Source organism: Claveliimonas monacensis (assembly GCF_014982975.1).
GTDB lineage: Bacteria > Bacillota > Clostridia > Lachnospirales > Lachnospiraceae > Claveliimonas > Claveliimonas monacensis.
Genome location: NZ_JADCKL010000004.1, coordinates 1 through 57,671, shown reverse-complemented (window position 1 = coordinate 57,671; position 57,671 = coordinate 1). Strand labels below are relative to the sequence as shown.

At 42.1% G+C, this 57,671-nt stretch carries 53 protein-coding genes and 1 pseudogene; 43 read left to right on the top strand and 11 right to left on the bottom strand.

The genetic code is table 11. The features are described 5' to 3' along the window. Positions 1-328 precede the first annotated feature (328 nt). The 3 genes from INF30_RS14730 to INF30_RS07210 all read left to right on the top strand — a co-directional run bounded on the left by INF30_RS14730 (position 329) and on the right by INF30_RS07210 (position 1,385). Positions 329-454, top strand: a complete 126-nt coding sequence (locus INF30_RS14730) for a hypothetical protein (protein ID WP_311136011.1) — start codon at positions 329-331, stop codon at positions 452-454. 27 nt (positions 455-481) lie between these two features. Continuing rightward, positions 482-838: a GNAT family N-acetyltransferase gene (locus INF30_RS07215; protein WP_330601284.1), complete on the top strand. Its 357-nt coding sequence runs from the start codon at positions 482-484 to the stop codon at positions 836-838. A gap of 106 nt (positions 839-944) precedes the next feature. Continuing rightward, complete coding sequence (locus tag INF30_RS07210) at positions 945-1,385, top strand: MarR family winged helix-turn-helix transcriptional regulator (protein ID WP_076776527.1); 441 nt, start codon at positions 945-947, stop codon at positions 1,383-1,385. A gap of 35 nt (positions 1,386-1,420) precedes the next feature. Here INF30_RS07210 and INF30_RS07205 read toward each other — a convergent pair whose 3' ends face one another. Continuing rightward, positions 1,421-2,755, bottom strand: a complete 1,335-nt coding sequence (locus INF30_RS07205; protein ID WP_226394725.1) for an MATE family efflux transporter — start codon at positions 2,753-2,755, stop codon at positions 1,421-1,423. A 174-nt stretch (positions 2,756-2,929) separates the two neighbouring features. Between INF30_RS07205 and INF30_RS07200 the strand changes: the two genes are divergently transcribed. Beyond that, positions 2,930-4,219: a redoxin domain-containing protein gene (locus tag INF30_RS07200; protein ID WP_226394724.1), complete on the top strand. Its 1,290-nt coding sequence runs from the start codon at positions 2,930-2,932 to the stop codon at positions 4,217-4,219. Between the two features lie 67 nt (positions 4,220-4,286). Here INF30_RS07200 and INF30_RS07195 read toward each other — a convergent pair whose 3' ends face one another. The 3 genes from INF30_RS07195 to INF30_RS07185 form a co-directional block, all read right to left on the bottom strand. Then, the gene (locus INF30_RS07195; RefSeq protein WP_076776532.1) at positions 4,287-5,573 is read right to left on the bottom strand and encodes an aminotransferase class I/II-fold pyridoxal phosphate-dependent enzyme; all 1,287 of its coding nucleotides are present in this window, start codon (positions 5,571-5,573) and stop codon (positions 4,287-4,289) included. A gap of 269 nt (positions 5,574-5,842) precedes the next feature. Next, a complete protein-coding gene (locus INF30_RS07190) occupies positions 5,843-6,100 on the bottom strand; it encodes a spore coat protein (protein ID WP_076780725.1) in 258 nt (85 codons plus the stop codon). 62 nt (positions 6,101-6,162) lie between these two features. Beyond that, positions 6,163-6,345 (bottom strand): hypothetical protein, encoded by a 183-nt coding sequence (locus tag INF30_RS07185; protein ID WP_076776534.1) that lies wholly within the window; start codon positions 6,343-6,345, stop codon positions 6,163-6,165. Positions 6,346-6,609: 264 nt separating this feature from the next. On the opposite strand from INF30_RS07185, the gene INF30_RS07180 reads away from it, so the two are divergent. The 3 genes from INF30_RS07180 (at position 6,610) to INF30_RS07170 (ending at position 9,605) form a co-directional block, all read left to right on the top strand. Beyond that, a complete protein-coding gene (locus INF30_RS07180; protein ID WP_226394723.1) occupies positions 6,610-7,578 on the top strand; it encodes a Gfo/Idh/MocA family protein in 969 nt (322 codons plus the stop codon). Positions 7,579-7,795: 217 nt separating this feature from the next. Next, on the top strand, positions 7,796-8,212 hold the full coding sequence (locus INF30_RS07175; protein WP_076776538.1) for a MarR family winged helix-turn-helix transcriptional regulator: 417 nt from the start codon (positions 7,796-7,798) through the stop codon (positions 8,210-8,212). A 55-nt stretch (positions 8,213-8,267) separates the two neighbouring features. After that, the gene (locus tag INF30_RS07170; protein ID WP_226394722.1) at positions 8,268-9,605 is read left to right on the top strand and encodes an MATE family efflux transporter; all 1,338 of its coding nucleotides are present in this window, start codon (positions 8,268-8,270) and stop codon (positions 9,603-9,605) included. A 16-nt stretch (positions 9,606-9,621) separates the two neighbouring features. Here the strand turns inward: INF30_RS07170 and INF30_RS07165 are convergent, their stop codons facing one another. Next, a complete protein-coding gene (locus tag INF30_RS07165) occupies positions 9,622-10,347 on the bottom strand; it encodes a gamma-glutamyl-gamma-aminobutyrate hydrolase family protein (RefSeq protein ID WP_226394721.1) in 726 nt (241 codons plus the stop codon). Between the two features lie 59 nt (positions 10,348-10,406). On the opposite strand from INF30_RS07165, the gene INF30_RS07160 reads away from it, so the two are divergent. Together INF30_RS07160 and INF30_RS07155 are read left to right on the top strand one after the other, a co-directional pair. Then, entirely contained in the window at positions 10,407-11,378 is a 972-nt protein-coding gene (locus tag INF30_RS07160) for a dipeptidase (protein WP_226394720.1), read from the top strand. Positions 11,379-11,457: 79 nt separating this feature from the next. Then, on the top strand, positions 11,458-11,775 hold the full coding sequence (locus tag INF30_RS07155) for a carbohydrate kinase family protein (RefSeq protein ID WP_226394719.1): 318 nt from the start codon (positions 11,458-11,460) through the stop codon (positions 11,773-11,775). Here INF30_RS07155 and INF30_RS07150 read toward each other — a convergent pair. Continuing rightward, complete coding sequence (locus tag INF30_RS07150; RefSeq protein ID WP_076776546.1) at positions 11,744-12,436, bottom strand: helix-turn-helix domain-containing protein; 693 nt, start codon at positions 12,434-12,436, stop codon at positions 11,744-11,746. The two genes, INF30_RS07155 and INF30_RS07150, sit on opposite strands and share 32 nt — an antisense overlap. Before the next feature lie 361 nt (positions 12,437-12,797). Here INF30_RS07150 and INF30_RS07145 point away from each other — a divergent pair, with 361 nt between their 5' ends. Genes INF30_RS07145 through INF30_RS07135 form a run of 3 tightly spaced genes read left to right on the top strand, consistent with a single transcriptional unit; the run spans position 12,798 to position 17,588 of the window. Beyond that, positions 12,798-14,063: an MFS transporter gene (locus INF30_RS07145; protein ID WP_226394718.1), complete on the top strand. Its 1,266-nt coding sequence runs from the start codon at positions 12,798-12,800 to the stop codon at positions 14,061-14,063. 34 nt (positions 14,064-14,097) lie between these two features. Beyond that, positions 14,098-16,146, top strand: coding sequence for a CocE/NonD family hydrolase (locus INF30_RS07140; RefSeq protein WP_226394717.1), 2,049 nt, complete (start codon positions 14,098-14,100; stop codon positions 16,144-16,146). 23 nt (positions 16,147-16,169) lie between these two features. After that, on the top strand, positions 16,170-17,588 hold the full coding sequence (locus INF30_RS07135; RefSeq protein ID WP_330391019.1) for an APC family permease: 1,419 nt from the start codon (positions 16,170-16,172) through the stop codon (positions 17,586-17,588). A gap of 277 nt (positions 17,589-17,865) precedes the next feature. On the opposite strand, the gene INF30_RS07130 is transcribed toward INF30_RS07135, so the two are convergent. After that, positions 17,866-19,098, bottom strand: a complete 1,233-nt coding sequence (locus INF30_RS07130) for an argininosuccinate synthase (RefSeq protein ID WP_226394716.1) — start codon at positions 19,096-19,098, stop codon at positions 17,866-17,868. A gap of 433 nt (positions 19,099-19,531) precedes the next feature. Between INF30_RS07130 and argC the strand changes: the two genes are divergently transcribed. The 15 genes from argC (at position 19,532) to INF30_RS07055 (ending at position 34,205) form a co-directional block, all read left to right on the top strand. After that, positions 19,532-20,572, top strand: a complete 1,041-nt coding sequence (gene argC, locus INF30_RS07125) for an N-acetyl-gamma-glutamyl-phosphate reductase (RefSeq protein ID WP_226394715.1) — start codon at positions 19,532-19,534, stop codon at positions 20,570-20,572. Positions 20,573-20,584: 12 nt separating this feature from the next. Beyond that, positions 20,585-21,034 (top strand): GNAT family N-acetyltransferase, encoded by a 450-nt coding sequence (locus INF30_RS07120; protein ID WP_226394714.1) that lies wholly within the window; start codon positions 20,585-20,587, stop codon positions 21,032-21,034. Between the two features lie 35 nt (positions 21,035-21,069). After that, positions 21,070-22,293, top strand: a complete 1,224-nt coding sequence (argJ, locus tag INF30_RS07115; RefSeq protein ID WP_076776559.1) for a bifunctional glutamate N-acetyltransferase/amino-acid acetyltransferase ArgJ — start codon at positions 21,070-21,072, stop codon at positions 22,291-22,293. Positions 22,294-22,298: 5 nt separating this feature from the next. Further along, a complete protein-coding gene (gene argB / locus INF30_RS07110; RefSeq protein WP_087173681.1) occupies positions 22,299-23,198 on the top strand; it encodes an acetylglutamate kinase in 900 nt (299 codons plus the stop codon). Then, on the top strand, positions 23,188-24,366 hold the full coding sequence (locus INF30_RS07105) for an aspartate aminotransferase family protein (RefSeq protein ID WP_087173680.1): 1,179 nt from the start codon (positions 23,188-23,190) through the stop codon (positions 24,364-24,366). The genes argB and INF30_RS07105 overlap by 11 nt, the downstream gene beginning before the upstream one ends. Positions 24,367-24,439: 73 nt before the next feature. Then, positions 24,440-24,871, top strand: coding sequence for a DMT family transporter (locus INF30_RS07100; RefSeq protein ID WP_226394713.1), 432 nt, complete (start codon positions 24,440-24,442; stop codon positions 24,869-24,871). A gap of 67 nt (positions 24,872-24,938) precedes the next feature. Beyond that, positions 24,939-25,586: a helix-hairpin-helix domain-containing protein gene (locus INF30_RS07095; protein WP_226394712.1), complete on the top strand. Its 648-nt coding sequence runs from the start codon at positions 24,939-24,941 to the stop codon at positions 25,584-25,586. A gap of 33 nt (positions 25,587-25,619) precedes the next feature. After that, the gene (locus tag INF30_RS07090) at positions 25,620-26,309 is read left to right on the top strand and encodes a response regulator transcription factor (RefSeq protein ID WP_076776570.1); all 690 of its coding nucleotides are present in this window, start codon (positions 25,620-25,622) and stop codon (positions 26,307-26,309) included. Further along, the gene (locus INF30_RS07085) at positions 26,254-27,732 is read left to right on the top strand and encodes a sensor histidine kinase (RefSeq protein ID WP_226394711.1); all 1,479 of its coding nucleotides are present in this window, start codon (positions 26,254-26,256) and stop codon (positions 27,730-27,732) included. Before INF30_RS07090 ends, INF30_RS07085 begins: the two co-directional genes overlap by 56 nt. 31 nt (positions 27,733-27,763) lie before the next feature. Next, positions 27,764-28,714: a GerMN domain-containing protein gene (locus INF30_RS07080; RefSeq protein ID WP_226394710.1), complete on the top strand. Its 951-nt coding sequence runs from the start codon at positions 27,764-27,766 to the stop codon at positions 28,712-28,714. 2 nt (positions 28,715-28,716) lie between these two features. Continuing rightward, a complete protein-coding gene (locus tag INF30_RS07075; protein WP_226394709.1) occupies positions 28,717-29,367 on the top strand; it encodes a DUF4131 domain-containing protein in 651 nt (216 codons plus the stop codon). A gap of 167 nt (positions 29,368-29,534) precedes the next feature. After that, positions 29,535-31,283, top strand: a complete 1,749-nt coding sequence (locus INF30_RS07070) for a metallophosphoesterase family protein (protein WP_226394708.1) — start codon at positions 29,535-29,537, stop codon at positions 31,281-31,283. Continuing rightward, positions 31,280-31,540, top strand: coding sequence for a hypothetical protein (locus INF30_RS07065; protein ID WP_226394707.1), 261 nt, complete (start codon positions 31,280-31,282; stop codon positions 31,538-31,540). Before INF30_RS07070 ends, INF30_RS07065 begins: the two co-directional genes overlap by 4 nt. Before the next feature lie 1,677 nt (positions 31,541-33,217). Further along, positions 33,218-33,430 carry a hypothetical protein gene (locus INF30_RS07060; RefSeq protein ID WP_226394706.1) on the top strand — a complete coding sequence of 71 codons (213 nt, stop codon included), beginning with the start codon at positions 33,218-33,220 and terminating at the stop codon, positions 33,428-33,430. 484 nt (positions 33,431-33,914) lie between these two features. Continuing rightward, positions 33,915-34,205, top strand: a complete 291-nt coding sequence (locus INF30_RS07055) for a helix-turn-helix domain-containing protein (RefSeq protein WP_226394705.1) — start codon at positions 33,915-33,917, stop codon at positions 34,203-34,205. Between the two features lie 287 nt (positions 34,206-34,492). On the opposite strand, the gene INF30_RS07050 is transcribed toward INF30_RS07055, so the two are convergent. After that, entirely contained in the window at positions 34,493-35,305 is an 813-nt protein-coding gene (locus INF30_RS07050) for a FadR/GntR family transcriptional regulator (protein ID WP_226394704.1), read from the bottom strand. A 195-nt stretch (positions 35,306-35,500) separates the two neighbouring features. Here INF30_RS07050 and INF30_RS07045 point away from each other — a divergent pair, with 195 nt between their 5' ends. From INF30_RS07045 to INF30_RS07010, 8 genes are all read left to right on the top strand, one after another. Next, complete coding sequence (locus tag INF30_RS07045) at positions 35,501-38,512, top strand: tetratricopeptide repeat protein (protein WP_226394703.1); 3,012 nt, start codon at positions 35,501-35,503, stop codon at positions 38,510-38,512. Between the two features lie 276 nt (positions 38,513-38,788). Continuing rightward, a complete protein-coding gene (locus tag INF30_RS07040) occupies positions 38,789-40,045 on the top strand; it encodes an AAA family ATPase (protein ID WP_226394702.1) in 1,257 nt (418 codons plus the stop codon). A gap of 2 nt (positions 40,046-40,047) precedes the next feature. Then, the gene (locus tag INF30_RS07035; RefSeq protein ID WP_311136010.1) at positions 40,048-40,710 is read left to right on the top strand and encodes an RloB family protein; all 663 of its coding nucleotides are present in this window, start codon (positions 40,048-40,050) and stop codon (positions 40,708-40,710) included. Then, the gene (locus INF30_RS07030; protein ID WP_226394701.1) at positions 40,703-42,220 is read left to right on the top strand and encodes an SAVED domain-containing protein; all 1,518 of its coding nucleotides are present in this window, start codon (positions 40,703-40,705) and stop codon (positions 42,218-42,220) included. Before INF30_RS07035 ends, INF30_RS07030 begins: the two co-directional genes overlap by 8 nt. After that, complete coding sequence (locus INF30_RS07025) at positions 42,220-43,317, top strand: SMODS domain-containing nucleotidyltransferase (protein ID WP_226394700.1); 1,098 nt, start codon at positions 42,220-42,222, stop codon at positions 43,315-43,317. The genes INF30_RS07030 and INF30_RS07025 overlap by 1 nt, the downstream gene beginning before the upstream one ends. Next, complete coding sequence (locus INF30_RS07020; RefSeq protein ID WP_226394699.1) at positions 43,314-45,089, top strand: HesA/MoeB/ThiF family protein; 1,776 nt, start codon at positions 43,314-43,316, stop codon at positions 45,087-45,089. Before INF30_RS07025 ends, INF30_RS07020 begins: the two co-directional genes overlap by 4 nt. Then, on the top strand, positions 45,070-45,543 hold the full coding sequence (locus tag INF30_RS07015; RefSeq protein WP_226394698.1) for a Mov34/MPN/PAD-1 family protein: 474 nt from the start codon (positions 45,070-45,072) through the stop codon (positions 45,541-45,543). The genes INF30_RS07020 and INF30_RS07015 overlap by 20 nt, the downstream gene beginning before the upstream one ends. A 139-nt stretch (positions 45,544-45,682) precedes the next feature. Beyond that, positions 45,683-47,119 (top strand): FRG domain-containing protein, encoded by a 1,437-nt coding sequence (locus tag INF30_RS07010; RefSeq protein ID WP_226394697.1) that lies wholly within the window; start codon positions 45,683-45,685, stop codon positions 47,117-47,119. Positions 47,120-47,267: 148 nt separating this feature from the next. On the opposite strand, the gene INF30_RS07005 is transcribed toward INF30_RS07010, so the two are convergent. Continuing rightward, positions 47,268-48,155 (bottom strand): AraC family transcriptional regulator, encoded by an 888-nt coding sequence (locus INF30_RS07005; RefSeq protein ID WP_226394696.1) that lies wholly within the window; start codon positions 48,153-48,155, stop codon positions 47,268-47,270. A 196-nt stretch (positions 48,156-48,351) separates the two neighbouring features. On the opposite strand from INF30_RS07005, the gene INF30_RS07000 reads away from it, so the two are divergent. The 8 genes from INF30_RS07000 (at position 48,352) to INF30_RS06965 (ending at position 56,863) form a co-directional block, all read left to right on the top strand. Next, on the top strand, positions 48,352-49,599 hold the full coding sequence (locus INF30_RS07000) for a galactokinase (RefSeq protein ID WP_226394695.1): 1,248 nt from the start codon (positions 48,352-48,354) through the stop codon (positions 49,597-49,599). A 20-nt stretch (positions 49,600-49,619) separates the two neighbouring features. Then, positions 49,620-50,696 carry a glycosyltransferase family 2 protein gene (locus tag INF30_RS06995; protein WP_226394694.1) on the top strand — a complete coding sequence of 359 codons (1,077 nt, stop codon included), beginning with the start codon at positions 49,620-49,622 and terminating at the stop codon, positions 50,694-50,696. A gap of 24 nt (positions 50,697-50,720) precedes the next feature. Further along, on the top strand, positions 50,721-51,701 hold the full coding sequence (locus INF30_RS06990; protein ID WP_226394693.1) for an ABC transporter substrate-binding protein: 981 nt from the start codon (positions 50,721-50,723) through the stop codon (positions 51,699-51,701). 16 nt (positions 51,702-51,717) lie between these two features. Then, positions 51,718-52,506, top strand: coding sequence for an ABC transporter permease (locus INF30_RS06985; RefSeq protein ID WP_226394692.1), 789 nt, complete (start codon positions 51,718-51,720; stop codon positions 52,504-52,506). Beyond that, positions 52,503-53,294: an ABC transporter ATP-binding protein gene (locus tag INF30_RS06980; protein ID WP_226394691.1), complete on the top strand. Its 792-nt coding sequence runs from the start codon at positions 52,503-52,505 to the stop codon at positions 53,292-53,294. Before INF30_RS06985 ends, INF30_RS06980 begins: the two co-directional genes overlap by 4 nt. Continuing rightward, positions 53,233-55,089 carry an alpha-galactosidase gene (locus INF30_RS06975; protein ID WP_226394690.1) on the top strand — a complete coding sequence of 619 codons (1,857 nt, stop codon included), beginning with the start codon at positions 53,233-53,235 and terminating at the stop codon, positions 55,087-55,089. Before INF30_RS06980 ends, INF30_RS06975 begins: the two co-directional genes overlap by 62 nt. 83 nt (positions 55,090-55,172) lie before the next feature. After that, complete coding sequence (locus INF30_RS06970; RefSeq protein ID WP_226394689.1) at positions 55,173-56,543, top strand: MATE family efflux transporter; 1,371 nt, start codon at positions 55,173-55,175, stop codon at positions 56,541-56,543. 56 nt (positions 56,544-56,599) lie between these two features. Then, entirely contained in the window at positions 56,600-56,863 is a 264-nt protein-coding gene (locus INF30_RS06965; protein WP_226394688.1) for a hypothetical protein, read from the top strand. Between the two features lie 41 nt (positions 56,864-56,904). Here INF30_RS06965 and INF30_RS06960 read toward each other — a convergent pair whose 3' ends face one another. Both INF30_RS06960 and INF30_RS06955 read right to left on the bottom strand, forming a co-directional pair. Further along, entirely contained in the window at positions 56,905-57,081 is a 177-nt protein-coding gene (locus INF30_RS06960; protein ID WP_226394835.1) for a transposase domain-containing protein, read from the bottom strand. Between the two features lie 33 nt (positions 57,082-57,114). Continuing rightward, a pseudogene (locus INF30_RS06955) lies at positions 57,115-57,507 on the bottom strand (IS66 family transposase); the annotation flags it as partial. Positions 57,508-57,671: the final 164 nt, after the last annotated feature.

Below are 57,671 nucleotides of genomic sequence, written 5' to 3'. Positions count from 1 at the left end.
GCCCGGGATCAGACTCTGCACGGAGCATGAGCAATACAAAGCCTCATGTCGGAGCTCCTTTCTGATAAGAGGTGTATATAGTTTCGATTATCTGTCTATTATATCGGAAACCCGGTCTGATGGCAACAGTGGCTTTGGGCAGATTTTTGTGGTAAAATCCTGGAAGGAGGACAGATATGAAGCAGATATTTGAGTACGATGAGATCATTCACGAAGTGCCGGACAAAGGCGGTGCGTACGTGATCTTTCCCTGGGATATCAGAGAGGTGTTCGGGAAAGGGCGCTGGTGACAGAATACACATTAAAATTGAGGAGAGAGAAGAGTAAGATGAAGATCAGACAGGAAACACCAAAAGATTACGAAGAAGTATATGAACTAATCAGGGAGGCGTTTGCATCCGCTGAACATGCGGATGGAAACGAGCAGGATCTGGTGGAGGCGCTTAGAAAATGAGATGCCTTTATACCGGAGCTTTCCCTTGTGGCGGAAGAAGACGGCCAGCTGGCAGGGCATATTCTTTTTACAAAGGCACAGGTGGGGGAGGCAGAGGTGCTGGCCCTGGCGCCACTGTCAGTGCGCCCTGCTTTTCAGAGACAGGGTGTGGGGACAGCTCTGATCGAGGAGGGCCACCGGATCGCCAGAAAGATGGGATATGCCTACTCCATTGTGCTGGGGAGTGACAGCTATTATCCAAGGACAGGTTACAGAGAGGCTGTACATTTTGGCGTGGAAGTGCCGGATGGGATCCCTTCTGCCAATTTTATGGCAGTACGCCTGCGGGAAGACGCGCGGCCTCTTGGCGGACAGATAATTTACGCAGAAGAATTTGGGATGTGACTGTATAATCTGAAATACAGTGCAGCGGCGGCATTGACAGAAGCCGCCTTTTGCTATAGACTACATCTTGTTTACAAGTAAACTATAAACAGATAAAGGAGAGGACATGCAAAGAACAGTGGAGGCCATGCTTGGCTATTTTAACCAGATCAGGCAGGTATATGCGAATGAACTGAATAAAAAAGTGGCGCAGGAAAAATTCTCCCCAAACGAGATGTCTGTGCTGATCCTCCTCTCTAACAATAAAACCATCAACACGGCCAGCCAGCTGAAAGTGATCCTGGGGGTCTCTAAAGGACTGGTGAGCCGCAGCGTGGAAGCGCTGGCGGAAAAAGGCCTTGTGGATTGCAGGCAGGATGAGCGTGACCGGAGGATCCAGAGGATCTATCTGACAGAGAGGGCGCAGCCTCTGGTGGTGAGGATGAAAAGCGAGATAGAAAAGATCAATGAAGCGTTTCTGGACGGGATCTCCCAGGAGGAGATAGACCAGATGGAGGAGACGATGACAAAGATCCTTGACAGATTTACGGAAAAGGGAGATCGATAGACAATGAAAATGGAGATGTCAAGGGAAGTGAAGGCTCACTTCCCTTTTCTTGTGAGGTGCATATAGTACACAACGCCTGTCAGATCTGCCAGAGCCCATCCAATGGGAACAGACATCCAGATGCCTGTGACTCCCAGCTGGGGGATGGCGGACAGGAGGTAGGCCAGGGCCACCCGGGTGCCCAGGGAGATGACTGTCAGTACTACGGACATGCTGGGGCGGGCGATGGCCCGGTAGAGCCCGTAGAGAAGGAACAGAAGGCCGATCCCAAAGTAGAAGGCTCCTTCAATATGCAGATAATGAACGCCGGCGGCAATGATCTCCGTCTCCTCCGAGGACACGAATATCTTCATCAGAGGTTCTGCAAAGAGACACACAAGAAGGCTGATGAGAAGGCAGAAGACGAAGGCGCACAAAAAAGCGCTCTTCATACCCTGCCGGATCCGGTCTTCTTTTTTTGCGCCGTAATTCTGGGCGATAAAGGTGGAAAATGCATTTCCAAAGTCCTGTACAGGCATGTAGGCAAAGGAGTCGATCTTCACCGCTGCCGCAAAAGCAGCCATGATGACAGGCCCAAAGCTGTTGACAAGCCCCTGGACCATGAGGATGCCAAAATTCATGACAGACTGCTGAAGGCAGGTGAGAAAGGAGAAGCTGGTGATCTCGTGGAAAATGCTTTGATCCCATTTTCTGTGCTGCCGCCCCGGCATCAGCTCCGGAAAGCGGACTTTTGTGTAGAAGGCCAGCCCGGCGCCGGATACGTACTGGGAGAGGATGGTGGCAAAGGCAGCACCCCCGACGCCCCAGCGGAAGATCACGACGAACACAAGGTCCAGCACAATATTCATTACGGCAGAGACAGCCAGAAAAAGGAGAGGAGCCCGGGAGTTTCCCACAGAGCGAAGCAGGCAGGCAAAATAATTGTAGAGAAATGTGCCTATAATTCCGGCAAATATAATGAGCAGATAGTCCTTCATCAGTCCTGTGATGGAACCTGGAACCCGAAGGAACCAGATGATCCCGTCAATGCCGATAAAGACAGCTGCATTCAGCACCACGGTCACTGCTCCGATAAAGACGAAAGACTGGAAGATGCCTGATTTCATGCGGTCAAAGTCCTGCTGGCCGAAACTGATGGAAAAAGAGGCGCCGCTGCCCATGCAGAGTCCCAGGATAATGGATGTGAGAAAGGTCATCAGTGTGTAGGAAGATCCCACAGCTGCCAGGGCATCTGCTCCCAGAAAGCGTCCCACGATGATCGTGTCTGCAATATTATAGCACTGCTGCAACAAGTTTCCCGCGATCATGGGCAGTGCGAAGATCAGTAGGCTTTTGGTGATGCTGCCTGACAGAAGTTTACTTTCCTGCATAGATTTTCCTCCAGCTGTTTCTAAAATATCTCTTATTATTATAGAAAGCGATGCAGCCTGTGTCAATTGCCTGGCAGGGGCGGATGATAGAGGGATAAAAGAGTTGACGCCGCAGGGGAAACCCGATATGATAGAGAAAATCACGGCGGCCAGGGCCGCTTCAGGGAGGGTTTTATGGGATTTGATCTGGATGTGAGTATTCCGGTTTTAACCGTATTTATACAGGGGATCCTGAGCTTTCTGTCGCCCTGCGTGTTTCCCCTTATTCCGCTCTATGTCAGTTATCTGTCCGGCGGGACGGGAGTGAAGGATGAGACGGGGGCGTGGCATTATCCCGGGAGGAAAGTTCTGGTCAATACAGTGTTTTTTGTGCTGGGTATCAGTTTTACTTTTTTCCTTCTGGGACTTGGATTCTCGGCGGCGGGAAGTTTTTTCAGGGATTATCAGAATATATTTGCAAAAGCAGGAGGGATCCTTGTCATTGCCCTGGGGCTTTATCAGCTGGGGGTGTTCGGCTCTTCCAGGCTTCTTGGCAATGAGCACAGGCTGCCTTTTCATCTGGACCGGATGGCCATGTCCCCGGTGACGGCTCTGCTGATGGGATTCTCTTTCAGCTTTGCCTGGACGCCCTGTGTGGGGCCGGCTCTTTCCAGCGTTCTCCTCATGACGGCTTCTGCCGGGACAAGGGCAAAGGGATTTCTCATGATCGGCGTGTACACCCTTGGATTCGTCCTGCCCTTCCTGGCAGCAGGGATTTTCACGACTACTCTTTTGAAAATTTTTCAGAAATACAGAAATATCGTGAAGTACACAGTAAAGATCGGGGCGGTGCTGATGATCTTTATGGGACTTATGATGTTTACCGGGAAAATGAACGATATTACGGGATATCTCTCCGGTGTGGGGGCCGGACAGGAGAGTGCGGCCGGGGACAGCGGCAGCGCGGCGGCGCCGGCGGAAGAAGAGAAAGAGACAGCTGAGGATGCAGGAGATGATGCGGAAGAGGATGCCGGGCAGGCCGGGAGCGTGGAATTTACGCTGACAGATCAGTACGGCGCGCCGCACAGTATTTCTGACTACAGGGGAAAAGTGATCTTTCTTAATTTCTGGGCCACCTGGTGTTCGCCCTGCAGGATGGAGATGCCGGATATCCAGTCTCTTTACCAGGAATATGCAGCCGCGGGAGACGATGCGGAAGTCGTTTTCCTGAGCGTTGCCACGCCGGGCATCGGCGGCGAGGGGACAAAGGAAGAGGTGATCCGCTTCATGGAGGAAAATGGTTACACATACCCTGTGCTCATGGATGAGACAGGAGAGGTGAGCGCCATGTTCGGCATCAGCGCCTACCCCACCACTTATATGATCGACCGGGAGGGAAAGGTGTACGGGTATGTAAGCGGTGCGCTGAGCCGTGAAAACATGGAGAGCATTATCCGGCAGACCCTGGAGGGAAAACAGATATAAAAAAGACGTGCGCAGAGGAGTCTGATTGTCTTCTCTGCGCACGTCTTTTATGATTAAGTTCTGTGTTTTATTTACTTTCCAGGATCTTGTCAATGCTTACCAGCTTGACGCTGAGAACGAAGATCTCTGTGGCCACTTTCAGCTCCTCAGCGGTTGGGTAGGAGGGGGCAATACGGATATTGCTATCCTGGGGATCCTTGCCGTAGGGGAAGGTGGCGCCAGCGTCTGTCATGATAAGGCCTGCCTCTTTTGCTTTTGCAACGATCTTCTTTGCGCATCCCGGAAGGGCGTCAAAGGAGATAAAGTAACCGCCTCTGGGAGACAGCCAGGAACCGATGCCAAGGCCGCCGATCTCTTTTTCCAGAGTGGAAATAACAGCTTCAAATTTTGGACGCATAATGTCCGCATGTTTTTTCATGTGCTGCACCATGCCGTGGATATCCTTGAAATATCTTGCGTGGCGGAGCTGGTTTACCTTGTCGTGTCCGATAGTCTGGATCTGCATCTGCTCCCGGATCGCCTTCAGGTTGGCAGTGGAAGCTGCAATGGCAGCGATGCCGGAGCCGGGGAAGCTGATCTTGGATGTGGAGGAGAATTTGTACACCATGTCCGGGTGTCCCTCTTTTTTACATTCCATCAGGATCTCGATCAGGTAATCCTGCTTATCTTCATATAAATGGTGGATGCCGTAGGCGTTGTCCCAGAAGATACGGAAATCTTCCGCAGCCGGGTTCAGCTTGGCAAAACGGTGCACAGTCTCGTCAGAGTATGTGATGCCCTGGGGGTTGGAGTATTTGGGTACGCACCAGATTCCCTTGATGGCCGGGTCTGTGCTTACCAGCTCCTCAACGATATCCATATCCGGGCCTGTGGGAGTCATGGGTACATTGACCATCTCAATGCCGAAGTACTCTGTGATCTTGAAGTGGCGGTCATAGCCCGGGACCGGACATAAGAATTTTACCTTGTCCAGCTTGCACCAGGGGGTGCTGCCCATAACGCCGTGTGTCATGGAGCGGGCGATGGTGTCGTACATGATGTTCAGGCTGGAGTTGCCGAAGATCACGATATTTTCTTTTGGAACTTCCATCATGTCGGCAAGAAGCTGCTTTGCCTCTCTGATGCCGTCCAGAACGCCGTAGTTGCGGCAGTCCACGCCCTCCTCGCACACAAGGTCAGAGCTGCTGTTCAGAACATCCATCATGCCCATGGACAGATTCAACTGTTCTGTGGACGGTTTTCCGCGGGACATATCCAGCTTCAGTCCCTGGGATTTTACCTGCTCAAACTCTGCTTCCAGTTCGGATTTGATTTTCAACAGTTCTTCTTTTGATAATTCTTCATATGCTGCCATCCTTGCATCCTCCATCATAGTTTTACTCATTTTTTCACTCAATGTCACCATTGTAGCGGGAAACTGAACGATCGTCAATTGTTTCCTGCAAAAAATATCTATTAAATAAGGAAATTCGTAAGAAATATCAATAAAAATGAAATTTCAAATCATTTTTCATTCATTTTGTGAGGGAGATAGAGTGGAACAAAGAGTGCAGAAGATGATGCTATGTAAGCGGCGTGACAGAATGCATCTGCGCCAGCTTCACGCCGCAAAGAGTGGGCCGCCTATTTCATGGACGGCTGGGACAGGATAGAGCGGACATGCTCGATCTCCTGCTGGCTTGCCTTGGCGGCCGGCACATAGTAGCTGCGCTCGCGGGCAAGGTCATAGAGCTTCTCCTGGGACATCTCACAAGCATTACGCATCTGTTTTAAACACTGTTTCAGTTCTTTGTTTTCCGTCTGGGGGATCATCTCGCCAAAGCGGGTGAGTTCTCCGTTTACACCTGCAAGGGCATCTGCCACCATAGTCTTTTCGTTCAGCATCGTTTTTCCTCCTTGCTGCTGGTTTTCATTTTTCAGTCTCGGCTTTCAGCCTGTGGGGCTTACAGAAAGCGCATCAGTTCCTGCTTGTTCTGCATGGCACAGTCTGCTGCGTCCTGGAACAGCTTTTTCACCTCTGCATCCTGGGCCATATTGGCGTACTCTGTCATTTTCTGGCAGCTGGTCTCATAACCGCCGATGAGATGACGCAGGTTCTGCAGGTCGAGAACAGATATTTCAGACATATCCTTTACCTCCTTTTCATGTATTCCGATGATAGTGTTTGGAAAAATATGAGAAAATATACAAAATGTGAAAAATTTCTGCTTCCGGCCTGCCCGGGCGGCGCACATGTGCGCTGTACATGGAAGCGGGATAGCAGCTCGCTGCTTTACTTCCGGGGCTGGAAATGCTATATTACAGACAGGTAAAAGCTTAAAGAAAGGACTGCCGGGAAAAGCAGGTCAAAAGCCTGGCCGGCAGTCAGAAACAGGAGGTAGAGACAGAATATGAAAGTAGGCATTTTAGGGGCAGGCAGGATAGCCGCCACCATGGCGAAGACGCTGAATGGGATGAAAGAGGCGCAGTGCTACGCTGTAGCTTCCAGGAGTCTGGAGAAAGCGGAGGCGTTTGCACAGAAAAATCATGTGGAGAAGGCTTATGGTTCGTACGAGGAAATGCTTTCCGATGAGAATGTGGATCTTGTCTACATCGCCACGCCCCACTCCCATCACCTGGAGCACGGAAAACTTTGCATTTCCTACGGAAAACCGGTGCTCTGCGAAAAGTCCTTTACAGCCAATGCAGCCCAGGCCGGGGAGCTTCTGGACTATGCAGCTGAGAAAAAAGTGTTCATCACAGAGGCGATCTGGACAAGGTATATGCCCTCCCGGAAGATGATCGACGACATTATCGCTTCCGGGGAACTGGGGGAGATCAAAATGATCAGCGCCAATCTGGGGTACGAGCTGACAGACAAGGAGCGGATGCTCAGGCCGGAGCTGGCCGGCGGCGCCCTTCTGGATGTGGGTGTCTACACGCTGAACTTTGCCAGCATGGTGCTGGGGGATGACATTGTGAAAATGACCTCCGAGTGTGTGAAGACAGACACTGGCGTGGACGGCCAGGACGCGATCATCCTTACATACAGAGATGGAAAGATGGCCGTGCTCCACACGAGCATGTGGGCGGACACAGAGCAGTATGGAATTATTTACGGTACAAAAGGATACATGATCGCCTGCAATATAAACAATATTGATACAATTCAGATCTATGCGCCGGACCGTCACCTTGTGAGGGAAGTGAAAGTGCCCGAACAGATCACCGGCTATGAGTACGAAGTGCTTGCCTGCAGGCGCGCCATCGCCGCGGGAGAGCTGGAGTGCCAGGAGATGCCGCACGCAAAGACCCTGCGGATCATGGAGTGGATGGATGCCCTGCGGGAGGACTGGGGTGTGAAGTATCCGTTTGAGTAAACTGTAGATCCGGACGTAACACTTTTAAAAAGTGTTACGTCCGGATCTACATGTATTGGTGTGTAATTGTGTCTGTATTGGCAGAGTGGGTTGTATATTTTCTTGATAATAGATTCAATTGACACTATAATACTTAGGAACCTAAATAAATGAAAAAGCCAAATCTGCAGAATTTATGCGGGTTTCGGAGTGGTTGTGTGAAAAGGAGGTGTTGTGTGTGGAAACGGGAAAGATGATCAACCGGATTTCCAACCGGCTCAGAAGACGGTCCATGGCAGTACAGGAGTCGGTGGGGATCAGCGGATCCCAGGGAAATATACTGGATTATATACTGGTGGAGAGCATGAAGCGCAAAGTGTACCAGAAGGATATCGAGAGGGAGTTTGGACTGCGGCCGCCCACAGCGTCTGAAGTGCTGAAATCGCTGGAAAAGCAGGAACTGATCTGCCGTATACCGGACGAGGAGGATGGTCGCTGGAAACGGATTGTCTTTACCAAGAAAGCGGAGAAGATCCACGATGCGCTCAGAAGGGAGATAGAGGAGTCGGAAGCCCTCCTCCTACAGGGCATATCCAGTGAGGAACAGGAGACATTCCTGCGGATCGCAGGGAAAATGTTGGAAAATCTTGATTAGGAGTACAGCGGCCCTGCGGTATTCTGAATGAAACTGGAAGGAGAAGAGACGGAAAATGAAAGAAACGGAACTGGAAAAAGATTGGATGGGCACCATGAAGGTGTCGAAGGCTGTGGCCAAGATGGCCATTCCCAGCGTGATCAGCAGTCTTGTGACAGTAGTCTACAACATGGCAGATACTTTTTTTGTGGGACAGACTGGCGATGCACTTCAGGTGGCAGCTGTGAGTCTGACAAATCCCATTTTTATTCTCTTCATGGCATTTGCCAATATGTTCGGCATGGGCGGCAGCGCCGCCGCATCCATGGCGCTGGGGCAGAAAAATGAGAAGAGGGTGCGGCAGGTATCTGCCTTGGTCACCTACGCTTCTCTCATTGTAGGCGTGCTTTTTGCGGTGATCCTCCTTGTGTTCACAGGCCCCATTTTGTCTCTGTTTGGGGCGGATGCCCAGACCTATGAATACGCGAGAAGATATACGGTCTATGTGGCTGTGGGAGCGCCTTTTATTATCTGGTCCGCGGCGGCCAGTTTCGTGGTCCGGGCGGAAGGGGCCAGCCGGGAGGCCATGATCGGAAGCATGATCGGGACCATTGCGAACATTGTGCTGGATCCTATTTTTATATCCGGCTTTGGCATGGGAGCGGCCGGTGCAGCTATTGCCACCACCATTGGAAATCTCATGGCCAGCGCCTATTATCTCTGGTATTTCCTGAGAAGATCCAAGGTTATGTCTTTGCGTCCGAAGGATTTCACCTGCAGGGAGGGGATCCTGAAAGGAGTCTGCTCAACAGGCCTTCCCACAGCTATATTTTCCGCGCTTATGAGTGTGTCCACGATTGTCCTGAACCAGATCCTTGTGGCTTACGGAAATGATCCGGTGGCAGCCATCGGCATTGTGTTCAAGGCCAACATGTTTATCACCTTCCTGCAGATGGGGCTGGCAAACGGCATACAGCCCCTCCTGGGCTACAGCTATGGGGCAGGAAGTATGAAAAGGTTCCAGGAAGTGGAGCGCTTCACGAAAAAATGCTGTGTCATTGTGGGTGTGGCGGCGACAGTCCTTTTCTTTGTTGCGAGAGAGCCTATCATCCGTCTGTTCATTAGTGACAATGATGTGGTCCGCTATGGTGTGGAGATGCTGGTGGCCTATATGGTCTCCGGTCCCTTTATAGGCATTCTTTTTGTAAATATGAACTGTATGCAGTCAGTGGAGCATGCTTTGCCGGCAACCATCCTGTCCGTTATGAGACAGGGTGTGCTGCTGATCCCCCTGCTCTATCTGCTGGAGGCAGTAGCCGGACTGGATGGTGTGATCTACGGACAGGCTATCACGGATTATATTGCGGTGATCCTCTCGGCTGTAATCTGGAGCAAGATCAAAAGAAAACTGTAAAGCAGGCCGGCAGCTGTCAGCTGATTTCTGCGGGATCTAGTTTTTTGGCCGCCTCAACAAAGGCAAGAAAGAGACGCCGCATATTGAGGGAGCGAGTCATACACTCGGGATGCCACTGGACACCCAGGGCAAAGGGGTGTCCTTCCATCTCCAGTGCCTCGGGGATGCCGTCAGGAGCCTGTGCAGTGACCTGGAGGCGCCCTCCCGGTGTCAGGACTGCCTGGTGGTGAAAACTGTTGACAGCTGTATTTTCCCCGAAAATCTTATATAGCATGCTATCTTTTTTGAAGGAGACTGTGTGACAGAAATCGCTGCGGAGACGGGATCTTTGCATATGGTTGAGGACAGGCTCTTCCCGGAGGGACAGATCCTGCAGAAGTTCCCCGCCGCAGGCGGCATTCATGACCTGCATGCCCCGGCAGATGGCAAGGACAGGCTTTGTCATAGTAAGGACATATTTCAGGAAAAGGATCTGAAATATGTCTGTTTTTATGTCGGTCTCCCCGGAGGGGGATAGAGGAGGGCGATCCAGAAGAAACGGTGTAATGTCCCCGCCGCCGCAGAAGAGAAAACCGTGGCAGCAGGCAGCCATGACCTCCATCAGTTTCTGCTCTTCGTCCTCCACGCAGGGCAGGAGCACGGGGCAGCCGCCCGCCCGGCAGACGGCAGAGATGTAGCTGTCGGTGACGAACTGGCGGTTCCCCTCAAAGCCGCAGGTGACAATCCCGATAACAGGAGTCATACTCTTTCCTCCTAGAAAATAGTGTAGTATAGTATATGTACAAAAGGAGGTCATAAGACATGAATTTGATCGATCTGCACTGCGATACACTCTGGAGACTGATGGATCTGGAAGGCGAGGGGGATCTTCTCGACAATGACGGCTCTGTCAGCATTCGGAAACTGGAGAGCGGAGGGGCGATGGCTCAGTTTTTTGCCTGTTTTGTCTACCGGGATGCCATGGATGGGAACACGCCCGAAGAACAGTATGAGGCAGGGTACTGGCATGTGCTTGATATGATCGACTACATGGCGGCACAGACAGAGCGCTGCAGCGGCCGGCTGGAGATGGCAAAAGAGCCGGCAGATATAGAAATAATTCATAAAAAGGGGAAAATAGCGGCTGTTCTCACAGTGGAGGAAGGCGGCGTATTGAATGGCAGGCTGGCGCGGCTGGAGGAGCTGTATGAAAGAGGCGTGCGGCTTATGACACTTCTCTGGAACTATGAGAACTGCATAGGTGCCCCTAACAGCCGGGACCGTCTGCTTATGGAGAAAGGGTTGACGCCTTTTGGCATCCAGGTGGTAGAGAAGATGAATGGGCTGGGAATGATCGTAGATATCTCCCACGCGTCTGACGGTGTATTCTGGGATGTCCTGAGGCATAGCAGAAAGCCGGTGGCCGCTACCCACTCCAACTGTCGGGCCCTGGCAGACCACCCGAGGAATCTGACAGATGAGATGCTTAAAGCGCTGGGAGAAAACGGCGGCGTGGCAGGGCTTAACTTCTACGGTCCTTTTCTTGGAACGCCGGATGTGTCCCGTCTGGAGGAGATGACAGCCCACATTCTGCATATGATCAAGGTGGGAGGCATGGACCTTCCCGCTATAGGGACGGACTTTGACGGTTTTGACGGGATGCAAAAGATGGATATTCCTGATATCGGACGTATGGGGAGACTGTGGGAAGCGCTCAAGAAAAAGGGGCTTACAGAGGGTCAGCTGGATAAGATCTGGTATAAAAATGCCCTGCGTCTCTGGAGTGCGAGATAGTACATGTTTTGTGAAACATAGCTGAGATCTGTCTCGTGGAAAGATGCAGGTCTGATGAAAAGAAAGGGGAGGACGAAAGATGAAGCTTGCCTTGCAGGGGGCAGGCGTCAGCACCGGACATGTTCGGAACATGAAAGGAATAGCCATAGGACTGGCGATGATCACTGTGTCAGAAAATGATAATACCATTGTGGTTGTCCCGGGGGCAAACGGAAGGGTGGACCGAGCTTGTGTGGACAGTATCAACAAAGAACTGGAAAAATATGACATGGTCGTACTCCAGCACGAGATTCCCCAGGAGACAGTATGCAGGGTGCCAACTGCGGAAGAAGCTGAGAGAGAGCTGGCTGAAAAGGCCAGCCTTTTTACTGTGCATAGAAAAAATTGGTGCGCTTGATATTTTTCAATTCTTCTGTAGTCAGGCGGAGAGAGGAGACCAGCTGCTCATCTTCTGGCAGCGGAGTCTCCGAGACAATAACTTTCATGGCAATATTCTGATAGAAATAGCTGATCGTTGACAGAAGGCCCACTTTGTAGGAATTGTTGCGGTTTAAGGAAGACAGCCGGAGCGTGAGCGTGTCAAAGGGAGGCTCTGTACAGCTCAGGATAAAATCAATGCAGGAGTCTGTGTAGGAGACCTTCCCCTCGTATACATAGTTGGCCTCATAGTAGTTGGCTGTATCAGCTACATCATAATACATGGTAGTTTTAAAAGACATTTTCTGATTGATGAGAACTGCTTTCTGCAGTTTATTTTTTTCCCCATTAAACCAGTAGAGATAGAGACATTCTGAAAAATATTTCTGGTATCTTGTTACATCGTTTGGGTCTTCTGTCATGCAGGTGTCAGGAAGAAGCGAGGAGACTTCAATATTGAGAATTCTGCAGATATCCACCAGTGTGTCAATACTGATAAAGATCTCACCTTTTTCGTATTTAGATATAGTGGCTGCACTTTTGTTCAATTTTTCGGCCAGATCGCTTAAAGTCAGATGCTTTGACCGGCGTCTGGCCCGGAGTTTCTGGCCCAAAGTCACGTAAAAGGAACCTGAATTCATGTGATCATCCCTCCCGGCGTTTAGATTTAGATTACATTTTAATACAGATTTTACCATATAAACAGCAATTTGGACACCTATTTTTGGGAAAATAAATTTGAAAAGCGGGAATTTAACTAAAAATTACTGCCCAATATCATATATTGAGAAAAAGTTATGAAAAAGATAAAAAATAAATAAAAAATTTGAGAAATGGGAATAAAAAAACGAAGAAGTATCATTTTAATTGAATTATGAGAAGAAAAATTATCGTAAGAAGAAAAATGGGAAATTTGTGAATCCCTTATCAATGCGGGTATAATTTCTACAAAGAAAAGCGCGGCGCACATGAAAATGAGAGTATGGAATGGAGGCGGTATGGATGGCTAAAGAGGCCAAACAAGGTTACAAAAAAAATCTGGGAACGATCCTTCTGCTGGCGTTTGCCGGCTCGATCATCTACGGACTCCCGTATTTTCGTTCTTATTATTATGACACCTATCAGAGTATGTATAATCTGACGAACACACAGATGGGACTTCTGGGAAGTGCATACGGCCTTCTCGGTGTATTCTCCTACGTTATAGGCGGGGTCCTGGCGGACAAGATCAAGGCGAAAAAACTGTTGATCTTTTCCATGATCGCCACCGGCTTTGGTGGACTTCTGCATCTGGTGGTGAGCGACTTCTACGCTTTGGCAGCCATTTACGGACTGTGGGGCGTAACCTCTCTTCTGACGTTCTGGCCTGCTCTTATGAAGATTGTCCGGATACAGGCAACGGACGAGGAGCAGAGCAGGGCATATGGAATTTTTGAGGGGGGCAGAGGCGTGTTCAATGCAGCCCATCTGGCTGTGGCGACAGCTATTTTTGGCGTGTTTGAGGCAAGAGCCATGCCATACATGGGGATTGATGCGATCATATGGTTCTATTCGCTGGCTCCTCTGATCGTAGGGATTATTTTTATCTTTATCCTGAAAGAGCCAGATACAGTGGGAGAGACAGCTTCACAGCAGGTTTCTCTCAAGCAGATCCTGAGTGTTTTGAAAATGCCTGTCATGTGGCTGATCATCATCATGATCTACACCAGCTATACATTTAATATGTCTTCCTACTACTTTACGCCCTATGCCAGCAATATAATCGGGGTTACAGCCGTGATCGCGGCCATACTGACAGTCATGTCCCAGTATATCCGTCCCTTTGCTGCCACCATCGGCGGTTTTGCAGGAGACAAAGTGGGAAAAAGCAAGACCATGATCGTGGGATATATACTCATGGTGGCAGGAGTGATCATCATGGATATGACGGGAAGAATGAGTTCTGACTCCAGGATGACCCTTGTTGTTGTGGCGTGTGTGCTGGTGTATGCAGGTATGTTCTCCAACTTTGGACTGTATTTTTCCTTTATCTCAGAAGCAGGCATCCCGGTGGAACTGGGGGGAGTGGCCATTGGTATGGCATCTACCTTCGGCTATCTTCCGGAAGTTCTGAGTTACACTATTGCAGGGAAACTGCTGGATACCTACCCGGGATATCAGGGATATCATCTGAACCACATGTATATGATAGCAATGGGCATTATCGGGCTGATCGTGGCAATCATCTGGACCAAAAAATATGCTAAAAAGAAAACCGCAGAGTCATAAATGAAATTTATTTTATAAAAGGAGGTCTGAGAATATGGCTAAAGTAGAACCAAAAGCAAAGCGGGTAATGGGGAGAGAGGAATTCCCATATGAGTGGGATGTGATCGAGAACGAATGGATCACCATGTCGGACGGGTGCAGGCTCTCTGCCCGTATCTGGCATCCGAAAACGGACAAGCCGGTCCCGACTGTATTCGAGACGCAGCCCTACCGTAAGCGGGACGGCATGAGAGGGCGGGATGAGCCCATGTACGGATTTTTCGCTGGTATGGGGTACAATGTAGTCCGCGTAGATATGCGGGGAGCAGGAGAGTCTGACCAGTGCTTCTATGACGAGTACCTGAAACAGGAACAGGATGATGCAGTGGAGTGTATCGAGTGGATTGCGAGACAGCCCTGGTGTGACGGCAATGTGGGTATGATGGGAAAATCCTGGAGCGGTTTTAATTCCCTGCAGGTGGCTGCAAGGCAGCCTAAAGGGCTAAAGGCCATTATATGCGTGGGATTTGTGGACGACAGATACACGCAGGACATCCATTATAAAGGCGGCTGCCTTCTGAATGACAATTTCTGGTGGGGAAATATTATGTTGGCCTATATGTGCCGTGCCGTTGACTCAGAGATCAAACCAGACACATGGAAGGAGGAGTCTATCCGCCGCCTGGAGGAGATGCCTCTGTGGCCGGCAAACTGGCTGGAGCATCAGACAAGGGACAATTACTGGAAGCATGGCTCAGTAAGCGTGAACTACGATGATATCAAGGTACCGGTCTTTGCACTGGACGGCTGGGCTGACTCCTACACCAACAGTGTGCTTACCCTGATGGAGGGGCTGAGCGTTCCAAGAAAGGCTTTGATCGGGCCCTGGGCACATGTGTTTGCCCACGACGGCGCACCCCAGCCAGCCATGGATTTCCTGGGAGAAGCGACAAAATGGTGGGATAAATGGCTCAAAGGAATTGATAATGATACGCTGGACTGCCCTATGGTACAGGTTTGGCTTGAGGACAGCATGAAGCCGGAGACCGTGCATCCTGTCAGTGACGGCCGCTGGGTGGCCCTGGATCAGTGGCCCTCAGATGACGTGGAGATGAAGACGCTATCCATGACTTACGGACATCTCCAGGAGGAAGAGAACAAGAAAGCAGAAATGGTAGACCTGTGCACGCTGCCCAACCATGGCCTTCTGGCCAACGAGTGGATGGGGGCTGGCGTTCCGGGAGAGAGCCCGGCGGATATGCGGGTAGACGATGGCATGGCTATGGTGTTTGACTCTGATATTTTGGAAGAGGAGATGGAGATCCTGGGATATCCTGAATTTGAGGTGGAATTTACCAGCGACAAGCCAAATGCGTTCCTCTATGCGGAACTCTGTGACATTCATCCTGACGGAGCAGCCACAAGAGTGTCCTACGGACTGATGAACCTGACCCATCTGGAGGGGCACGAGAAGGTGGTTTATCTGGAGACTGGAAAGAAGTACAAGGCAAAGGTACAGCTGGACGTGTGCGGACACAACTTCCCTGCCGGACACAGGATCAGACTTGCGATAGCCAATTCCTTCTGGCCTATGATCTGGCCGTCGCCGGAGCTGGCTACACTGAGGCTGGATCTGTCCACTGCAAAATTTGCCCTGCCTTTGTTTAAGGGGAAGGACGCAAAGGGACCGGATATGGAGGCAAGATGTGCACCGCTCACACCGATGACTACACTTTCACCGGGGCATGTGGACAGACAGATCACATACGATCTGATCACAGATACATGGACCTCTATCACAGATGGTGTGGGAGGCGTGTTCGGCGAGGGCGTGTACCGCTTTGACGATATCGGAACGGTTGTGGAGCACAATCTGAAGAGAGAACTGACCATGAGCAACAAGGATCCTCTGTCAGCAAAGTACACGATCTATCAGAAAATGAAGAACGGCCGGGAAGGCTGGCTTACAGACTGCGATATCGTGGTGACTCAGACATCAGACCTGGAAAACTTTTATATCACCGGCTATATGGATGCCTCCATCAACGGGGAGCATGTGTTCCACAGAGATTACGACTATAAAGTAAAGAGAAATGGTCTCTGATTTAGGAGATTGGACCGAAAGGGGTGAGGACCATCAAGTATAAAAAAATTAGTTTTAAAGAACTTGTGTTGATGAATGTCTCCGCACTCTACGGGATCAGATGGATTGCAAAATCAACCTCAGACAGCTTTGGTCTGGGGTTGGGAGCAATCCCTATGTGGGTTATTTTCATGCTGATCTTCTTTATCCCTCAGGCGCTGATGTGCGCAGAGCTGGCCTCGGCCTACCCTACAGACGGCGGGCTGAATGACTGGGTGAAGATCGCATTTGGGACAAAGTACGGATTTTTAGTATCCTGGATGCACTGGACAGCGCTGATATTCTGGTATGCGTCCTTCCTGACCTTCCTTGCCATCAATGTCAGTTATATGATCGGGAGGCCGGAGCTGGCGGACAACAAAACCTTTGTGCTGATCATGTCTCTGGTGGTGATCTGGGGGCTCTCCTTTGTCAGTATGAGGGGTATGAAGCTTGGAAAATATTTCACCAGCGTGGGTGCATTCGGCTCTGTAATACCGACTATATTCCTGATCGGCATGGCCATCCTGGCCATAGTGGTCCTGAAGGTGGCTCCCAGCGCTTCTGAGTACACAGTGGCCACAATGACGCCCAAGATGAACATGAATTCTCTTGTGGCTATTTCCGGAATCACTTTTGCTTACACAGGGGCGGAATTTACGGCCAATTTTGTGTCTGATATGAAAAATCCCCAGAAGGATTATCCGCGGGCCATTATGATCGCGGCAGGGTTGATCTGTGTTCTCTACGTGGTGGGTGCTGTCTGCATGACTATGCTGCTGCCTACCTCAGAAATCTTTGCCTACACAGGTACGTTGGATGCCCTGACAAAGGCCAGCGAACTTCTCGGAGTTCCGGAGATCCTTGTGCAGATCCTGGCACTTGGCATTGCTCTGTCTGTTCTGGGCGCGCTGGTTCTGTATATTGTGCAGCCGGTGAAAATGCTGTTCGGATATTCAGAACCGGGGATTTTCTCAGAGAAATTCATGAAGAAGAACCAGTATGATGTGCCGGAGAAGGCTATTTTGTTCCAGGCTGTCCTGATCACAGTACTCCTGGCAGGGGTCAACCTTTTCTCAGCGGTGGAGACGATCTACAATGTGCTTGTCACTATGACAGCACTGACCTCCCTGTTCCCGTACGTGCTCTTGTTTGCAGCGTACATTAAGATCAAGAGAGAGAAAGAAGATAAGCCGGAACTTTACCAGATGACAAGAAATAAAAAGTGGGGCTGTTTTCTCGGATACTCAGAGCTGGTGATCTGTGGAGTGGCTATCGTGTGCTCTGCGCTGCCAGTGATGGGAACTACAAGTGAGAACATCATTTATGAAATTGAGTTGATCGGCGGGGCGCTGTTTGTCGTGCTGTCAGGCCTTTGGCTCTGGAAACGGTCCGGGTTGAAAAACAAGAAAGTGGGGACGTAATATCTTTCAAAAGTGTTACGTCCGGATTTGAACCAACTGGTGTGTAATTGTGTCACATGCGCTTGGCGAATTCGTCGGTCATTACAGCTATGAGAATTGAAAAGCAAGAGCCTCTCCACTATTATGAGGAAAAGCTTTTACTTTTTTTGACAGATAAAATATGATATGACTGTAATTTGTGAAATAAGTTGATTTCGGATTGACACAATTACACACCAGTTAAATGAATTTGGGACGTAATACTTTTGAAGAGTATTACGTCCCCTTTTACCTTTTACTATTTGCTCTCGTTCTCTTTTTTCATCTCCTGCATCTTCATAGCGCGGACCTTCAGTGGCAGTCCGAACAGGGTGATGAAGCCGTCGGCGTCATGGTGGTCATACATGTCGCCTGTTGTGAAGCTTGCCAGTGACTCGCTGTACAGTGAGTAGGGAGAGGTGGTGCCGGCCTTGATGATATTGCCCTTGTAGAGCTTGAATTTCACTTCGCCGGTCACATACTCCTGAGTGCTCTCCACAAATGCCTGGATGGCCTCCCGCAGAGGTGTGAACCATTTGCCCTCGTACACAACCTGGGAAAGCTTGTCGGCCATCTCCTTTTTCACCTCAGATGTGGCGCGGTCCAGAACCAGCTCTTCCAGCTGCTGGTGAGCCTCGTAGAGGATGGTTCCGCCAGGAGTCTCATAGACGCCCCTGGATTTCATGCCTACGACACGGTTCTCTACGATGTCAATGATGCCGATACCGTGCTTGCCGCCCAGCTCGTTCAGCTTGCGGATGATGTCGGAGACCTTCATCTCCACGCCGTTGATGCTCTTGGGAATACCTTTTTCGAATGTCATGGTTACATACTCCGGCTCGTCCGGTGCCTGCTCGGGAGTCACGGTGAGGACCAGAAGATCGTCATAGTTGGGCTCATTGGCTGGATCCTCCAGCTCCAGACCCTCGTGGCTGATGTGCCACAGGTTGCGGTCACGGCTGTAGCTGTGCTTTGCATCAAAAGGAAGATCAATGCCGTGCTGGCGGCAGTACTCGATCTCGTCTTCCCTGGACTGCATGGTCCACAGGTCTGTCATACGCCATGGAGCGATGATCTTGATATCCGGAGCCAGCGCTTTGATGGCAAGCTCAAAGCGGATCTGGTCATTGCCTTTACCTGTTGCGCCGTGGCAGATTGCGACAGCTCCCTCTTTCCTTGCGATCTCAACGAGACGCTTTGTGATGGCCGGGCGGGCCATAGCTGTACCGATCAGGTATTTGTTCTCATATACTGCGTGAGCCTGCACGCAGGGAACGATGTAATTGTCGCAGAAATCATCCACGATATCTTCTATATATAATTTGGAAGCGCCGGACATTTTTGCCCTCTCCTCGAGACCGTCCAGCTCTTCTCCCTGTCCGCAGTTTACGCAGCAGCAGATGACGTCGTATCCGAATGTCTCCTTCAGCCACGGGATAACGGCTGTTGTGTCAAGTCCGCCTGAATAGGCAAGTACCACTTTTTCTTTCATTGTATCTTCCTCCTGAACTATATTTTCATTTTTTCTGCGCCGCCCCGGGCGGCACTTAAAACAATCTTGATCGCAAAGTTTACTATACACTATATTTTATAATTATGCAAGCATAATGTCAAAAAAACTGATTTTAGTGTATATTATACAAAGTCCTTCCGGGCAATTCTGAAATGCGGAGAAAAACCGCATAAAAATAGGGGAAAACAGAAGGGAAATGAAGGCGGATATATGGGGCGCAGAGGAAGGGCGCACGAAGAAAAATAGAAATGGATGGAGAAAAAACTTGCATAATATTCATAAGAGATGTATAATCATGCAGTACCGAAATGTGACAGGTAAAAAGTTCCGGCAATCTACTTTACACGGAATGAAAAGTGGTATAAACTTTAACAAGTGTTATTCTATTTTAATAAGAAAGGATATGCGTGAGATGATAAAAGCAGGAATTATCGGTTCCACCGGATACGCGGGGGCAGAGCTGGTCCGCATTCTGATGGGGCATAAGGATGCCGAGATCGTGTGGTACGGCTCCAGAAGCTATATAGATAAGAAGTACGCAAGTGTGTACCAGAATATGTTCCAGATCGTGGATGCAGTCTGCATGGATGACAATATGGATGAGCTGGCCGCAGCGGCGGACGTGATATTCACGGCAACTCCACAGGGCCTGTGCGCTTCCCTTGTAAATGAGGATATCTTAAGCAAGGTGAAGATCATCGACCTGAGCGCGGATTTCCGCATCAAGGACGTGGCTACCTATGAGAAGTGGTACGGCATAGAGCATAAGAGCCCGGAATTTATAAAAGAGGCAGTCTACGGGCTGTGCGAGATCAACAGGGAGGATGTGAAGAATGCCCGGCTGATCGCCAACCCGGGATGCTATACCACTTGTTCCATCCTGACAGCCTATCCTCTTGCAAAAGAAGGACTCATTGACATGGACACACTGATCATTGACGCCAAGTCCGGTACATCCGGCGCCGGCAGAGGAGCCAAGGTGCCGAACCTCTTCTGCGAGGTCAATGAAAATATGAAGGCTTACGGCGTGGCCTCCCACAGGCACACCCCGGAGATAGAGGAGCAGCTGGGATATGCCTGCGGACACCAGGTGGTGCTGAATTTTACGCCCCATCTCGTGCCCATGAACCGAGGGATCCTTGCCACAGAGTACGCAAAGCTGATAAAGAATGTGACCTATGCGGATGTGAAGGCCGTGTACGAGAAATATTATAAAGATGAGAAATTCATCCGCCTCCTCGATGAGGGCGTCTACCCCGAGACTAAGTGGGTGGAGGGCAGCAATTACGTGGATATCGGCTTTAAGATCGATGAGAGGACCGGCCGCATCATTATGATGGGAGCCATTGACAATCTTGTGAAAGGAGCGGCCGGACAGGCGGTGCAGAACATGAACCTTGCCTTCGGACTGCCGGAGGATGAGGGGCTGGATCTTGTGCCCATGTTCCCGTAGAGGTGAATAGATATGACAATCCGTGAGATGACCATTGACGATTACGAGGAGGTGTACCATCTCTGGAAGCAGATCAAGGGATTTGGCATCCGGAGCATTGATGACTCCAGAGAAGGGGTAGAACGCTTCCTTATGAGAAATCCCACCACCAGCGTGGTGGCGGAAAAGGACGGAAAGATCGTGGGCAGTATTCTGTGCGGACACGACGGCAGGCGGGGATGCCTCTATCACGTGTGTGTGGACGAGGCCTACCGCCGTCACGGCATAGGGAAAGCCATGGTGGTGAAGGCCATGGAGGCACTGAAGGCGGAGAAGATCAACAAAGTCTGTCTCATTGCATTTACAAAAAATGATATTGGAAATGCCTTCTGGAACACCATTGGGTGGACAGAGAGAGAAGATCTGAACTATTATGATTTTGTGCTGAATGACGCCAATATTACGGCGTTCAATGAACAGTAAAGCAATAAAAATATTTTCAGGGGAAGGTGGATAACATGGAGAGAATAGAAGGCGGCGTGACCGCGGCAAAAGGATTTGAGGCAGCCCATGCGGCGGCCGGACTGAAGTACAAGGACCGCACAGATATGGCCCTGATCTACAGCCAGGTGCCCTGCGTGACAGCAGGAACCTTTACCACAAATGTAGTAAAGGCAGCTCCCGTAAAGTGGGACCAGCAGGTGGTAAAGAGTGGAAAGAAATCACAGGCTGTCATTGTAAACTCAGGAATTGCCAACGCCTGCACAGGCGCAGAAGGCTTTGGATACTGCAAAGACACAGCGGACAAGGCCGGGGAGGTCCTTGGCATTGACCCGGAAGGCGTGCTCATCGGCTCTACGGGCGTCATTGGAAAACAGATGCCCATCGAGAAGCTGAAAGCCGGCATCGAGGCCCTGGCCCCGAAGAAAGCTTCCACCCTTGAAGCAGGGACAGAGGCGGCAAAGGCCATTATGACTACAGATACAAAGGAGAAGGAGATCGCCGTCACCATCCAGGTAAAAGACACGACCGTCACCATCGGCGGCATGGCAAAGGGCTCCGGCATGATCCACCCCAACATGTGCACCATGCTCTCTTTCATCACCACAGACGCTGTCATCACAAAGGAAGCGCTCCAGAGCGCCCTGAGCGAGGATGTGCCGGATACATACAATATGATCTCCGTGGACGGGGACACTTCCACCAATGACACGGTCCTTCTTTTGGCCAACGGAATGGCAGAAAACGAGGAGATCACCTGCGGCACGCCGGAATATGAGGAGTTTAAGGCAGCTCTCCACGTGATCAACGAGTACCTGGCAAAGAAGATCGCCGGGGACGGGGAGGGAGCCACCGCTCTCTTTGAGGCCAAGGTCATCGGAGCCGAGAGCAAAGAGCAGGCCAAGGTGCTGGCAAAGGCTATCGTCTGCTCCAACCTGACCAAGACAGCCATCGCGGGCCATGATGCAAACTGGGGAAGGATCCTCTGCGCTATGGGATACTCCGGCGCCCAGTTTGATCCGGAGAAGGTGGATCTGTTCTTTGAGAGCCAGGCAGGAAAGATCCAGATCATAGAGAACGGCACTGCCGTGGACTACAGCGAGGAGGAGGCCACAAAAATCCTCTCCGAGCCGGAAGTGACTGCCATCGCGGACGTGAAGATGGGACAGGAGAGCGCCTCTGCCTGGGGCTGTGACCTGACTCACGGGTACATTGAGATCAATGCAGATTACAGGAGTTAAGAAAAATGGATAACAATATGCAGAAATATCTGGATAAGGCAGAGGTGCTCATCGAGGCCCTCCCCTATATCCAGCGGTTTAACCGTAAAGTTATTGTTGTGAAGTACGGTGGCAGCGCCATGGTGGACGAGACCCTCAAAGAGAGAGTGATCCAGGATGTGACCCTGCTGAAGCTGGTGGGATTTAAGCCCATCATCGTCCACGGCGGCGGAAAGGAGATCAGCCGCTGGGTGGGCAAGGTGGGCATGGAGCCCCGCTTTGTGAACGGTCTGCGGGTGACCGACGAGGCCACCATGGAGCTGGCGGAGATGGTCCTTGGAAAGGTTAATAAGGAGCTGGTCCAGTTCGTGGAGGGACTGGGTGTCCGAGCCATCGGCATCAGCGGCAAGGACGGAGGCCTCCTGCGGGTGACAAAGAAGCTCTCTGACGGGCAGGATATCGGCTTTGTGGGAGATGTGAAGGAAGTGAACGCGGATATCCTCTGGGACCTGCTGGAGAAGGATTTCCTTCCCATTGTGTGTCCCGTAGGGCTGGACGACAAGAACAACACCTACAACATCAACGCGGACGACGCGGCCTGCGCCATCGCCAGGGCCATGCACGCGGAGAAGCTGGCATTTTTGACAGATATAGAGGGCGTGTACAAGGACCCCAGGGATCCGGAGACGCTGATCTCAGAGCTGAAAGTGTCCGAGGCCAGACAGCTGATGGAGGAGGGCTATATCGGAGGCGGTATGCTTCCGAAGCTGAACAACTGTATCGATGCAATTGAAAACGGCGTTTCCAGAGTGCATATCCTGGACGGAAGGATCCCCCACTGTCTTCTGTTGGAGATCTTTACGAACAGAGGTATCGGAACCGCCATCTTAGATGATGAAGGGAGCAGATTTTACGATGACAAATAAATGGATCGACGAGGCGGAACAGTCGCTTCTGCACACCTACAACAGATATCCCATCGTTCTGGAGAGAGGCGAGGGCGTGTACCTGTATGACACAGAAGGGAAAAAATACCTGGATTTTGCCGCAGGCATAGCTGTGTGCGGCCTTGGATACGGACATAAAGAGTACACGGAGGCGCTGAAAAACCAGGTGGACACCCTGCTCCACACCTCCAACCTGTACTACAGCAAGCCGGCGGCGGAGGCAGCCGAGAAGCTGACCAGGGCGGCTCAGATGGACCGTGTCTTCTTTACAAACAGTGGAACAGAGGCCATTGAGGGTGCCCTGAAGGCGGCCAGAAAGTACGCCTTCACAGAGGGCTTTGGCCGCTATGAGTTTATCGCCATGGAACACTCCTTCCACGGGCGCACGATGGGCGCAGTGGCTGTGACAGGAAACGAGGCCTACCGGACGCCTTTTGAACCGTTGATAGGGGGCGTGAAATTTGCCCGTTACAATGATCTGGACAGCGTGAAGGAGCAGATGAACGAGCATACCTGCGCGGTGATCATGGAGACTCTCCAGGGAGAGGGAGGCATCTATCCTATTGACCCGGCATTCCTGCAGGGGGTGAGAAAGCTCTGTGATGAGAATCACGTGCTCCTCATCCTGGACGAGATCCAGTGCGGTATGGGGCGCACCGGCACCATGTTTGCCTGGCAGGATTACGGCGTAAAGCCGGACATCATGGCCATGGCCAAAGCCATCGGCGGCGGTGTCCCGGTAGGGGCTTTTGCCATGACTGAGAAAGTGGCTGAAAAATCCCTGGCTCCGGGAGACCACGGCACCACCTACGGAGGGAATCCCTTCGTGTGCGCGGCGGTCAGCGCGGTGCTGGACATTTTCGAGAAGGAAAAGATCTGCGACCACGTGAAGAAGGTGGGCGCCTACCTGGAGGCACAGCTGGATGCCCTGGCAGAGCGCAAAGAGTCTGTGGAGATGCGTAGAGGAAAAGGCCTGATGCAGGGCCTGGTGCTGAACGTGCCGGTGGGAGAGGTCGTTGTGAAGGCCCAGAAAGAGGGACTTTTAGTCATCACGGCGGGTGGAAATGTACTCCGCATGGTGCCGCCTCTTATCATCACAGAAGAGCATGTGGATGAGATGATCGAAAAGCTGGAAAAAGTACTTTAAAAAGTCTGGCGGAATATAAGGGCCGGCTGTGGGAAATACTAACTTCTGATCAAAAGGAAGGAAGTGATTTTCTATGGCTGGTTTTTTTATCGCGCTATTATCAGGCGCCCTTATGAGCGTGCAGGGTGTATTCAACACCCAGGTGACCAAGACAACAGGAGAGTATGTGAGCAATGCCTGGGTGCAGTTCTCGGCCCTCGCTGTCTGCCTGGGAGTCTGGTTTTTTGCGGGCAGAGACAGCTTTGGCGCCATTGCCCGGGTGGAGCCTAAGTATATGCTTCTTGGCGGCGTCATCGGAGCGGGGATCACCTGGACGGTGATCCGCAGCATGGAGCAGCTGGGTCCTGCCAAGGCGGCGCTCCTTATTGTCATGGCACAGCTTATTGTGGCTTATCTCATTGAGCTGGCAGGGCTTTTCGGCGTGGAGAAGGAACCCCTGGAGTGGCGGAAGGTGGGAGGCATGGCGCTGGCCCTGATTGGAGTTGCAATTTTTCAGTGGAAATAGTACAATGACTTTATCTAGGCATAAGAGGGGTGTCCGCAGCTGGAACACGGCTGTAAAGGAGAAAATTATGCGTAGAAGACCAGTTATGGTCGTTGTGATCATTGTAACTTTGACATTGTTTTTGAGTGGATGTGAAAAAGAGAAAGAAGCCTCAGGAATAGAGGAGATCTCTTTGGAAGAGACAGCAGAGTCCGGGGAGACAGAAGAGGAGGACCTTTCCGGGGAGACGCAGGAAGAAGATACGGAGGAGAGCGGGGAGGAGCCCGGCTCTATATTCGTCTATGTGTGCGGCCAGGTGGCAGCTCCGGGTGTCTACGAACTGCCCGGAGACGCCCGGGTGTACCAGGCCATCGAGATGGCCGGCGGCACTCTTGAGGGGGCCAGCCCGGAGAGTCTGAATCTGGCGCAGCAGGCGGAGGATGGACAGAAGATCTATGTCCCCACAGAGGAGGAGGCACAGACCGGCGCGGCTCTTCAGGATACGATGGGAGGGGCGCAGGATACGGCTTCGGACCAGGAGGCAGGTAAGGTGAACCTGAACACGGCTGGCCTGGAAGAGCTGATGACACTCACCGGGATCGGGCAGACCCGGGCGGAGGCCATTCTTGCCTACCGGGAGGAAGAGGGGGCCTTTCGCTCGCCGGAGGACATTATGAATGTGGAAGGCATCAAGGAAGGCATCTATGAGAAATTGAAAGATGAGATCACCGTTTGATGACAGAAGACTAGAAAAGTTGAGGGAGACATTATGGGTTGGAAAGTATTGGTTGTAGATGATGAAAAACTGATCGTAAAGGGGATACGGTTCAGTCTGGAGCAGGACGACATGGAAGTGGACTGTGCCTACGATGGCGAGGAGGCTCTGAAGCTGGCCGCTGAGAATACATACGATATCATCCTTCTGGATGTCATGCTGCCCAAGCATGACGGGTTTGAAGTGTGCAGACAGATCCGCGAGTATTCGGATGTCCCTATCATCATGCTGACCGCCAAGGGAGAGGACATGGACAAGATCCTGGGACTTGAGTACGGGGCAGACGACTATATCACCAAGCCATTTAATATCCTGGAAGTTAAGGCAAGGATCAAGGCCATTATTCGGCGCACAGGAAAGAAGAGAGAGCAGAAGGAAGACAGGAATGTTGTCGTAAAGGGAGAGATGCGGATCGACTGCGAGAGCCGCCGGGTTGTGATCGGGGAGAAGGAGATCAATCTGACTGCCAAAGAGTTTGACCTGCTGGAGCTTTTGGCTACCCATCCGAATAAAGTGTACAGCAGGGAAAATCTCCTGAACCTTGTGTGGGGCTATGAGTATCCCGGCGATGTGCGCACAGTGGATGTACATATCCGGAGGCTCAGGGAGAAGATCGAGACGCATCCAAGTGATCCGAAATACGTGTACACGAAGTGGGGAGTTGGTTACTATTTCAGGGGTTAGGTTATATTTCAGAAATCATTTTTTAAAAAGTCTGAAGTTTCGCATTATATTTCTTTTTGTGGCTGTGGGGATCATTCCCTGCATTGTCTTGAAAGCTGTTATCCTGGAAAGTTATGAGAGCAGGGCGGTGGATGTACTGACCGCCCAGCTGCAGAACCAGTGCACGATCCTTGGCGATCAGATCGGCGCCGGAGGACATCTGGACACAGGTCTCACAGAAGCCCTGGAGGGCGAGCTGGAGCAGCTGTCCAGCATTTATAATGGCCGTATTATGCTGATCAACAGTCAGTACCAGATCACGGAAGATACATATGATCTGGATACAGGAAAGATGATCGTGTCTGAAGATGTGATCCAGTGTTTTGAGGGAGAGGGGACGAAGATCTACGATCCGGACAACCGATATATCGAAGTGACTTCTCCTGTGTTCGTGCCGGGAAGTGAGCAGGTGGCCGGTGTCCTGCTGGCCAGCGTCTCTGCCGATGCAGTCATAGACAGTCTGGATGTGCTGAACAGCACTGCCTGGGTGGCAGTGGGAGTGACCGCGCTGCTGGTGGCGGCTCTGGCCGTGATCCTCGGGACGGTCGTAGTACGGCCCTTTGCCAGGATCACTTCCTCCATCGAGGCGGTCAGCGAGGGCTATGATACCAACTATCTCCACGAAAATGCGTACACGGAGACCAGTCTTTTGTCTGAGGCGTTCAACAAGATGCTGGGACGCCTGAAGACACTTGACGACTCCAGGCAGGAGTTTGTGGCCAATGTATCCCATGAACTGAAGACGCCCATCACATCCATGAAGGTCCTGGCGGATTCCCTGCTGGTGCAGGAGGATGCGCCTGTGGAGTTGTACAGGGAATTCATGGCAGACCTGTCGGAGGAGATCGAGAGGGAGGACAAGATCATCAATGATCTTTTATCCCTGGTAAAGATGGATAAGACAGCCTCTACGCTGGATGTGAAGCAGACAAATATTAATGATCTGGTGGAGAAGATATTGAAGAGACTGCAGCCCATCGCCGCAGCGGCAAATGTCGAGGTAGTCTTTGAAAGTTTTCGACCTGTAAACGCAGAAGTTGACGAAGTAAAGATTTCTCTTGCTATTACAAATCTTGTGGAAAACGCAGTGAAGTACAATGTGGATGGCGGGTGGGTCCATGTGGCTCTGAACGCAGACCACAAGTATTTCTATATTGAGGTGGCGGACTCGGGGATCGGCATTCCCCAGGAAGCCCAGGAACACATTTTTGAGAGATTCTATCGTGTGGATAAATCCCACTCCCGGGAGATCGGGGGCACAGGGCTGGGACTTGCCATCGCCAGAAACGCGGTGGTCCTTCACAGAGGCGCTGTCAAGGTGTACAGCCAGGTGGGGGAGGGGACCACTTTCACTGTGCGGATCCCTCTGAGCTATGTTGTCTGATCCGGGAAAGCAGGATGGGAGGTTTCTGAACATGAAAAAACAGTACAGATCATTGCGGGCAGTGCTTCTTTTGACGGCAGCCCTGCTGGCCCTGGCTCTTGTCTCCGGCTGTGGGAGAGAAAAAAGCGCCGTGGAGCAGGGGAAGGGATATCTTTTGTATGTGGAGCAGGGAGGCATGTCCCTCCTTCCCGTGGCGTGGGAGCCTTCCGGGGGAGAGTCCCAGGATATGGCGGAGGAGGCTCTTGAGGAGATGAAAGATCCCTCGGATCCGGACGGATATGCCAGTGCTATTCCAGAGGAGGTGTCCGTGGAGATAAAAGGGCTGCAGGGCGGCAAGCTGGACCTGACATTCAGCGATGCCTATCGCAGTCTCCCAAAAAGAAGGGAGGTTCTGCTGAGGGCCGCTGTAGTCCAGTCCCTGACCCAGATCGAGGGGATCAGCAGAGTGCGCTTTTTCATAGGGGATGAGCCTCTAAAGGAAGCAGATGGGACAGAGACAGGCTACATGGGGGCAGATGATTTTGTGCAGAATATCGGCTCGGCTCTTAACTCCTACCAGAAGACAGAGCTGACACTGTGTTTTGCCTCGTCGGACGGGAGCGGGCTGCAGGAAGAGACGGTCAATGTGCGGTACAACAGCAATACCTCTCTGCAGAAACTGATCCTGGAGCAGCTTTTGAAGGGGCCTAAGAGCCAGGCGTGTCAGGCGACACTGCCGGCAGACACGATCCTGCTCGGAGTTTCTGTAAAAGATGGGATCTGCTATGTAAATTTTGACGAGGGATTTCTCTCTCAGGAGTACCAGGTGTCTCCGGAGCTTGTGGTCTTCTCCATTGTGAATTCCCTTGTGGAAAACGGGGGCGGAGAAGTCCGTGCAGTCCAGATCTCTGTAAATGGGGAGACGGATATCACTTTTCAGAATACAGTGGATCTGAGCCATCCTTTTGAGAGAAATCCGGATTTGATGGAGGAAACAAAATAATATTGAAAGAAAGGCGATTGTTTATTTTCTGCCTGTTCTTTTTGATCGCTGCCTTTCTGGCAGTCCACTTGGGCGGGGCATACTTTCTGGAAGAACTCCAGGATCCCCCTGCCCGGAGCATCTGCGAGGAGGATGACACAGTCTGCATAGAAGGGCAGGTGTGGAAAAAAGAAAAAAGAGCAGAATATCATATTTTTTATCTGAGAGATACTTCTATTACAAAGTCCGGCCGCACGGTGCAGGAGGCCGGCGTGATCTTATACGATCCTGAAAAAACGGATCTTCGTACAGGAAATATCCTGAGCGCCATAGGACAGATTTTCTTTTTTGATGAGGCGCGAAATCCCGGAAATTTTGATCAAAAATTCTATTATCAGAAACAGAATATCCATGTGGGTATGTGGGCAGAGCGTGTGGCAGTACAGGATGACTCTTTCTGGAGGCTGCGTGACGGCCTTGAGAGGTTCCGCGGAGCTTGGAAGAGTGCGCTCCTTGAGGCGTCGGGGGAGAAAGACGGCGGCATTCTGGCGGCCATGATCCTGGGGGAGCGACAGGACATGGACCCGGAGACGAAAGAGCTCTACCAGGTGAATGGCATTGCCCATATTCTCTCCATAAATAGTACCAAGATAATACCATGTGCTTTGTGTTGACAATGTATCAATTCTTTGGGAAAAATCAACATAGTTTACAAATACGGATAATAATGTGTTTTGTGTATAATTACTAAAAGCTTTCTTTGAAAGCGGTTTGCTTGCGTTGATTTTAGAGAATTTGTATGATAGAATGCAATATAGGAATGGTATGAGGAGGAGTACAAATGAAAAAGATTAATATAATTCATCTTTCCGATATACACTATGACGGATCTGAAAAAACTGAAGACATATTAAGAGAGTTAGAAAAAGATTTAATCAAACAGAAATCAGATTTGGATGAATATCATTTGCTGCTCATAACAGGAGATTCTATTGATCGAGGCAAGGTAACCCTATTTGATGATTTTGGTCGAAAAGTAAACAAGATAATTAAGAACTGTGGGATATCGAAGAAAAAAGTTATTGTAGCAATCGGAAATCATGATGCTAACCTTCAAAATCCATGGTTGACTTCATTGCTTGAAAATGCACAAAAGAATCATCAAACCAATGCAGAGATTATTAATAGTATAAAAGGTAGAATGGATGCATTATATCCAGAGTATAATAAATTTGATCAACAATATAAAGTAACTCAAAATGGGGTGGGAGCATTTGATATATCATTTAAGAGCGCTAATAATGTACCAATAATGAGAATAAGATTTATTATTCTTAATTCAAGCTGGACTACTACGATAAAAAATAGCTATGGGGAACTGGTAGTAGGAGATGATCAGTTTACCTATGTTAAAAATGAAATTGCGAAAAGTAAAGGAAAAAAACCAGATTTCACTATTTTGTGTATGCATCACCCTCTCGATTGGTTTACCTATGAGGAACGTGTGAAATTAGAAGAATTTATGGAAAAATGCAATGTGGATTTCTTCTTACATGGGCATATACACACATCTGAAGTAAAAACTATGTCTGGTGTAGATAAGACAACTAATAGTTTCTGCACAGGAATTTCATATCAGAAAACTGGAGAAAATGGTTCACATAAAAGTGGAATGAGGTACTCTATTTATCAGATTGATAAGGACACAAAAACTATGAATATTTATATTCGATCCACTAATGAAAAGGGGGTATTCGTTGAGGATAATACTTTATATTCAAATGTGAGAAATGGATTTTTTACGGTCCCTCTAGAGAACTCATTTAAATGTTTAATGCCCTTTACTAGTGTGGAAAAAAATCCTAGAATGTACGCAGTTTTAACGAAAGAAAATGTAGAAAAAATTTTATCAAAAGAGGAACTACTTTTTAAGTTTTATTGCAGGATGTCTGAAAAAATAAACAATGATTTCGCAAAAGGGAGCCCTGCATACAATGCTGAATATAAAGAATATAAAAATGATTGGTTAAAGAGTAGAAACCTTACAAAGCTTACTAAAAAAACAAAACAGGAATGCGAACATGATTTTGCTTATGAACAATTTGGACAGTTTTGCTATGAAATATTGCTAAATCTAAATTCTTTGTTCTTTCATGGTAAGGTTAGATTTTTGATTCGCATATATAATACAAGAAGTAAAGAGCATGAGGCGTTTGTTGCTGATGGACCCAATTCAATAAATATAAAGGAGATAACTAATTTTAAATGGAAAGTAGGTCTGATATACCAGTCTTTTAAAAGGCAGGCGGCTTTATTGCAATCAGCTAATATGAAGTACTTTAAAAAGGGGAAAACGGACAACTGGATTAACTGTTTGACCATGGTTGTTGATGGTATTACAATGTCTGAAAAAAATGAGTCGATTCCACTTCTGTCATTGAATATCGCTATTCAGTCAGAAGAAGATGAAGCTTGTTTAGAGGCTCTTGCAATGTCATCGATTTACGATAAAGTGGGGGCTATTTTTGAATTATATGACAGAAAAGTCTATAAAATAAAAAAGATAATAGTGAGGGAGGAAGAAGGATGAGCGTAAAGCGTCTGAAAAAGGTGGAGGATATTTTATTATTACAGCAGGAAAAAAATCCGGTTGTTATTGATGAACAAAAGGTAGTATATTTCCTATACAGTAATAGTAATACTAATGTTATACAACATGATTTAAATGTCGTAGAGGTGAGAAAAAAGTATATTGATACGTTAAAAAAAGTCTATAAAAAAAGAGGAGATTTTACCAATGCAGATTTGGTTTTAGAGCCTTCTGAAATTGTTAAAATAAGGGTTTGATTTACCACTCCTATTGTAAAGACATATATTATTTATAAAAGTGTATCTATTCATGAAAGGAACTAAGATGTATACTTTGAATGAAATAGAGGAAATTCTTCACTTATCTTCAGATGTTGCTGAGTGCATAATAAATGAGAATAGATTGCTTAGCTATCTTTTCAAGAATAGGAGTAAAAAAGAAGTATCTATTGATACGAATTTGATAAGAGAGATACTTATTAATCACCTAACACAAAATTATAAGAATAGAGAATATTCTTTTTATGTTTGTTTACAGAAAAAATCAATTCAAGATTTGATTAAGTAGCAAATGCTGAAATAGTAAATGGCGACATTTTTGTAAAATGTGGAAAGTTGGATATAATGAATTTGTTATGATGAGCTATTTCCGTGATAATTTTTGAACATTATCAACTTGACCGATTAAAAAGTGGGTAGATAAGATTAAATTTCCTAAATTAATAATTATAGAAATTAATCGGGTGTATTTATTTTAAGAACTCTGGACTCAGATTTAACTCATTATTGAGGAAAATTCTGAGTCCAAACTTTTCCAGAATTTTTTAACTATCCCGAAATGAATATGCTATAGGGATGATTGTGTAAAGATGTTATTTTGCAAGTGATGAAAGCAAAATAACATAGATATCTAGAATATTTTGTCTCCTACTATTCTAATGTCTGAAAAACGGCGTATTTCCGTGCTATTTTGTGCTGTTGAGTCTCGAAAAATGGACGAATAAACACGGTATGGATAGGGTGAAAATAGATGGATGGGTGACCTTATTCGTGTAATAGATTTGAAATTATACTATTCGCCCGCTTTATAAAGTATAGAATTTGACACCTGATAAGGGTGTCTTTTTTATTATTGGATTATATCATAAATAAAGTAATATTTATATAGGACGAATAGAAATACTTAAAAAAGAATACAGCAATAAATATATGAGCGTATTTTTGATTCTTGAAGTATACTATTTTTATCTATAAGGAATCCGAAAATCAAGGCGAATAATAGTAGGTGAAATCAATTTGGTGAGTATAAAGTTTAGTTGAGGCGAATGATTTCAAATTCGTTCATTTTATTCAAAAAATTCCGGTGAGTTTTTTCCCGGAAATAGCGACAAACTCTGGAGAGTTTTTCGTCCTGGGCTTTAACTTATATTACATTCGAAGAGTCGGGAAACGTATATAATCTTTAGAAGCGGATTGGGATATTTAAATATTTGGTGGAGAGCAATTTAGCAGTAAAGATGGGGATGATGATTAGGAGAAAATATGATGATGTGCCATATATGTGAGAATATTATGTCGACTTACCCTTAGAGACATCATGGGGGATAAACTGTTTATGTGATCTGAAAGATATATAATTGACAAATGTATAGGTTTGGAGGGACTGGAATAGAACTTTCATAAAAAGACTAGAAGATTTTTATAGCCATTTTTGTGGATACGTATTGAACGATAAACTTAATTTCCGTTAAAATCCGTTCATAGTCTAATTAGGATAAGAGAGTTAGAGTGTTAATAATATAAAAAAATTTGACAAATATAAAATAATATGATAAATTTAAAATGAAATACAATATATCCTTAAGTACATTGACAAAAAAATATGGTGAAATCCTCCGATTGTTATATATTCTAGTATAATTTGGGAGGTAAATCATGAGAAATGGTAAAGATAATAATTCTGCTATAGTAAAAATTATAAAGGGATGGGAGAAGCTTACAAATAACGTGTTATCTGAAATAAAGAAAGATCCATCTATGTGTAATAGGACACGATTATTTTTAAAAATACTAAGTTTTGCATTAAAAACGATAATCCCTTTGGTAGTCAGAAAACTGTTAAATAAATTACTGGATCACTTCATATAAGAACCTTTGGTTTTATGAAATACTAATGTAAGTCATTTGCTAGATTTTATACCTGAAATATTTGTGTATGAATATGTGCTATCATTCATAAACAATGGTATAAAATCTAGTTAGATGAAGATCCTTAGATAATTTGAAAGCGCTATATTGAGAAAACATTTCTTCATGATTTATCAGATGGCTTCGGTATAGTTAATATGATTATGTAATTGTAAAAATTCGAGCATTATATTGAACTATTCAAAAGTAAGAACAGAAGTTTTGTGAAGAAAGAAGGGATAAAAGATGAGGAAACGAGAAGTGTAATTACACTTCAATATTAACATTTATTTGGATAAAATACAAATGATAGATAAGAATAGAGTGGCGTAAGGTCTTCGTTTTGAAAAGTGGAAAATACTGGACGAACGAAAGTCGAAGGCAGATTGTGTTTGTACAATTCGGAGGAACAAAACACTAGAGGAAGTGAGTTTTTATTACAGAAATGAATAATAATAGTGATTTAAATGTATTTCGTTTACTACGGATAGCCCGGAATAAAAGAATAAAGGAGGTTGCGGATGAGTTGTCGATTACTCCGGCATACGTTCATGCCATAGAGAGTGGGAAAAACTTCCCTTCTGGAAGGTTGTTAAGAGATTATGCTAAAGTTTTAGGAGTATCTGAAGAAACTATCTTAAATTTTAAGCCAGAAGAAAATAAGAAAGACTTAGTATTTGAGAATACCTTATTACGGCTGTTACAGATTATATGTAATAACATGGATTCTAAATAGTTTCTGTTTGGAGTAATCGGTACATGAAAATTGAACTTTAGATTGGAATGCAACGATCGGGAAACTACAAATTGAGGGTTCCTGATCGTTGCATAATACTCGTTCCTACTGTTTGCTGGATAGTGACTAATCTCGTAAAATATGAATATTAGCGGATATATGTTGAGGTTCTCTTGTGAATTAGATTTTATTACAATTATAGAAGAACCATTCAGTTACAAATTTACTGAAAAAAATTCATACTCCCTCAACTTTGGGGAATAAAGGCGACTTGACCAAACATTTGATCAGTTATCCGCATCATTTATCAAATTAGATAGGCCGGAAACTATTTGGTTACTTGTATATCCTTTAGATAGTAGCTGCTCTAGAATGTTTTCAGCCTTATCCTTGGATTTCTTTTCGAACTGAATATGATTAGTTATTATGTTATCAGCAATTTTATAATGTTCCTTTATTTTATCAATTACCCTATCTATATTATGATCCTTTAAATAGCATAAAATTTCTCTATGGATTTTAAACAAATCATAGGCTTCATTGCTTCGTACTTTGTCCCAAGAAACAAGAATATATTTATTGGAAAAAGATGATAATGCCAATATAAAACTATTGATAAATTCATTTCTTGAAAGCTCTGCTATCTTACGATGAAAGAGAATATCATATTCAAAAGATTTTTCGGGCATAATGTTAGTGGATTCTTCCATATTATCAATACAATTTTCAAGATATTCTATATCTTGCTGTGATATTCCGGACGTAAGTGAAAGTTCTGCGGCCTTTATTTCCAATGCCTCTCTTATATTGCTGATATCAGTGAATTGAATATTTTTTATAGACATAATCGCCCGAAGAGCATCTGACAAAATGTTTTCCGTATTACTTACTATTTGGTATCCAGATCCTCTAGTACTTTTAACTAAGCCTACACCTTTAAGAGATTGAAGAGCCTCACGGACAGATGTGCGACTCACATTGAGCTGAGCGGCGAGTTGCTTTTCTGTTGGAAGACGACTACCAATTATTAATTTTTTGCTCTCAATTTGGTCAAAGACATACTCTTTGACTATATCGCTTGCAGCTTTTTTTTCGTTCATATATATTCCCCATGATTTGAATCCGAATTTTTTTTAATATATCATTTTTTTATTCTTTTTACAATATTGAAATCATACAAAAAAATGGATAAATTTCTATAATATATTAGTATTTTAAATTAGTCATACAAATATTAGAATAAACTATATAATAATAATTATAACTTATCAGTGGAAAGGAGTGTATGGCGTACTATGAAAAACTATTTTGAAAATGATTATAAAGGAAGAGATGATCGGGACATAAAGGTATTTTTAAAAAGAAAATATGATGAAGCAGATGAGATTTTTGATAGACGTTTTTCCGAAGAGGTAAATAATTTCAGTGGTAAAATTGCTGAATTACAAGGAAAAATTCAAGCTGTAAAAGATAGAATTGAGGCAGAAAATTATCAATACGATGGCTTAGCTTCACTTACACTAGGGAATTTATATCTTCGCTTGGCTCAATGCAGAGATGAAAAGTTTTTATCAACTAATGGTTATTATAGAGTTGCAGTGTCATATTTTGGAGAAAGAATTACACTTGATAACGTTGATGATGTATATAGTGAAATTGATTTGTTATTGATGCTTAATAAAGGAAAGTATTTTCGTAATACTGCGCAGATAGGGAAAAAGAGCGTGTTCGAAAAGGCTCTCGATATATTTTCTGATGTTACTGTTAAGGCACTTAATTCGTCAATTGTACTCGAAAAAAAGGTACACATTTATTTAGATGCCCTGATAAATATAGGGCGTGTAAAGCGGTATTCTTATAGTTTTGATGAAGCAATCAATATATTTCTTGCTATTGTCCTTTTTTTAGAAAAGTACATTGATCAAAAGCAAGTTGAGAGTATTAGAAAATGTAGTTGTTTAAACCATTTATTAACTGAATCGTCTAAGATTATGGAAATGTCAGAACTTGAAAATATAGTAGAGAACAAATTAGATATGAAGCCGTATATGGAGTATCTGATACAAGCATTAATTCATATTGGAATTATATTCCGAAAAGAAAAAAGATATGCTGAAGCTATTGAAATATTTAATCTCGTTAATAAGGTAGATAATAATCAAGGAGAAAATAATATTGATGCACAGAATAATTTAGGTGTTTGTTACAGAAAAATAAGCGGAGAACATGAAAAAGCGGAAGAGATATTTGAAAAACTATCAAGTAGAGGAAATAAGTTCGCGTGTGTAAATTTATATAAATGCTATTTGATGAGAAATGATGTAAAGTATGAAAAATGTTTTGAGGATTTAAAGAAAAAATGCGAGTTAAGCAATAGTATACAATTGGAGTTTATTTTAGGTTTGTTTTACCTAAAAGAGAAGGATTATAAAAATGCTGCAAAACTATTTGAAAATGTTTATGAGTCGCATCCTTACATCTCGAGAGGGAGTATCGGATTTAAAGCTTTATACAATTTATCCCAATGCATGATCTGCGAAAAGAAATACACTCAATCGAGAAAAATACTTGGAAGAATAAGGGAGCTGCTACAAAAACAGGCAGAATGCAAAGATCCAATGGTAGAAATTGACTATGGTTGGTGTCTAATGCAAGAAAGAAATTATAAGCTGGCCGTAAAAATTTACAGTGAACTAAAAGATGAAGATTTAAATAGTATCGGCACAAGGAACTGGATGAGGATCCACAATAATTTAGCAGAGTGTTATATTCACATAAATAAAAAAAATGAAGCTAAAGCCATTCTGAAGGAGGTTGTACGATTAGAGCCTAACAATAGATGGGCGAAATATCTAATGGCAAGTATTGATCTCAGTTTTATAATAGAAAATGAAAATAAAACAATTGATATCAAGAATTATCAAAATTTATATAAGGCATTTACTGTCTTAGCTGAAACTAAGCCAGCACAAGATCTTGAAAATGCTGGGTGGTTAATAAGTGCAATTTTACTTATTAACAAATACCAAGAATTGAATGATAAACGTAGTAATGAGATTATAAATACATTGATAGAAAAATTAAGATATTCAACAGAAAAAATAACGATGAAAAGTTATTTTTATTTAGCTGAATTTGTTTTAGAAAGAATTAAAAGAAGTGATTTGGAAGAGGCAACTGCAGATGCGCTGTATAGATGTTTTTCCCATATGGAGTTAGTAGATGAAGGTGAAAATGTTTCATTTAGTAATTTGATGGAAAGTCCGAATTTTCATTACTTTGGTAGAAAGCATCGTGCAGAAATTCTTGCAAATATAGTTTTAATGTACAAACATATTTTGAATATAAAAAGTTATTGCTGTTATTCATATAGTAAAAAAGAAAGAGATAAAGAATTTCCCGTTCACTATACCAAGTTGAATACACTAAAGATTTTGTTGAGTAATTCTGATGGAACTAAAAATAAAAGAGTAACTCCCAAATTAAGATTATGGAACACTGCGTATATGAATGATTCATATGAAGGAGGAGTGTTTGGAAAATTATTGTGCCATGCGGCAGAGAACTGTAGTAAAAGTAAAGGTGAATCTAATGCAACTACGGATGATGTTAAAAAGTTATTACAAATTTATTTTGGAAATATTATGGAAGTTGGTACTCAGATAGATAGTGAGGTTTACATTACAAGTTTTTCTAAGGCATTAAATAGCTTTCAAATGTGGAATATATATGCTGATGATGAAAAAGGATGTGCTATTCGCTTTGATGATGATTTTTTTGATATCAAAGATGATTATCATGATCCTATTGAAGATGCAGGAAGAAATGTTTATTCTCTTTATGAAGTGCAATATTATGATGTCCAAGAAGAAAAAATAAAAGATAGCAAACATAATTTTGATATAGATTTAGTACGTATATGGGAAAACCTTAGAAAAATCGAGGAAATAATAGGAACGCTTGAAAAAAGTGTGGATAAACAAAATGAGATAAAATTTGCACTTTTTAAAAATGCTATATTTGAAGTAAGATCTTTTGTTGCTGATCGACTTAATGAAATCCGATTCCTTTTTAAAACACAGAGTTATGAATATGAGAAGGAATTGCGTTTGATTCGCTGTTCACGTTCACCTAAAATAGATGAAGATAATTTTAAAATACCACGACTATATATCGATGTAGAACGTGATATAGATAATTTAGAAGTTACATTGGGGAGAAAATTAGAAAAGCAAAAAGTAAAAGATTTTAATGTGTGGTTAAGATGCACTGGTAAAGTAAAAAGAATAAATGGAGGAGATTATTAGTTTCTATGATATTAGAAAATTTAAAAGAGTTATAATGATAGGGAAAGTAGTAATAATGTCTGAATTGTACTGCTTTGAGGTTAGATATTGAGTTGTTCAAGGGATATTTAATTGGTGGTTGTATTTCAATTTTAGTAATAGTGTGGTAATTAGATATCTATTTTTTGACAAAAATCAACACCTAAATGAGAAAAAAACTCATTTAGGTGTTGATTTATTTGCACTAGTAGATATAATAGAATTAAATATAGTATTATATAAAAGAAAGGGAGAATAATGCTAATTCAATTCAATTTTAATAATTTTAAATCATTTAGGGATGAAGCAATTTTGGATCTGTCTGCGACTAAAATAACAGAATTTGTAGATCGTGTTGCTACCATTGGCAATGAAAAAATTCTTCCGGTTGCAGCAATCTATGGTGCAAATGCAAGTGGAAAATCTAATGTTTATGCTGCTTTTGAATATATGTCGGAATACGTTGTGAATTCTTTCCGCTATGGCGACGAAGGAGAGAATTATTCTGAGTATAGGCCAACTCCATTTCTATTCGATACAAAATCGGAATCCGCAGAATCTAGTTTTGAAGTGTATTTTACCGTACCAGGAGATAAAACGGAAAAAACGTATAATTACGGATTTTGTGTAGGATGTGAAGGTGTTACCGAAGAGTGGCTGAATTACAAGGCGAAGTCTGCGCGTAAATATAGTAATGTATTTTATCGTTCTAAAGAGGAACTAGATTTATCAGGGCTACCAAAGAGTAGTCGAATGAATATAGAAGTCGCTTTAGAAAAACAAGTACTTATCGTTTCATTGGGAGCAAAGTTAAAAATTGCTAAATGTAAAATGGTAAGAGATTGGTTCTATGCCAATGAATTTGCTGATTTTGGAGATGCTGTAACTAATTTTTTCTTATCGCGTAGATTACCAACAGGCTTTGCTGAAGACAAAAAAGTTCAAAAGGAAGTTATTGATTATTTTAGTTCTTTTGATGAACATATACAGGATTTTGTGGTTGAAAAAATTCCAAGCGAAGGAGAGGGTAAAGATCAGGTCTATAAGATTAATGCACTGCATAAAAAGATTGATTCGAATGAGTTGGCTCAGATTCCGTTAGGTGAAGAGTCTGCCGGTACCTTAAAGATGTTTGCTCTTTATCCTGAGCTTCAAGAGGTTTTAAAGAAGGGGAGTGTTTTGGTTATTGATGAACTAAACGCAAGACTCCATCCGCTTTTGGTGAGGAATTTTGTTTTGACCTTTTTAAATCCTAAAATAAATATAAATCATGCACAGCTCATATTTACGACACACGATACATGGCAGCTGTCAAATCAACTTTTACGCCGTGACGAAATTTGGTTTACAGAAAAGGATTCTAACGGGCTATCAACATTATATTCTTTGGCTGATTTTCAGAATGATGAAGGAATGAAAATTAGGAAAGACGAAAGTTATGAAAAAAACTATTTGATAGGAAAGTACGGTGCTATTCCAGCCTTAAAGAGTATTGAAATTTTAAAGGAGGACTGAGAATGGCTAAAAAGGATCGTTCAGGAAATAGGAAAAGTAGAGAAAAATCAAGACGACATAAAGTACCAGAACTTGGATATTATTTGATTGTAACAGATACAGAGGCCACAGAAAAATGTTATTTCGAAGGACTCCGCAAAAGTCTGTCAAAAGATATGCAAGATAAATTGATTATTCGTGTTGTGGAGACAAAGACTAAAGAAATGATAAATAAATGCCTTGAACTTACAGCATATGAGGCTCAATACCGTATTCCATGGATTGTATTTGATCGTGATCAGGTTTCGGATTTTGATGAAATTATTGAAGAGGCAAAAGCAAGAGGGATTGAAGTGGGGTGGTCAAATCCATGTTTTGAAATTTGGATGTATGCATACTTTGGAGCAATGCCAGTAATCTATGAATCGTGGAAGTGTTGCTCGGAGTTTGGAAAAATCTATGAGAGAAAAACTGGACAAGAGTATGACAAGGCTGAACGAAGTATGTATGATAAAGTGTGTAAGAATGGAGATGAAGAGGCTGCAATCAAGATAGCAGAACAGAAGTTTAAGCAATGCATCCGAGAGGGAAAACAAAGCCATCAGAAATGTGTCCTTGTACTACTGTACACAAATTGGTTAGGGAAATCAGGCAAAAAGCAAAGGAAGATTAATACTTATGAGTAATGCAATTTCAGCATTAAAAAAAGGAAATGAATATCAGGCGCTTGTATTTTGGAAGTACGCGGCTAAAATGTTGCAAGAGGATTCCGAGATAGATAAGGTGTGCTATGAATATGATGAGGTTAAATCATTTGATGATGTAGTTATCTGTTATAAAAAACCACAATGTTTTAGAGACACTCAGATTATAAGGGATTATATTCAGATTAAATTTCATGTAGCGCAGACGAAAACTATAACATGGGAAGATTTATTGTCACCCCAATTTGTCGGGAGTACTAAATATTCTTTTTTGGACAAAGTAGTTAAGGAATATAGAAATAATCCACTTGAATTTTCTCAAAAAAGATTTATTCTCTATACGCCATGGGAAGTAGATCAAAATGAAAAAACTTTATACTCTTTGTTAGACAATATAGACCAGACGATTCGTTTAGAGGTATTATTTGATCAGACTACCGATAGATCTCAGTATGGCAGAATTAGAAAAAAACTTAGAGAAAGTCTTGAGCTGGAATCGGATGAAGAACTTAAGGCTATATTACGACAGGTTTGTTTAAAATGTAGTAGTGAAAAAACGGATGAATTAAAAGACCAAGTCAGCTTGAAACTACAATTGGCCGAGTTAAAACCATGGGAGAGCAGCAAATTAGTATATCCTTATATTGCATTAATTGAAGCATTATCCGAAAGAGGAATCAAGGAATATACAGCAAATAATATCTTGGAATACTGTGCCAGAGAGGAGTTGTTCTTACCCGTAAAGAAACAAAGGGTAATAGCTATTCGGAGCTATCTTTTATATGCGGAGAACATGGAGAACGAGGTTGAAAAAATACTAGATTTAGTAGATTGTTTTGAAGGGCGTTTTTTAAAAAAAGAAGCCTCGTGGAAAGCTGTCTATGATAAAATACTTGAGTTTGGAAGGCGGTTATCTAAGCAGGAAGAATATTTAATAAAACTTCCTACACATCTATCTATAGCTTTTATGGCGGGATATATTTTTAATCCAAAGTCAGGGGTTAAAGTGATGCCTATACAAAACACACTGCAAGGTGAAGAAAACTGGAACATTACTGAAAATAGTATGTTTAATCAGGAGTTATTTAATATTGAAGAAAGACATGGGGACCAAACATCAAGAAATATCGCAGTATTAATTAGTATATCGAGCGATATTGAAGCAGATGTGATGGAATATACAAATATGGGAATTGGATTTAAAAAGATAATTATATGTAAACTTCCACATATTGGAAAAGATTCTGTAAAGAATGGTTTTCATGCCTGGAAACTGACTCAACAGCTTAATGAATTATTGGATGGACTGTTAAGAAGAAATAAAGCAGACTTACTACATATATTTGTAGCTGGTCCATGTTCTATAATGTTTAATTTGGGAAAGCTTGCATTATCTTTTGGTAATATTCAGCTTTATGAATTTGATTTTCAAAATGAAAGAACAGGAACTTATTATCCAACTGTAAAGATTATAAAAGGAGGAGTTATGTAATGGCACAGAAGTTAGTTACGTATTTTCGCGATTTTTTGAAAGAAATTCGTTTGACTGATAATCAGGTGCGGGAACTGAAAACTGCACATGAGACGTTGAGAAAAAGATTGTTGGAAGATGAAGAACTTTCATCTATTATTGAAACTACCTTTTTGCAAGGCAGTTATCGCAGGGCAACCGCAATTCGTCCTAAAAATGGAAAAAGATCCGATGTCGACATTGTTGTAGTGACAAAATTGGACAAAGACGAGGTTACTCCGGATGAAGCATTGGATGTTTTTGAAGATTTTCTTGAAAAGTATTATGAGGGTAAATATCGAAAGCAAGGAAGATCATGGGGAATTGAAATGTCTCATGTGGATTTAGATGTGGTACCAACGGCCGCCGCAGAACTTGCTACAACAGGGATACTAAATAATCTTCTTGTATCAAGCGATATGGATATTATGGAAATGGCTGAATATGGAAATATAGAGAAATATTATTCGGAAAGAAAATTATATGAAGCGTTTAGTGAGCTCTTCGCAGCGGAAGAAAGCAGTTGGAAGGATGATCCACTCTTTATTCCTGATAGTAAAGCTCAGATATGGGATAAAACGCATCCACTTGAGCAGATACGTTGGACCCAGGAAAAGAACAGCAATTGTAATTCACATTACGTAAATGTAGTTAAATGTATAAAATGGTGGAGACGGGAAAAATTTCCAGACTCGAAACCTAAGAGTTATCCTTTGGAGCACCTGATAGGAGAATGCTGTCCGGACGGAATAGATTCAGTTGCGGAAGGAATAACACGTACTTTGGAAAACATTGTTACATTATATCCTAATAAGCCGTTTCTAAGTGACAGGGGAGTTCCTGAGCATGATGTCTTTGGCCGGGTTACAGAGGAGGAATACAATGAATTCTATGCTACTGTTTGTGATGCTGCAATTTTAGCTAGAAATGCTTATGATGCTGACAAGCCAGAAGAAGCAGCAAAGTTGTGGAGAGAATTATTAGGGAACAAATTCCCAGTACCTGAGAGTAATAAAGGTGTAGCCTTTACAAAACGAGAAAGTGATAGCAGAAATTTGTCTGGAGGAAGATTTGCTTGAAAGAACCTAGTGAATCAATTTTATGTGGACGCAGGGCAATAGAAAACTACTCGGAGATTACGCTAATTAAGGATGTGACTTGGGATGAGCACGCAGAATGCTGGTATATATGCTTTGGAGTTTTACTGGAAGATGAACCAATTAATCTGCCGACATATACTGAGTGGTATATAACGATAGATGATTCTTATCCATCGGGGACAATAAAAGTTTATCCTGCGAATCATAATGGAATAAAAGGTACCTTTTTTCATCAGTCATGTAACGCAAAAATTGCAGAAAATGGTCAGTGGAGATCTGGAGATTTATGCTTGAGGGATCCATATGCTGATATATGTGGGCAATCATGTGAACCAAAAGACGAAAAGACCCGGCTCGACTGGAATTTTTATAGGACAATTAAGTGGATAAAAGCAGCAAATAAAGGAAACTTGATTAAGGCTGATGACTTTTTTGAATTACCACAAATTCCTTGGACATGCAATTTGCATTTAGTTTTTGATGAGGATATTGTATCCTTTATGGAATGGGAATCAACAGATTCAAAGTGTGGGATCTGCACTCTAATCCGAAAAGAAAAGGTACTGTGTGTGACAGAATTTCGTGATCTTAAGGGGAATTTATGCAAAGGGACTGTATGGGGGGATTATTTTAGTGAAAAAAAGCAGTGTAAATATGAAGCAGGTTGGATTTTGTTGAAATCTATCCCTGTAGTTAATGGATGGCAATGCCCTATAAATTATGGCGAACTTTTTCAAGCCATAGAAAACCAAGGCGAGGATTTTAAGACCTTGATAACGCCATTGCTAAAAAAGCTCCGAAAGAAAAAGGCCAGTATTCTGCTTATTGGATTTCCTATACCAAAGCTGTATGGAGGAGAGAAAAATAACATTCATTGGTGGGCGATAAGATTACCAAAACTCTCCAATCAATATAGTATTAAAACTGGTTTTCGCCCAATAGAGCGAAATTATGTATTTTGTGATTTTAAGTTCATTATTAAGAATAATCGAGAAATTGAATGGATGATAACGGAAAATTGGACTTCAGAAAGCCTGATGAGTAGAGGTATGTATTCTATAGATGTTTGTAAGTTGAATTTTCTAATAATTGGCTGCGGTGCAGTTGGAAGTAGTGTCGCAGAACAGTTGGTTAGGTCTGGAATTACACGGATAACTCTTATGGACGATGACATTTTAAATGCAGGTAACATTGTTCGCCATTCTTTAGAATATGGAGATATAGACTGTAAAAAAACAAATGCTTTAAAAAGGCATTTGAGCTCAATAAATTGTCATGCAAAAATTTATGAATTACAGTCAAGGTTAGAAGCGAATAATGCATCTGTCATGAATGAATATAGTGTTATTATTGATTGTACTGGGAATGATGAGGTATTACAGTTGCTAAATGAAAGAAAAAAGGCAGCTATTGTTTGTTCAGTTTCTGTGGGGTATCGAGCAAATAATGTATATTTTGGATACCATAAGGGATTTGGATTCCCAATAAAAAAATATGTGGATAAATTTCGAGATTATATTAAAAAAGACTCTGAAGATATGGAAGGGGAGAAGATTCCCTGGGAAGGAATAGGATGTTGGAATCCAGTATTCCCTGCTTGTTCTATAGATATGGTTATGGCATCAACTATGGCTGTGAAGCTTTTGACGAAATTAATTGATTCAAACTGTGCAGAAGATAAAATGATATTGTTTCAATGGAAAGAAAAGGGCAATGAGGGGATCGGATTCTATGATGCAGTATGTTTGTGATGAATTAGAATTATTGGTTGAAATTGAGAATAAGGCAATAAAACAAATCCAAGCCGTATTTGATACAAGTGTTGGAATAGAAACGGGAGGTATTCTTATAGGTTACTATACAGTTAAAAGGGATAAAGCGGTAATAACTGAATTATCGGAGACACCATCAGACTCAAAATGCGGGGTGAATTGGTTTCATAGAGGGATCGAAGGATTAAAAAAATTGTTAGTGGAGCGATGGAAAACAAGAGACGAATACTACTTGGGAGAATGGCATATACATCCATTTTCAAGCCCAATGCCAAGTGGTATTGATAGAATGCAGATGATAAGTATTTCAAAAGACAAAAGATTTAATTGCACAGAGCCAATTATGTTGATTATAGGTGGGGGGAAGCAGTTGGAAATATCAATATCATTAGTATTCAGGGGAGGAATATATACGTTAGAAAGTTGTGATTAAGAACTGCCTTAAAGAAATTTAAGTGTATGGAAATACGTTTTACATTATTAATATGATACATAACAGTATACAAAACTATTCCTTTGAATTTGTATTCAATTGATTATTGTGAAGAAATAGACTATGAGGAAAGCGCAAAATGAAAACAAAAATGGATAAAAGGATAAAACCTTTATTTGATAAATATATACGAAGCAAGTTCTTATATGAGGGGTATGTTAGGCTCGATAAGAGTTTATACAAAACAATTGATGAATGGAATAGTGAAAATGAGCTAAAATTGATAAATGAAATATATAGATATATTGCATCTTTATATAGCTCGAATCAAGAGTGCTTATGTGGGATTGAAGATCATTTTAGAAAATTTTTTCTGAAATATGTAGCTGAGAATAATACGAAGAATTTGGAAATAAAAAAAATTGGTGAGAGTGATTACATATTTGATCACACGCGTGTCAAAGTGTATGTTGTAAAAAGTGTATCAAAGTATATTAAACTTCTATCCAAATATAAAGCAGAAGAAAATCTTTTCTTTCGTGGACAATCCAATAGCAATTTTTTATTGCAGCCTTCTATTATTAGAGAAGATATATGGAGAAAGAATGAAAAAAGAATGTTTGATGAACTGGAACGTTTGTGTCCCAAGGAATTTCAGGGAATGAATTCAATACTAGATAAATTGGTAGAAATGCAACATTACAATTTGCCGACTCGTTTATTGGATGTTTCCAGTAATGCGCTTGTAGCATTATTATTTGCCTGTCAAGATTTCGAATCCGATGGTGAGGTGATAATCTTTAAAGAAAAAAGAAACAAAAATCCACTTGCAAAAATGGAAGAAACAAATATACGGTATGGACATAGTGATAGTGTTTCTTTATTAACCGGGATTTCACAGATGAATTATGAGGATCAGCTTCTACTGTACTATATCGCAGAATTTTTTAGAAAACTTGTAAAATCCGATAGACCGCTTGAGTCTTGGTTTAATAAAAAAGATGGCACTGATAAATGGGATTCTGAGATCAACTTGATACTAGAAAAAGTTTATAAAAATAAATATACTATTTCGAATATACTATGTGGGAATAAAATAGATGCAAGAGTTGATAGTTCTATTTTACAGTTGAATGAATTAAAGAAAGAATATGAAAGTAATGCTAAGAAAAATTCTTGGGCATTGAAAAATCAAATAAAGAATTTTAATAGTATTGATGTTGTTAAACGCTTATATCGTCAAGTGCAAAGAGAAAAACCCTATTTCGAATGTCGAATAGTTCCTCAAGATGTATGTAATATTTTATTTGTAAAACCTTCTATGCTAAATCAGAGAATAGTAAAGCAATCGGGAGCTTTTATTATTGTAGGGGCCATGGAGGCTGATAAGAGTGATATTGTTTGCAGATTGAATAACTATCGATATCGCAAAGAAGACATAGCACCGATTTTTATAATACCGTCGATATATAAAAAGAGAATACTAAATGAATTAAAATTGTGTGATTTACATACTGCATCGATATATCCAGAAATCGAAAAGGTTGCAGAGTATATTAAGAAGACGATAGAATAAATTGAGCAGTCTATAATAAGACATACAAAAACTGATTAAATGCTGTAAATAGAATCGCGCTAGATTCATCTGCTTTTAAGATAGGTGGATGATTCTAGCGCGATTCTATTTGCAGTATAATTAAATTATAAGTGGATTATATATGAAGTTAGGAACAATTGATATGTCGATATTGTGAGGGAGAGCATCCTTTCTGTTTTTTGAAAACTTTGGAAAAATAATTAGAATCATTAAATCCTGTAAGGCTTGCAATTTCTATAATAGAATAATTTGTGTTTATGAGATATTCAACGCTTTTCTCAATTCTATATTGCGTAATAAACTCGAAAAGAGGAATATTCATAAATCTTTTAAATAATTTTGAACATTCACTTCGACATACATGAATCGATTTTGCTATATCCTCTAAAGATAAATCTGAATCATAATGTTCTTCTATATATGATATAATATTACGAATTCTGTTATATGAATTTCTGTCATATGGGGTTCCTAATGGAACCTTATCGGTGTTCAGGAATAGTAGTTTCCAATATTCGTCTAACTTAGAGATAATATCTAATTCATATGTACTTTTTTGATTTGATTCAATTTCAATAATTTCCTGAATTAGACTAATTACATTCTTGTGCCAGTTTTCTGATAAATCAAAATGAATAGCTGGTAGTGATATGTTCTGGATAATGGGTTTGACATACTTGATAAAAACAATACTATTATCATATCCATATATAAGTTTGGGCTCAAATGTAATCGAATAATATTCACAGTCTTGTGAGTTGATCATGTAGCCAGCATGCAAAGTGCCACTATTACCAAATAGAGCCTGCCCTTCTTGGAGAGAAAAGGTACTATTATTTACTTTGTAAATCATTTTACCTTTAGTAATTAATGTTAGTTCGATTTCCGGATGCCAATGCCATAAAAAAGATCCTGACTCATATTGTGACAATCTTTCTTTACTCACTAATAGTGGGAAATTATAATTCCCATGCTCTTTCACTTCTTTTTGAAATTGATTTGTTTTTATTTGCAAATCTCTAATCTCCTTTTACAGACTGGAAAATTCAAACCAATATATTACCCTTATATACAAATATATTACTCCAGTTTTATAAACAAGTCAATATTTTACCCATTTATCCTAAAATTTTCAAGGAGAAGCAATAGATATATGATGTATAAAAAATAAAGCAATAATTTTATAATAGAATGAAAAGGAAGGATAAAATATGAGGTTTAACAAAGAAATATTATGCAGCGTATATGGAGAATCTAATCGGAGCTTAAAGCGTTTTCAGCAGTTAAGTGAGCAGTATAAAAATGCTTTTAATAGTGGAAAAATGGAGTTTTTTTCATCTCCAGGAAGGACAGAAATTGTTGGAAATCACACAGATCATAATGGGGGAAAGGTTTTAGCTGCGAGCATAAATATGGATACGATAGGGGCGGCATATCCAAACAATTCTGAAATTATAGAAATTATAAGTGAAGGATATAGAGATAAAATAATAATAGACATTACAAAATTAAATGATGTACCCGCTAATCAGGGAACCATTTCTTTAGTGGCAGGTATTGTAAAAGCAATAAAAGTATTTGGCTTTTACGTTTCTGGGTTTAACGCTTACATTTCGACAGAGGTAATAAGTTCTGCAGGAGTGAGCTCCTCTGCGTCCTTTGAAATGCTTATTTGTTCAATAATAGATTTTTTCTTTAATCAAAATCAGTTAAACCCAATTATATACGCTAAGATAGGGCAATATGCCGAAAACAATTATTGGAATAAAGCATCTGGACTTATGGATCAAATGGCTTGTGCTGTAGGAGGAACAATACTTTTGGATTTTAGTAAAGATATTGAATATCAAAAAATTGATTTCGACTTTTCGAAAATAGGATACCAATTGGTCATTGTAAATACAGGAAAGGGCCATGCTGATTTGAGTAGCGTGTATAGTGAAGTACCAAAAGAGATGTCTATGGTTGCCAATTGTTTAGGAGTGTCACGATTGTGCGAAACAAGCTTAAATAATCTATTATCTGAATGTTCCAACATTCATAATAGTATTAGAAATGACAGAGCTATACTTAGAGGGATTCATTTCTTTAATGAAAATGATAGAGTGCAAAAGATGGTGAAAGCAATAGCAGAGTGTAATGAAGAAAAAATCGTAAATGTTATTGCCGAATCAGGTAGATCATCATGCGAATATCTACAAAATTGTTATGACATATCTGACTACAGTGAGCAAAAAATAAATTTATGCTTAGCATTAACAGAAACGTTTTTGAAAGAAGTCGGTTGTGGTGCTTGCCGTGTGCATGGAGGCGGATTTGCAGGTGTTATTATGACTGTATTGCCTATAGGATATTCGAGTGAATATATTCATTTTATGTCTAGGTATGTTGGAAAAGAAAATGTTTATCCGTTGAATATACGTCAGACAGGAGCAACACATTTAGAGTTACAAGTTTAAATGGAAATGGGGAGGATACAATGGAAAGTGCAAATCATGTATCAGTTAGTGTGTTAGTTGCTGCATTTAACGTGGAAAAGTATATTGAACGTTGTTTATGTTCATTAATAAATCAAACAATGAAAGAAATAGAAATAATTATTGTTGATGACGGATCTACAGATTCAACTGGTCAAATTTGTGACAAATTTGCTTGTATGGATGAGAGAGTTAGGGTTGTACACCAGGAAAATAGAGGTTTGCCAATGGCTAGGAAAAGAGGCTTAAGTCTTGCCAAAGGTGATTTTATTAAATTTGTAGATAGTGATGATTGGTGTGAACCAAATATGTGTGAACATTTATTTGAAAAAGCTATAGAAACAAAAGCAGATATTGTTTTTAGTTCAGCTTTTCGACATAGGGAAGATGGAATAGTAAAAATTTGTAATCTTCCACTTGCAGATGGGGTATATCAAGTACGAGAATTGTTTGATTGTTATATTTTACCTCTATTTGGGGATTTAAAAGAAGATAAACTTATTACTACTGGCTATGTATGGTGTTGTTTATTTAAAAGAAATTCAATACAAAACATTGAGTTTTATCATGACATTAATTTACATGAAGATGAAATTATAGTTATTCAGGCACTTATTAATTCCAGAACTATCTATATCACAGAAGAAGCACTATACCATTATAATAGAATGGGCAATAATACGATGAGTAAAAAATCTTGCTATTGGGAGAAATATTGGGACAATATTGTGGCGGTATTTCAGGCGAAGATGAAGTACGGAAAGATACTGTTTGAGAAAGAACTGGATTATATGCCTCGATTAGTTACAATGTTATATTTAAAGTATTTTCGTTCTGTAAGAAATGAAACACATTATACTAATCCTAGTAAATTTTGGGGAGGATTAAAAAATGTTTATAGACTTAAAAATACGGATTATTTAAGGCGATATAAGAAATATTTGATATACCAAGAATTGACTATGATAGAGCGATTACTTGCCAAATTGATTCAATTTAAAATATATGTCATTCCATATTTCTATTATGCAATAAAATGCGGGAGAATGAGAACATTTCAGGAAAAAACAAAGAATTAATTTTAGATTGGATGGGCAATAGAGGTGAAAAGACTAAAAACATTAATCTTTATAATAGTTCTAGGGTGTTTGGTTTTTGGTATACAGTGCTTAAGTGATTCTAAAGAAAAAATTGAATTGAATATAGGATATCAAAGTATTACGGCACAAACGTGGGGAGCACTTATTATAAAAGATCAACACTTATTAGAGAAGAAATTGGAAGCGTACTATCCAAATGCGGAAATACAAGTGAATTGGTATGATGAAGTTTCTGGTTCAGTTATAAATAATAATATGATTGCACATAAATATCAAATTGGTTATATGGGGGATATGGCATGTATCATAAATTTATTCTGTGGCGATACCGAAAGGAATTATAATTCTGAGCTTGTTGCTTTTGATGGAAAAGGAATTGGTGGTAGGAATCAAAGTATTTTAGTTAGAACAGATTCAGAAATCAAAACTCTACAAGATTTGGAGGGAAAGACTATATCTGTACCTATAGGATCAAGTGCACATAGAATGTTACTTGAAGTTCTGAAAAAGCAGAATCTTTTAGAGCGTGTTCGCATTGTTTATCAAGATACTCCAACTGCATGCAATATGGTAATGACAGAAAAAGTGGATGCAGTAGCAACCTGGGAACCTTATCCAACAGCTATGCAGATAGAAGATAAAATGAGGGAATTAGTTTCAGGAGTAGAAACAGGGAATACTTATCTGGCTGGTGTTGTTGTAGATAGCGATTGGGTTAAATCTCATAAGCAAATAGCAGAAATTTTTATGCAATGCATTGAAGAATCACATGATTTTATTAAGGAATATCCACAGGAAAGTATAAAGATAATATGCAATGAAACTAGTTTTTCATCAGAAGTAGTAGCCACAGTGTTAGATACTATTGAATGGGAAAGTGGTATTTCCCCTAAGGATATAAATACGCTGAAGGAGGACTGTAATTTTCTAGTAGAGACGAAGAAGATAGACGAATTTTCAGTTGTTAAACATATCAAAAGATAAAAGGAGAATAGTTGATTTGAAAAGTTACACATTGCAAAATACCATTTATAAAGTATTGCAAGTTGTTGTCTCAATATCTAGTTTTGTAGGAGTTGTTTTATTTTTGAAATATATACATTGGGACATAGGAATTCGTTTTTCCTATGTCCCAGATGTTCAAACTATAGTATCCGAATTATTAGATATTATAACGCAAGTTGAGTTTTATAATAACATCATTATTTCACTGGGTAGAGTATATTGTGGATTTTTGCTTGCAGCGTTTATAGCAATACCAACTGCCGTTTTTATTGTTGAAAATTCTAAAATTAAATATCTATTACATCCTATTATAGAATTAATTCGTCCAATCCCTAATGTCGCATGGGTGCCACTTTCCATTATACTATTTAAGACCGTAAGCGGTAGCATTTTATTTATTACATTTATAGGAGCCTTTTTTCCTATTCTAATTAATTCCATAGAAGGTTTAGAGCATGTCAATACAAATTATATAAAGATAGCTAAATCTTTTAAAGTAAGTACTAAGGAAATGGTTTTGGGAGTAAAGCTACCAGCTGCAGCATCTAATATTTTTACAGGTTTATTAGTTGGAATGAGCGGCTCTTGGCTAGGCGTGGTTGTTGCTGAAATGATTGGAGGACAGTCTGGTATTGGCTATTTAACATGGGTGAATTATACGATGGTCAATATGTCAGGTGTTATAGTTTGTATGTTTGTCATTGGGGCGTTAGGAGCAATGTCATCCTGGATCTTACGAAAACTATACAAAATGTTACATTTTGAAATGAGGACTGAGTTATGACAGAGAATAGTGTTGAAATTATTGGGTTATGCAAATCGTTTGTACGGCCAGAGCAGGGATCTATTGCTATATGCAAAAACTTGAATTTGAAATTAAAAAAAGGGAAGATATACTCAATAATAGGAACTTCTGGAAGTGGGAAAACAACATTAATAAATATGATAGCTGGATTCGAAAATTATGATAGTGGGGCTGTTGTTTTGGATGGAGGAAATAAGGCATATAAAGTTGGAATATTATTTCAAGATAGTGTTTTATATCCCTGGAAGACAATTATGGATAATATGCTTTTTGCCTGCAAAAATGACTTTGAAAATCCTAAAGAGTTAGTAAGAGCGTTTTTGAGAAAAGCAGGGCTTGAGGAAGTTGAGAATTGTTATCCAAATGAATTATCTGGGGGGATGCAACAGAGGATTGCTTTATTAAGAGTTCTGCTTACAAAACCGGACTTGGTAATTCTAGATGAAGCCTTTGGCGCTTTAGATTTTCAAATAAGGAATCAAATGCAGGAACTATTTTTGGAGTTACATAGTGAGCAGAAATTTACTGCTATCGTAGTTACTCACGATTTGACAGAAGCAATCCGATTAGGCGATGAGGTGCTAGCATTTTACGGAAGACCACTAGAATATGAAGTGTTAAATAGTAACATTACCTCAGAGGAAGATAAAGAAAATCTATTAGAAAAAATTAATAAGATATACAGTTATAGAAAGGAATACATATATGAAAAAAGAGTATTACAGAATAGTAGTAGAGTTGGAGTCTGGAGAGAAAGTCGAATTTGATGGGTTAGAATTTGAAAAAGAATATACGTTTGAAACAGATACTTTATGCTTAAATATTGATAAAAAGGACTTTTTGGAGGTAAACATTAAATTAAATAATAAAAAGGATTATATAAAAACGATTGCATATAAATTTGTGTTATGCATGAAAAATTATTCAAAAATAATTGCTCCTGATAGTGGGAGATGGTTTTTGAGAAATACTAGTCTTATTGATTTCTGGAAAAGCTGTAAAGAGTTTTCATCTAATATCGGTGATATAAAAATACCTTTATTTATGTTTCTGAGGGATGATTGTTATGTAGGAAATGCTGTAGGTGTTATTGGACAAAATAAAGAAACAAAGTTCAAAATCCTTGAACCAGAGTCCAATCGTGCTTTGAATGTACATACAGGACATATTGCTTTGGAGATAACAAAAGGAGATGAGCATTATCCACTGCATACTGCAGAATATATGGAAGGCATCTATTACTATAACTCTAGTGACAACGAAAAGAAGGCTTGGATGCTGGTACAACGTGAATTTTCTGATATGCACAGGAAAAGGTATAAACTAGAAGAGCAATATTCTAAAAATGCCTTAGAACCTATGTGGTGTTCATGGGTGGATTGGGATAGTAAAGATATTAATAGCAAAATGCTGCTAGAGAATATGGAAGCGGGTGTTGAGCTAGGAATTAAAAACTTTATTATCGACGATGGTTGGTATGGGAATGGTTTAGATAGTGCATATTCAGTAGACATGAATATTGGTGACTGGGAACCTGATCCTCAAAAAATACCAGATATGAAAGCACTAGTGGATAAGGCGCATCAACTGGGTGCGAAACCATTTATTTGGTGTGCTCCTCATGCCGTTGCAAAGAATTCAAAAGCCTATGAGAAAAATTATCAGTACTTATTGTCAGATGAGACAGGTGCGCCTATTATGAATGAACCGCAGTATTACTCATATTGTTTTCAGTGTCCGGAATCAAGAGAAATCATGGCCGACATATGTGTGAAACTAATTGAAAAGTGGGGATTTGATGGTTCAAAGTATGATTTATTTAATTGGGTGCCCAATATTCCTTGCAAAAATCCAAATCATAAACATGATGTTAGCTCTATGGTTGAAGGTCTAGAATTGACATTGAAACTAATTCGAGAAAAAACGAGCAAAATTAAACCTGAACATATGGTGGAATTAAAGCAGAATTATGGTACGGTTTTCAATACGCAATACGGTAATTTAATGCGAGCAGGCGATTCACCATTTGATTTAGAAACTAATTTTCAACGAACGTTACATATACAATCTTATACACCATATGCTCTTAATGACTATCAAACATTTACTGAAAATGATACACCAGAAAATGTGGCTTGTATCATAATTAAAATGTTAGCTGCTGGAGTTCCAGCCTATGGCATGAATTTTGCTAAGCTTTCAAGTGAAGTAAAAGAGGTGATTAAGTATTATAATAACCTATACTCTTATAACTTAGAAAGCTTCAAAAATAGTAGAATACCACTGACCCCTAATTATACGGCGATGTTTATGAATGGAACAGATACTGATTATATATTTCTCCTTTCTCAAAACGAGATAGCGGAATTTGAGCGAGATATGTTGATCTTTAATGGGACGTATAAAGAAAAATTGCTGCTCAAAAACAATGGAGAAACTTCATATTTTGCAATCACTAGAAATTGCAGTGGGAAAGTAGTAAATAAAAAGACATATGATAAGGAGTTAATAGAAGTAGAAATACCGATTGGTGGGAGTATTCAGGTGTTGTATGAAAAATGATTTATATAACAAATATGTGGCAATTCTTGCCGCATATTTGTTATATGTTGATGAAACATTCATAGTAGGAGGTCATTAGAATTATGATACATTATAACAGCGAAGAATCCATAAATATTAGTAGTGACTTAGCAACTATGGAAATTCCAAAATTAATTTTATCGTTAGCTATTCCTGCTATTATTGCCCAAATGGTTAATGCTCTTTATAATGTTGTGGATCGAATTTACATTAGTAGAATACCAGAAATTGGCGATATGGCTTTGACCGGAGTTGGCGTATGCTTTCCTATTTTGATTTTGATTTCTGCATTTGCACAGCTAGTTGGTGTTGGGGGGGCTACACTTGCTGCTATAGAAATGGGGAAAAAAGATATAAAAAAAGCTGAAAAAATGTTAGGCAACGGGTTGACAATACTGCTTATAATATCGGTAGTTTTAACGTTTTTTTTTCAGGTTGTAAAATACCCCGTGCTTATGCTATTTGGTGCAAGCAGTTCTACCATAAGTTATGGGATAGAATATTTATCGACTTACTTGTGGGGGACATTGTTTGTAGAAATTACTTTAGGATTAAACCAATTTATTACATGTCAAGGTAAATCCAAAATAGCGATGATATCAATTTTGATTGGTGCAGGTCTAAATGTTGTATTAGATCCGTTATTTATATTTGCATTAAATATGGGAGTACAAGGAGCTGCAACTGCAACAATTATATCACAGGCAGTTAGTGCTATATGGATTATCCGCTTTTTATTATCTAATAAGAGTATGATTAACATTCATAAGAAAGATTTAATATTAAGGAAAGAAATAGTTGTTGCTATTATGGCATTGGGGATATCTTCATTCATAATGTCGTTTACTGAATGTGTAATTCATACAGTATTTAATAGTGGATTACAGAAATATGGCGGAGACTATTATGTGGCTTCGATGACAATTATTCAGAGTATTATGCAATTAGTATATATTTTTTCAAACGGAATTACACAAGGGGTACAACCAGTTATTAGTTTCAACTATGGCGCAAAACAAGTTTCTCGTGTCCGATCGGCATATAGAATTGGTTTTATTAGCCATATTACAGTAGCATGGGTTTCGTGTATGGTTTTGATGTTTTTCCCCCATTTTTTCGGGAGTATTTTTACCAATAATGAAGATATTCTTGATATTGTAACAAAAATGCTTCCAATCTATATTTGCGGGTGGGGAATTTTTGGAATACAGTCGGCTGTTCAATGTACTTTTGTGGGTCTCGGTCAGGCAAAGATATCTTTGTTTCTGGCTTGCCTGAGGAAGATTTTGCTTTTAGTACCTTTAGCACTTATATTGCCTCATTATTTAGGAAGTTTGGGCATTTTTATTGCAGAGCCTGTTTCAGATATTTTGGCAGCGTTAACTGCTGGGGTTATATTTAAAATTAGAATCAATTCAATTCTAGAGAAATGAAAATGAATAACAAAAATGTTTAATGCATATTTATAACGAAGCAGAAGTTGAGAGTCATGATAGAATTTACACGAAATGATTTAGAAGAAATAATGGGGATATTATTGGATAGAACAGAAAAAAATAAGCAAAAATGGGAACTATTAGATTATTGTATGACTTCACAAGAAGAAAAGAAAAACAAGACAGACATATGTAGTGTTTCTCATGAAATTAAAATTCAAACAAAATTTGCCGGGCAAATATTAGTACTTGAAATTATAGAAAAGATTTATCTTCCAAGTGAGAAGGGGGATATTGTCGTACACGGTAAACCATGAGTACTGGCTCATTTTTTGACCGCCGTTTCCGGCGGCCGTGTTTACAGATTGGTTGTTTTTGACTTGCTCCGGCAGATTTCCGGCAACTGATCTGACCATGGAAGCAGTTTCTCAATAAAGCTGTAATCCGTATCATCCTGATGGTCTTTCAGAACTGTCAGTACATGGTCCAGATAACGGAACGGATTCAGGTTATTCGCCTTTGCTGTTTCCGTTATGCTGTAGATGATCGCGCTGGATTTCGCACCATCGATACTGTCGATCAGTTTCCACGCATGTTTATGCAGGCAGAAGCTGCGGAGCGCTCCTTCTGTTACGTTGTTGTCAAGTGGAACTTCCCCATCATTCAGGAACACTTTCAGTGCCTCTTCCTGATTGATACAGTAGTTGATCCCTTCCAGTGTTTTTCCTTTGGGAAGACGATTGGAAGATTGAATCTCTTTTACCCACGCAAAGAAAGCCTCCACCAGAGGTTTGACTGTGATCTGCCGCTGTTTCTTTCGGTCATCCGGTTCCAGAGCAGCCAACTGATTGTCCAGATGATAGATGGCCCCGATCCGCTTCACAGCTTCATACGCAACGGTATCTTTTGCAGTTTTTTGTGCTGCTTTCGGAAGGGCTTTTAAAGCGTCTGAGAAATAGCGCCTTGCATGTGTCTTATTCCAGTTCTGAGATAAGACACATTATCCCAGAAGTATTATTATTCCAGAAGAAATGCAGATCTCAGCTTAAAACCTGCATTTTTCAAAAGAGATCTGGAATAATAATGTTGTGAAATTACTTTAAAAAATCAGGTATATTTCTTTTT

What these genes read in the sequence shown, in the direction of transcription:
- INF30_RS14730 (WP_311136011.1), top strand. Translation starts at nt 329, where the DNA reads ATGAAGATCAGACAGGAAACACCAAAAGATTACGAAGAAGTATATGAA.
- INF30_RS07000 (WP_226394695.1), top strand. Translation starts at nt 48,352, where the DNA reads ATGAGGTTTAACAAAGAAATATTATGCAGCGTATATGGAGAATCTAAT.
- INF30_RS06965 (WP_226394688.1), top strand. Translation starts at nt 56,600, where the DNA reads ATGATAGAATTTACACGAAATGATTTAGAAGAAATAATGGGGATATTA.
- INF30_RS07200 (WP_226394724.1), top strand. Translation starts at nt 2,930, where the DNA reads ATGGGATTTGATCTGGATGTGAGTATTCCGGTTTTAACCGTATTTATA.
- INF30_RS07105 (WP_087173680.1), top strand. Translation starts at nt 23,188, where the DNA reads ATGACAAATAAATGGATCGACGAGGCGGAACAGTCGCTTCTGCACACC.
- INF30_RS07035 (WP_311136010.1), top strand. Translation starts at nt 40,048, where the DNA reads ATGGCTAAAAAGGATCGTTCAGGAAATAGGAAAAGTAGAGAAAAATCA.
- INF30_RS06970 (WP_226394689.1), top strand. Translation starts at nt 55,173, where the DNA reads ATGATACATTATAACAGCGAAGAATCCATAAATATTAGTAGTGACTTA.
- INF30_RS06975 (WP_226394690.1), top strand. Translation starts at nt 53,233, where the DNA reads ATGAAAAAAGAGTATTACAGAATAGTAGTAGAGTTGGAGTCTGGAGAG.
- INF30_RS07070 (WP_226394708.1), top strand. Translation starts at nt 29,535, where the DNA reads ATGAAAAAGATTAATATAATTCATCTTTCCGATATACACTATGACGGA.
- INF30_RS07170 (WP_226394722.1), top strand. Translation starts at nt 8,268, where the DNA reads ATGAAAGAAACGGAACTGGAAAAAGATTGGATGGGCACCATGAAGGTG.
- INF30_RS07015 (WP_226394698.1), top strand. Translation starts at nt 45,070, where the DNA reads ATGATGCAGTATGTTTGTGATGAATTAGAATTATTGGTTGAAATTGAG.
- argB (WP_087173681.1), top strand. Translation starts at nt 22,299, where the DNA reads ATGGATAACAATATGCAGAAATATCTGGATAAGGCAGAGGTGCTCATC.
- INF30_RS06995 (WP_226394694.1), top strand. Translation starts at nt 49,620, where the DNA reads ATGGAAAGTGCAAATCATGTATCAGTTAGTGTGTTAGTTGCTGCATTT.
- INF30_RS07100 (WP_226394713.1), top strand. Translation starts at nt 24,440, where the DNA reads ATGGCTGGTTTTTTTATCGCGCTATTATCAGGCGCCCTTATGAGCGTG.
- argC (WP_226394715.1), top strand. Translation starts at nt 19,532, where the DNA reads ATGATAAAAGCAGGAATTATCGGTTCCACCGGATACGCGGGGGCAGAG.
- INF30_RS07010 (WP_226394697.1), top strand. Translation starts at nt 45,683, where the DNA reads ATGAAAACAAAAATGGATAAAAGGATAAAACCTTTATTTGATAAATAT.
- INF30_RS07180 (WP_226394723.1), top strand. Translation starts at nt 6,610, where the DNA reads ATGAAAGTAGGCATTTTAGGGGCAGGCAGGATAGCCGCCACCATGGCG.
- INF30_RS07025 (WP_226394700.1), top strand. Translation starts at nt 42,220, where the DNA reads ATGGCACAGAAGTTAGTTACGTATTTTCGCGATTTTTTGAAAGAAATT.
- INF30_RS07160 (WP_226394720.1), top strand. Translation starts at nt 10,407, where the DNA reads ATGAATTTGATCGATCTGCACTGCGATACACTCTGGAGACTGATGGAT.
- INF30_RS07065 (WP_226394707.1), top strand. Translation starts at nt 31,280, where the DNA reads ATGAGCGTAAAGCGTCTGAAAAAGGTGGAGGATATTTTATTATTACAG.
- INF30_RS07140 (WP_226394717.1), top strand. Translation starts at nt 14,098, where the DNA reads ATGGCTAAAGTAGAACCAAAAGCAAAGCGGGTAATGGGGAGAGAGGAA.
- INF30_RS07205 (WP_226394725.1), bottom strand. Translation starts at nt 2,755, where the DNA reads ATGCAGGAAAGTAAACTTCTGTCAGGCAGCATCACCAAAAGCCTACTG.
- INF30_RS07165 (WP_226394721.1), bottom strand. Translation starts at nt 10,347, where the DNA reads ATGACTCCTGTTATCGGGATTGTCACCTGCGGCTTTGAGGGGAACCGC.
- INF30_RS07145 (WP_226394718.1), top strand. Translation starts at nt 12,798, where the DNA reads ATGGCTAAAGAGGCCAAACAAGGTTACAAAAAAAATCTGGGAACGATC.
- INF30_RS07185 (WP_076776534.1), bottom strand. Translation starts at nt 6,345, where the DNA reads ATGTCTGAAATATCTGTTCTCGACCTGCAGAACCTGCGTCATCTCATC.
- INF30_RS07120 (WP_226394714.1), top strand. Translation starts at nt 20,585, where the DNA reads ATGACAATCCGTGAGATGACCATTGACGATTACGAGGAGGTGTACCAT.
- INF30_RS07150 (WP_076776546.1), bottom strand. Translation starts at nt 12,436, where the DNA reads ATGAATTCAGGTTCCTTTTACGTGACTTTGGGCCAGAAACTCCGGGCC.
- argJ (WP_076776559.1), top strand. Translation starts at nt 21,070, where the DNA reads ATGGAGAGAATAGAAGGCGGCGTGACCGCGGCAAAAGGATTTGAGGCA.
- INF30_RS07195 (WP_076776532.1), bottom strand. Translation starts at nt 5,573, where the DNA reads ATGGCAGCATATGAAGAATTATCAAAAGAAGAACTGTTGAAAATCAAA.
- INF30_RS07030 (WP_226394701.1), top strand. Translation starts at nt 40,703, where the DNA reads ATGAGTAATGCAATTTCAGCATTAAAAAAAGGAAATGAATATCAGGCG.
- INF30_RS07130 (WP_226394716.1), bottom strand. Translation starts at nt 19,098, where the DNA reads ATGAAAGAAAAAGTGGTACTTGCCTATTCAGGCGGACTTGACACAACA.
- INF30_RS07095 (WP_226394712.1), top strand. Translation starts at nt 24,939, where the DNA reads ATGCGTAGAAGACCAGTTATGGTCGTTGTGATCATTGTAACTTTGACA.
- INF30_RS07080 (WP_226394710.1), top strand. Translation starts at nt 27,764, where the DNA reads ATGAAAAAACAGTACAGATCATTGCGGGCAGTGCTTCTTTTGACGGCA.
- INF30_RS07050 (WP_226394704.1), bottom strand. Translation starts at nt 35,305, where the DNA reads ATGAACGAAAAAAAAGCTGCAAGCGATATAGTCAAAGAGTATGTCTTT.
- INF30_RS07055 (WP_226394705.1), top strand. Translation starts at nt 33,915, where the DNA reads ATGAATAATAATAGTGATTTAAATGTATTTCGTTTACTACGGATAGCC.
- INF30_RS07040 (WP_226394702.1), top strand. Translation starts at nt 38,789, where the DNA reads ATGCTAATTCAATTCAATTTTAATAATTTTAAATCATTTAGGGATGAA.
- INF30_RS07060 (WP_226394706.1), top strand. Translation starts at nt 33,218, where the DNA reads ATGAGAAATGGTAAAGATAATAATTCTGCTATAGTAAAAATTATAAAG.
- INF30_RS07045 (WP_226394703.1), top strand. Translation starts at nt 35,501, where the DNA reads ATGAAAAACTATTTTGAAAATGATTATAAAGGAAGAGATGATCGGGAC.
- INF30_RS07090 (WP_076776570.1), top strand. Translation starts at nt 25,620, where the DNA reads ATGGGTTGGAAAGTATTGGTTGTAGATGATGAAAAACTGATCGTAAAG.
- INF30_RS06980 (WP_226394691.1), top strand. Translation starts at nt 52,503, where the DNA reads ATGACAGAGAATAGTGTTGAAATTATTGGGTTATGCAAATCGTTTGTA.
- INF30_RS07210 (WP_076776527.1), top strand. Translation starts at nt 945, where the DNA reads ATGCAAAGAACAGTGGAGGCCATGCTTGGCTATTTTAACCAGATCAGG.
- INF30_RS07155 (WP_226394719.1), top strand. Translation starts at nt 11,458, where the DNA reads ATGAAGCTTGCCTTGCAGGGGGCAGGCGTCAGCACCGGACATGTTCGG.